Annotated in this window: 47 protein-coding genes (1 of these 47 running past the window's edge); 33 read left to right on the top strand and 14 right to left on the bottom strand. The window is 70.7% G+C overall.

From position 1 onward, the window contains the following. Together LWF15_RS31750 and LWF15_RS31745 are read left to right on the top strand one after the other, a co-directional pair. Window positions 1–792 carry the 3' portion of an acyltransferase family protein gene (locus tag LWF15_RS31750; protein WP_232814671.1) on the top strand. 294 nt of this gene lie to the left of the window's left edge, so the window shows 792 of its 1,086 coding nt (coding positions 295–1,086); its start codon lies beyond the left edge, outside the window; its stop codon occupies window positions 790–792. A 58-nt stretch (window positions 793–850) separates the two neighbouring features. After that, on the top strand, window positions 851–1,426 hold the full coding sequence (locus LWF15_RS31745) for an NADPH-dependent FMN reductase (protein ID WP_232814670.1): 576 nt from the start codon (window positions 851–853) through the stop codon (window positions 1,424–1,426). Here the strand turns inward: LWF15_RS31745 and LWF15_RS31740 are convergent. The 4 genes from LWF15_RS31740 to LWF15_RS31725 are packed head-to-tail and all read right to left on the bottom strand — an operon-like array spanning window position 1,417 to window position 5,428. Beyond that, window positions 1,417–2,064 (bottom strand): response regulator, encoded by a 648-nt coding sequence (locus LWF15_RS31740; protein ID WP_332879951.1) that lies wholly within the window; start codon window positions 2,062–2,064, stop codon window positions 1,417–1,419. The two genes, LWF15_RS31745 and LWF15_RS31740, sit on opposite strands and share 10 nt — an antisense overlap. Continuing rightward, complete coding sequence (locus LWF15_RS31735; protein WP_232814668.1) at window positions 2,052–3,302, bottom strand: sensor histidine kinase; 1,251 nt, start codon at window positions 3,300–3,302, stop codon at window positions 2,052–2,054. Before LWF15_RS31735 ends, LWF15_RS31740 begins: the two co-directional genes overlap by 13 nt. A gap of 15 nt (window positions 3,303–3,317) precedes the next feature. Next, window positions 3,318–4,667 carry an FtsX-like permease family protein gene (locus LWF15_RS31730; RefSeq protein WP_232814680.1) on the bottom strand — a complete coding sequence of 450 codons (1,350 nt, stop codon included), beginning with the start codon at window positions 4,665–4,667 and terminating at the stop codon, window positions 3,318–3,320. Then, on the bottom strand, window positions 4,667–5,428 hold the full coding sequence (locus LWF15_RS31725; protein ID WP_232814667.1) for an ABC transporter ATP-binding protein: 762 nt from the start codon (window positions 5,426–5,428) through the stop codon (window positions 4,667–4,669). Before LWF15_RS31725 ends, LWF15_RS31730 begins: the two co-directional genes overlap by 1 nt. A 178-nt stretch (window positions 5,429–5,606) precedes the next feature. On the opposite strand from LWF15_RS31725, the gene ilvA reads away from it, so the two are divergent. Then, entirely contained in the window at window positions 5,607–6,839 is a 1,233-nt protein-coding gene (gene ilvA / locus LWF15_RS31720; protein ID WP_232814666.1) for a threonine ammonia-lyase, read from the top strand. Here the strand turns inward: ilvA and LWF15_RS31715 are convergent. After that, the gene (locus tag LWF15_RS31715) at window positions 6,836–7,597 is read right to left on the bottom strand and encodes a phosphatase PAP2 family protein (protein ID WP_232814665.1); all 762 of its coding nucleotides are present in this window, start codon (window positions 7,595–7,597) and stop codon (window positions 6,836–6,838) included. The two genes, ilvA and LWF15_RS31715, sit on opposite strands and share 4 nt — an antisense overlap. Window positions 7,598–7,803: 206 nt before the next feature. Here LWF15_RS31715 and LWF15_RS31710 point away from each other — a divergent pair, with 206 nt between their 5' ends. After that, entirely contained in the window at window positions 7,804–9,453 is a 1,650-nt protein-coding gene (locus tag LWF15_RS31710) for a serine/threonine-protein kinase (protein WP_232814664.1), read from the top strand. Window positions 9,454–9,558: 105 nt separating this feature from the next. Next, on the top strand, window positions 9,559–12,225 hold the full coding sequence (locus LWF15_RS31705) for a serine/threonine protein kinase (protein ID WP_232814663.1): 2,667 nt from the start codon (window positions 9,559–9,561) through the stop codon (window positions 12,223–12,225). Between the two features lie 12 nt (window positions 12,226–12,237). On the opposite strand, the gene LWF15_RS31700 is transcribed toward LWF15_RS31705, so the two are convergent. Together LWF15_RS31700 and LWF15_RS31695 are read right to left on the bottom strand one after the other, a co-directional pair. Beyond that, entirely contained in the window at window positions 12,238–13,044 is an 807-nt protein-coding gene (locus LWF15_RS31700) for a hypothetical protein (protein ID WP_232814662.1), read from the bottom strand. A gap of 87 nt (window positions 13,045–13,131) precedes the next feature. Continuing rightward, window positions 13,132–15,108, bottom strand: a complete 1,977-nt coding sequence (locus LWF15_RS31695) for a serine/threonine-protein kinase (protein ID WP_232814661.1) — start codon at window positions 15,106–15,108, stop codon at window positions 13,132–13,134. 17 nt (window positions 15,109–15,125) lie between these two features. Here LWF15_RS31695 and LWF15_RS31690 point away from each other — a divergent pair, with 17 nt between their 5' ends. Further along, the gene (locus tag LWF15_RS31690) at window positions 15,126–15,716 is read left to right on the top strand and encodes an RNA polymerase sigma factor (RefSeq protein WP_232814660.1); all 591 of its coding nucleotides are present in this window, start codon (window positions 15,126–15,128) and stop codon (window positions 15,714–15,716) included. Window positions 15,717–15,722: 6 nt separating this feature from the next. On the opposite strand, the gene LWF15_RS31685 is transcribed toward LWF15_RS31690, so the two are convergent. Next, window positions 15,723–16,082, bottom strand: coding sequence for a hypothetical protein (locus LWF15_RS31685; protein ID WP_232814659.1), 360 nt, complete (start codon window positions 16,080–16,082; stop codon window positions 15,723–15,725). 238 nt (window positions 16,083–16,320) lie between these two features. Here LWF15_RS31685 and trpB point away from each other — a divergent pair, with 238 nt between their 5' ends. The 8 genes from trpB (at window position 16,321) to LWF15_RS31645 (ending at window position 24,337) form a co-directional block, all read left to right on the top strand. Beyond that, window positions 16,321–17,502, top strand: coding sequence for a tryptophan synthase subunit beta (gene trpB, locus LWF15_RS31680; RefSeq protein ID WP_232814658.1), 1,182 nt, complete (start codon window positions 16,321–16,323; stop codon window positions 17,500–17,502). Next, on the top strand, window positions 17,499–18,299 hold the full coding sequence (trpA, locus tag LWF15_RS31675) for a tryptophan synthase subunit alpha (protein ID WP_285626384.1): 801 nt from the start codon (window positions 17,499–17,501) through the stop codon (window positions 18,297–18,299). The genes trpB and trpA overlap by 4 nt, the downstream gene beginning before the upstream one ends. 48 nt (window positions 18,300–18,347) lie before the next feature. After that, a complete protein-coding gene (locus LWF15_RS31670) occupies window positions 18,348–19,574 on the top strand; it encodes a sensor histidine kinase (RefSeq protein WP_232814657.1) in 1,227 nt (408 codons plus the stop codon). Window positions 19,575–19,584: 10 nt separating this feature from the next. Next, entirely contained in the window at window positions 19,585–20,319 is a 735-nt protein-coding gene (locus tag LWF15_RS31665) for a LytR/AlgR family response regulator transcription factor (RefSeq protein WP_232814656.1), read from the top strand. Window positions 20,320–20,339: 20 nt separating this feature from the next. Beyond that, window positions 20,340–20,687 carry a hypothetical protein gene (locus LWF15_RS31660; RefSeq protein WP_232814655.1) on the top strand — a complete coding sequence of 116 codons (348 nt, stop codon included), beginning with the start codon at window positions 20,340–20,342 and terminating at the stop codon, window positions 20,685–20,687. Then, window positions 20,684–22,186 (top strand): sodium/solute symporter, encoded by a 1,503-nt coding sequence (locus LWF15_RS31655; RefSeq protein WP_232814654.1) that lies wholly within the window; start codon window positions 20,684–20,686, stop codon window positions 22,184–22,186. The genes LWF15_RS31660 and LWF15_RS31655 overlap by 4 nt, the downstream gene beginning before the upstream one ends. 184 nt (window positions 22,187–22,370) lie before the next feature. Next, the gene (locus LWF15_RS31650; RefSeq protein WP_232814653.1) at window positions 22,371–22,703 is read left to right on the top strand and encodes a DUF485 domain-containing protein; all 333 of its coding nucleotides are present in this window, start codon (window positions 22,371–22,373) and stop codon (window positions 22,701–22,703) included. After that, complete coding sequence (locus LWF15_RS31645) at window positions 22,700–24,337, top strand: solute symporter family protein (protein WP_232814652.1); 1,638 nt, start codon at window positions 22,700–22,702, stop codon at window positions 24,335–24,337. Before LWF15_RS31650 ends, LWF15_RS31645 begins: the two co-directional genes overlap by 4 nt. Before the next feature lie 3 nt (window positions 24,338–24,340). Here LWF15_RS31645 and LWF15_RS31640 read toward each other — a convergent pair whose 3' ends face one another. Continuing rightward, window positions 24,341–25,084, bottom strand: a complete 744-nt coding sequence (locus LWF15_RS31640) for a GntR family transcriptional regulator (protein WP_232814651.1) — start codon at window positions 25,082–25,084, stop codon at window positions 24,341–24,343. A gap of 877 nt (window positions 25,085–25,961) precedes the next feature. On the opposite strand from LWF15_RS31640, the gene LWF15_RS31635 reads away from it, so the two are divergent. Next, window positions 25,962–26,786 carry an isocitrate lyase/PEP mutase family protein gene (locus LWF15_RS31635; protein WP_232814650.1) on the top strand — a complete coding sequence of 275 codons (825 nt, stop codon included), beginning with the start codon at window positions 25,962–25,964 and terminating at the stop codon, window positions 26,784–26,786. Between the two features lie 641 nt (window positions 26,787–27,427). Next, window positions 27,428–29,032: a DNA-3-methyladenine glycosylase 2 family protein gene (locus tag LWF15_RS31625; protein WP_269811188.1), complete on the top strand. Its 1,605-nt coding sequence runs from the start codon at window positions 27,428–27,430 to the stop codon at window positions 29,030–29,032. A 297-nt stretch (window positions 29,033–29,329) separates the two neighbouring features. Here the strand turns inward: LWF15_RS31625 and LWF15_RS31620 are convergent, their stop codons facing one another. Then, entirely contained in the window at window positions 29,330–31,903 is a 2,574-nt protein-coding gene (locus tag LWF15_RS31620) for a hypothetical protein (protein ID WP_232814649.1), read from the bottom strand. A 42-nt stretch (window positions 31,904–31,945) separates the two neighbouring features. Beyond that, window positions 31,946–32,608: a ribonuclease H family protein gene (locus LWF15_RS31615; protein ID WP_232814648.1), complete on the bottom strand. Its 663-nt coding sequence runs from the start codon at window positions 32,606–32,608 to the stop codon at window positions 31,946–31,948. Window positions 32,609–32,897: 289 nt separating this feature from the next. Between LWF15_RS31615 and LWF15_RS31610 the strand changes: the two genes are divergently transcribed. Both LWF15_RS31610 and LWF15_RS31605 read left to right on the top strand, forming a co-directional pair. Beyond that, window positions 32,898–34,562: a CYTH and CHAD domain-containing protein gene (locus LWF15_RS31610; protein ID WP_232814647.1), complete on the top strand. Its 1,665-nt coding sequence runs from the start codon at window positions 32,898–32,900 to the stop codon at window positions 34,560–34,562. Window positions 34,563–34,723: 161 nt separating this feature from the next. Then, window positions 34,724–36,001, top strand: coding sequence for an aminotransferase class I/II-fold pyridoxal phosphate-dependent enzyme (locus LWF15_RS31605; protein WP_232814646.1), 1,278 nt, complete (start codon window positions 34,724–34,726; stop codon window positions 35,999–36,001). Window positions 36,002–36,082: 81 nt separating this feature from the next. On the opposite strand, the gene LWF15_RS31600 is transcribed toward LWF15_RS31605, so the two are convergent. After that, window positions 36,083–36,922 carry a DUF4230 domain-containing protein gene (locus tag LWF15_RS31600; protein WP_232814645.1) on the bottom strand — a complete coding sequence of 280 codons (840 nt, stop codon included), beginning with the start codon at window positions 36,920–36,922 and terminating at the stop codon, window positions 36,083–36,085. Between the two features lie 193 nt (window positions 36,923–37,115). On the opposite strand from LWF15_RS31600, the gene LWF15_RS31595 reads away from it, so the two are divergent. From LWF15_RS31595 to LWF15_RS31545, 11 genes are all read left to right on the top strand, one after another. Then, window positions 37,116–38,144: a metal ABC transporter solute-binding protein, Zn/Mn family gene (locus tag LWF15_RS31595; protein ID WP_232814644.1), complete on the top strand. Its 1,029-nt coding sequence runs from the start codon at window positions 37,116–37,118 to the stop codon at window positions 38,142–38,144. Then, window positions 38,144–38,962 (top strand): metal ABC transporter ATP-binding protein, encoded by an 819-nt coding sequence (locus LWF15_RS31590; RefSeq protein ID WP_232814643.1) that lies wholly within the window; start codon window positions 38,144–38,146, stop codon window positions 38,960–38,962. The genes LWF15_RS31595 and LWF15_RS31590 overlap by 1 nt, the downstream gene beginning before the upstream one ends. Next, window positions 38,959–39,801 (top strand): metal ABC transporter permease, encoded by an 843-nt coding sequence (locus LWF15_RS31585; protein WP_232814642.1) that lies wholly within the window; start codon window positions 38,959–38,961, stop codon window positions 39,799–39,801. Before LWF15_RS31590 ends, LWF15_RS31585 begins: the two co-directional genes overlap by 4 nt. Window positions 39,802–40,309: 508 nt before the next feature. After that, entirely contained in the window at window positions 40,310–42,454 is a 2,145-nt protein-coding gene (locus tag LWF15_RS31580) for a putative bifunctional diguanylate cyclase/phosphodiesterase (RefSeq protein ID WP_232814641.1), read from the top strand. After that, window positions 42,451–42,990, top strand: a complete 540-nt coding sequence (locus LWF15_RS31575) for a DUF5317 domain-containing protein (protein ID WP_232814640.1) — start codon at window positions 42,451–42,453, stop codon at window positions 42,988–42,990. The genes LWF15_RS31580 and LWF15_RS31575 overlap by 4 nt, the downstream gene beginning before the upstream one ends. 451 nt (window positions 42,991–43,441) lie before the next feature. Next, complete coding sequence (locus tag LWF15_RS31570) at window positions 43,442–44,449, top strand: LacI family DNA-binding transcriptional regulator (RefSeq protein ID WP_232814639.1); 1,008 nt, start codon at window positions 43,442–43,444, stop codon at window positions 44,447–44,449. A 242-nt stretch (window positions 44,450–44,691) separates the two neighbouring features. Then, window positions 44,692–46,338 (top strand): glycoside hydrolase family 13 protein, encoded by a 1,647-nt coding sequence (locus tag LWF15_RS31565; protein WP_269811182.1) that lies wholly within the window; start codon window positions 44,692–44,694, stop codon window positions 46,336–46,338. 40 nt (window positions 46,339–46,378) lie between these two features. Continuing rightward, window positions 46,379–47,746 carry an ABC transporter substrate-binding protein gene (locus LWF15_RS31560; protein WP_232814637.1) on the top strand — a complete coding sequence of 456 codons (1,368 nt, stop codon included), beginning with the start codon at window positions 46,379–46,381 and terminating at the stop codon, window positions 47,744–47,746. A 2-nt stretch (window positions 47,747–47,748) separates the two neighbouring features. Then, window positions 47,749–48,714, top strand: a complete 966-nt coding sequence (locus tag LWF15_RS31555; protein WP_232814636.1) for a carbohydrate ABC transporter permease — start codon at window positions 47,749–47,751, stop codon at window positions 48,712–48,714. Continuing rightward, window positions 48,711–49,634, top strand: a complete 924-nt coding sequence (locus LWF15_RS37960; protein WP_232814635.1) for a carbohydrate ABC transporter permease — start codon at window positions 48,711–48,713, stop codon at window positions 49,632–49,634. The genes LWF15_RS31555 and LWF15_RS37960 overlap by 4 nt, the downstream gene beginning before the upstream one ends. Before the next feature lie 45 nt (window positions 49,635–49,679). Beyond that, complete coding sequence (locus LWF15_RS31545) at window positions 49,680–50,513, top strand: alpha/beta fold hydrolase (RefSeq protein ID WP_232814634.1); 834 nt, start codon at window positions 49,680–49,682, stop codon at window positions 50,511–50,513. Here the strand turns inward: LWF15_RS31545 and LWF15_RS37050 are convergent. Beyond that, window positions 50,465–52,813 carry a putative bifunctional diguanylate cyclase/phosphodiesterase gene (locus LWF15_RS37050; RefSeq protein ID WP_332879949.1) on the bottom strand — a complete coding sequence of 783 codons (2,349 nt, stop codon included), beginning with the start codon at window positions 52,811–52,813 and terminating at the stop codon, window positions 50,465–50,467. The genes LWF15_RS31545 and LWF15_RS37050 overlap by 49 nt on opposite strands. A gap of 248 nt (window positions 52,814–53,061) precedes the next feature. Between LWF15_RS37050 and LWF15_RS31530 the strand changes: the two genes are divergently transcribed. The 3 genes from LWF15_RS31530 (at window position 53,062) to LWF15_RS31520 (ending at window position 55,360) form a co-directional block, all read left to right on the top strand. Next, a complete protein-coding gene (locus LWF15_RS31530; protein WP_232814633.1) occupies window positions 53,062–53,961 on the top strand; it encodes an LmeA family phospholipid-binding protein in 900 nt (299 codons plus the stop codon). A gap of 72 nt (window positions 53,962–54,033) precedes the next feature. Then, window positions 54,034–54,261, top strand: coding sequence for a DUF3072 domain-containing protein (locus LWF15_RS31525; RefSeq protein WP_232814632.1), 228 nt, complete (start codon window positions 54,034–54,036; stop codon window positions 54,259–54,261). Between the two features lie 19 nt (window positions 54,262–54,280). After that, window positions 54,281–55,360, top strand: coding sequence for a carboxylate-amine ligase (locus tag LWF15_RS31520; protein ID WP_232814631.1), 1,080 nt, complete (start codon window positions 54,281–54,283; stop codon window positions 55,358–55,360). Here LWF15_RS31520 and LWF15_RS31515 read toward each other — a convergent pair. Next, window positions 55,357–56,340 carry a TIGR03557 family F420-dependent LLM class oxidoreductase gene (locus LWF15_RS31515; protein WP_232814630.1) on the bottom strand — a complete coding sequence of 328 codons (984 nt, stop codon included), beginning with the start codon at window positions 56,338–56,340 and terminating at the stop codon, window positions 55,357–55,359. The two genes, LWF15_RS31520 and LWF15_RS31515, sit on opposite strands and share 4 nt — an antisense overlap. Before the next feature lie 247 nt (window positions 56,341–56,587). On the opposite strand from LWF15_RS31515, the gene LWF15_RS31510 reads away from it, so the two are divergent. Then, window positions 56,588–57,671 (top strand): methyl-accepting chemotaxis protein (locus tag LWF15_RS31510; RefSeq protein WP_232814629.1); only part of this gene is annotated, 1,084 nt, incomplete at its 3' end.

Raw genomic sequence — 57,671 nt, 5'->3', positions numbered from 1 at the left:
CCGGTGGTGGCCCTCGCCAGTGTTCTCTTCTACGTGGCGAACTGGGCCAACGTCTGGGTGAACGGCGGCACCGGGATCTGGACCCACACGTGGTCGCTGTCGATCGAGGAGCAGTTCTACCTGATCTGGCCGGTCCTGCTGATCGCGGTGCTGGCCCGCCGCCGGAAGGCCCCGGCGGCCGCCCTGGCCGTGCTGGTCGGGGTGGTCGTGGTGGCCCGCTGGATCAGCGCCGGCAACTCCGAGAGCACGCTGTGGCTCTACTACGCGACCACCTCGCACTGCGACGGACTGCTGCTCGGGGCCCTGCTCGCCGTTCTGCTGCAGCGGCGCGAGGGCCTGGCCGGTACCCGAGTCCGGTCCGAGGTCGTGGCCTGGGCCGGGGTGCTCGGTCTGGCCGCGCTGTTCGCCACCTCCCGCATCGAGCCCAGCGTCACCTACCAGTGGCGGCTGCCGCTGGCCGCACTGTTCTCGGCGCTGGTGGTGCACCACCTGGTCACCCAGAAGGACGGCCCGATGGTGAGCCTGCTCTCGGTGCGGCCGCTGGTGGTGATCGGGACGCTCTCCTACGGTTTGTACCTCTACCACTTCCCGGTCTTCATGACCGTGCAGAACCGGGGCTTCTCACACCTGGTGCAGCACCTGCTGGAGCTCTCGCTGACCGTTGCGCTGACCGTCTTCTCCTGGTTCCTGGTGGAGAAGCCGGCCCTGCGGCTGAAGGACCGGCTCCCGGCCCCCACACCCGCCCTGGTGGTTCCTGCGCCGGCCGGGGGAGTCGCCGGGCCGGTCACCTGAGGCCAGGCATACGGTGGGCCGGTACCTCGCACGGCCCCTCCGCAGTAAGGATCCCCCCATGTCCAGACCAGTCGTTCAGATCATCGTCGCCAGCACCCGCCCCGGGCGGGTCGGTCTTCCGGTCGCCCAGTGGATCCAGGCGGTGGCCGAGAAGCACGCCGGTTTCACCGTCGAGCTGGTCGACCTGGCCGAGCTGAACCTGCCGCTGATGGACGAGCCGAACCACCCCCGGCTGCGGCAGTACGTGCATGAGCACACCAAGCGCTGGAGCGCCACGGTGGAGCGGGCCGACGCGTTCGTCTTCGTGATGCCCGAGTACAACGCCGGGTACACCGCCCCGCTGAAGAACGCGCTCGACTACCTGGTGCACGAGTGGGCGAACAAGCCGGCCGGCGTGGTCAGCTACGGCGGGGTCTCGGCCGGCGTGCGCGCCGTGACCACCCTGCGGCCGGTGATGGCCATGCTCAAGCTCTTCCCGACCGGCGGCAACGTGCACATCCCGTTCGTCACCCAGTTCCTCACCGAGGAACGCACGATCAACCCGAACGAGATGATGAGCGCCGGCGCCGAGGCGATGCTGGTCGAGCTCGAGGTCCTGGCCCGCACCCTGAAGCCGCTGCGCGCTCAGTCCTGATGTAGGTAGGCCAGAACCGCCAGCACCCGGCGGTTGTCGTCGGCCGCCTGGGGCAGGTCCAGCTTGGTGAAGATGCTGTTGGTGTGCTTGCCCACGGCCTTCTCGGAGACGAACAGACGCGCTGCGATCGCGGCGTTGGACCGGCCCTGGGCCATCAGGCCCAGCACCTCGCGCTCGCGTTCGGTCAGCCGTTCCATCGGGGCCTCGCGCTGGGCCCGGGTGAGGATGCTGGAGACCACCTGCGGGTCCAGGACCGTGCCCCCGGCGGCCACCTGCTGAACTGCCTCGACGAACGAACGGACGTCGGTGATCCGGTCTTTCAGCAGGTAGCCGATCGAGCCCTGGCCGGAGGCCAGCAGTTCTTTGGCGTAGAGCTGCTCCACGTACTGGCTGAGCACCAGCACCGGGAAAGCGGGCCGTCGGCGCCGGATCTCGACCGCCGCCATCAGACCCTCGTTGGAGAAGCTCGGCGGAAGCCGCACATCCAGGACGGCGATGTCCGCCTCCTTCTCGTCCAGCGCCTGCAGCAGTGACGTGGCATTGTCCACGGCCGCCACCACCTCGAAGTCGTGCGCCTCGAACAACCGGATCAGCCCGTCCCGCAACAGGGCCAGATCCTCGGCGATCACGACGCGCACGGTACCTCCACCACGACCAGGGTCGGCCCCCCAGCGGGGCTGTCGATGCTCAGTGTGCCGTCGAAGGCACGCAGTCGTTGCGCCACCCCAGCCAGCCCGGTGCCGCCGCTCACCGCGGCCCCGCCCTCACCGTCGTCCCCGATTTCTGCTCTCAACTGGCTGCCCGAGAACCCCAGCCGCACCCAGGCGCGTTGCGCCTGAGCATGTTTCACCACATTGGCCAGCGCCTCGGCCACCGCGAAGTAGACCGCGGTCTCGACCGGCGCGGGAATCTTGCGGGGCAGGTCGACCGACGTGGTCACCGGCAGCGAGAGCTGAACGGCCAGCGCCTCGACGGCGCCGCCCAGCCCCCGGTCGGCCAGCACCGGCGGATGGATGCTGCGGACCACGCCGCGCAGGTCCTCCAGGGCCTCGGTGGTCGCCTTCCGGGCCTCGGCCAGCAGCGCGGCGGCTGCCTCCGGGTCGCGCTTGAGCAGTTCCTCGGCCAGCCCGATGTTCATGCCCAGCGAGACGATCCGGGCCTGCGCCCCGTCGTGCAGATCCCGCTCGATGCGCCGGATCTCGGCCGCTGAGTGGTCGATCGACTCGGCCCGGGACTCCGACACCGCCGCCACCCGGCGTTCCAGCTGGGCGGCGAGCGAGTTGCCGTACATGGCCAGGGTGGTGACCGCCCGGACCATCGACAGCAACGGGGTGAGCAGCCACCACAGCACCAGGTCGAGCGAGATCGGCAGCAGCCACCAGAAGGTCTGGAACACCAGCGCCAGCACCAGGTGGGTGATCGCCAGGGCGGGCAGGCAGACCACGGCGGCCGACAGGGCCAGGCCGCCGGTGCTGGCGAAGGCCGTGAAGGCCAGGTCCAGCCAGCGCCGCGGGTCCTGCAGCCAGGTCCAGGGCCGGGCCCAGACCACGGCCAGGCCGGTGCTGCCGCTGCGCTTGTAGCCCGGTACCTCCACCGGCTGCCGCAGGGCCATACCGGCCAGGTAGCGGTGCGCCCGGCCGAGCTGCGCGGCGGCCGGCACGGCCAGGTGGAGCAGCAGGAGCCCGACCAGGACGGTGGTGGTCGGCCAGCCGGTCACGATCAGGACGAAGAGCACGAGGCAGGGGACGGCGAGCAGGACGTGAGCGAGTTCGAGCAGCCAGATCCGGGCCCGGTCGCGCAGACCGGCCTCGTCGAACCGCAGCAGCGGGATCCGCCGCAGTCCTCTTTCGCCCCACATGGTGCCCAAGTCTGTCATCGCCGTCCCCACCCCTCAGGCCGCCAGGGTCAGGGCCGGGCGGCGCAGCATCCGGCCGGTCAGCACCGCGGTGGCCGAGATCGTCACCGTGGCGGCGACCGCCGCGACCCCGAGCAGGTACCAGGGCCCCAGACCGGGCAGCACGCTGTCCAGCTTCACCCAGCTGAACGGGCACATCATGGCCAGCGAGGCGACTGCGCCGAGCACGATGCCGGTGCCGGACAGGAAGGCCGCCTCCAGCAGCATCACCTGCCGGATCTGGGCCCTGGTGGCCCCGGCCAGCTGCTGGCGGCCGAACTCCTGCCGCCGGGCGGCGACGGCCGCGGCCAGGGTGTTGACCACCATGATGGCCGCGAACAGGGCGATCATCCCGACCACCACGTAGTTCAGCAGTTCCACGTCCTCCGCCTCGGGCGTCTTCACCAGGCCCGCGTCGGCCTTGTTCTGGATCGCCACCAGGTAGGCGGTGCCGGCCGCGATCCCGGTGAAGATCGTGATCGGCGCCAGGGTCGCGCCCAGGGCCTGGGCCCGGGCCCGCAGGTCGTGCCGGGCCAGGTGCCCGGCCACCCCGAACGGCTTCAGCGCGAAACCGAAGACGGTCGTGGCCAGCCGCAGCAGCACCGGTGACAGGGTGGCGATGCCGATCGTGGTGAAGACCCCGGCCGGGCCCGCGGTGCTCATCGGGGCCATCGGGTCCGGGTCGTCGGCCATCACCGTGACGGTCAGCACCAGCAGGTGCAGACCGATCACGATCAGTCCCAGGCCGGCCGCGATCTGCCAGCGGCTGGTGCGCCGAGGGCCGGTCGCCGCCTCCCGCTGGGATGCGCGCACCGATGCCCGGGTGGCGCGGCGGGTGGCGATCCGCGCAGCGAAGTAGGCCACCAGGGTGATTCCCAGGCCGGTGACGGTCAGGGCCACCGGCTGCCCGTGGCCGTCCACGCCGGGCGAGAGCATCCCGGTCTCGCGCATCGCGGCCAGCACCAGATCGCCGACCAGCCAGGCCGGTCCGGCCGCCAGCGCCACGGCGGCCAGCGTGACCAGTGTCGACTCGGTGATCACGAGCCGCCGCACCTGTTTCGGGGTGGCCCCGACCGCCCGCAGCAGGGCGGTCTCGGCGGTGCGCTGACCCACCACCAGGGTCAGCGTGGAGGCCAGGGAGAAGAGCACGATCAGGGCGCCCCAGCTGCCTACCACGATGCCCATGGTCGAGAGCCGGTCGGCGTCGGCGGTGGACACGTCGCCCGTGCCGGCGCTGCTCAGAGTGGCGAACGAGCCGATCAGCACGGTGCCGAAGAACACCGACAGGAAGTACGCACCGAACGAGGTGGCCCGCGTGCGCAGCGAGCTCCAGGCGATGAGTCGCATCACGCACCGGTCCCGGAGAGAGCCGGAACCAGCTGGTCCAGGTGGGTCATCTGGGCGGCCACGGCCACGGCCTCGGCGGTCGGGTTGGCCATCTGCCCGGCGATCCGGCCGTCGGCCAGGAACACGACCTGGTCGGCATAGGCCGCGGCCACCGGGTCGTGGGTGACCATCACGATGGTCTGCCCCAGACGATCGGCCGAACCCCGCAGGATCCCCAGCACGTTTCGGGCCGTCCGGCTGTCCAGGGCGCCGGTCGGTTCGTCCGCGAAGAGCACGTCCGGCTTGGTCACCAGTCCGCGGGCGATGGCCACGCGCTGCTGCTGGCCACCGGAGAGCTCGGCCGGCAACGAGTGCACCCGGTCACCGAGACCGACCTGGTCGAGCAGTTCCCGGGCGATGCCGCGGGGCACGCGGCGCCCGGCCAGGCGCAGCGGCAGCTCCACGTTCTGCCCGGCGCTCAGGTAGGAAAGCAGGTTCAGGTTCTGGAAGACGATGCCGATCCGCTCGCGCCGGAACAGCGTGGCCGCCGCCTCGTCGTTCGGCAGGGCGCGACCCCCGATGGTGATCGTGCCGGCGGCCGGTCGCTCCAGACCGGCCACGCAGTTGAGGAACGTGCTCTTGCCGGACCCCGAGGGGCCCATCAGAGCGGTGAAGGTACCCCGCTCCAGCCGCAGGCCCACCTCCCGCAGTGCTTCGACAGCCCCCGGTCCGCTGCCGTACGTCATGCTCAGCCCACTGACGTCCAAAGCCGGTGTTTCCATGGTCTTTCCCCCTCAGATGAATGTGGTGCGGTGTGACTTCGAACTTACGGACGTCGGTGAGCCCCTTCGAGGGGTCTGAGCAGCCAGCGGGGGTAGGGGAAACCTGGCCCGCCGGGGGTAGGGAAAACCCCACCCCCGGGAGCCGGGGGTGTGTGGGCGGGCGTGCGAGGATTCCGTCATGTCCGCTCCCGCCCGCGTCCTGCCCGTCTCCGACGCCGATGTTCTGGCGGCCGCCGAGCTGCTGGAACCGGTGATCCGGCGCACCCCTGTGGTCCGCAGCCGGGCCCTGTCCGACCTACGGGGCGGCGACGTCTACCTGAAGTGCGAGAACCAGCAGCGGGCCGGTTCGTTCAAGATTCGCGGCGCCTACACCCGGATGGCCCGGCTGTCCGAGGCCGAGAAGGCCCGGGGGGTGGTGGCGGCCAGCGCCGGCAACCACGCGCAGGGGGTGGCCCTGGCGGCCCGGCTGCTCGGGGTGCCGGCCCGGGTCTACATGCCGGTCGGGGCGCCGCTGCCCAAGCTCGACGCCACCCGCGGTTACGGCGCCGAGGTGGTGCTCACCGGCAGCACGGTGGACGAGTGCCTGGCCAGCGCCCTGGAGCACGCCGAGACCAGCGGTGCGGTGATGATCCACCCGTTCGACCACGCCGACGTGGTGGCCGGTCAGGGCACGATCGCCCTGGAGTTCCTCGAGCAGCGGCCGGACGTGAAGACGGTGCTGGTCAGCACCGGGGGCGGTGGCCTGCTGGCCGGTGTGGCCACGGTGCTGAAGGCGCGGCGCCCCGACATCCGGGTGATCGGCGTGCAGGCCGAGAGCGCGGCCGCGTACCCTCCCTCGCTGGCCGCGGGCCGGCCCGAGTCGCTGCCCTCGATGAGCACGATGGCCGACGGTATCGCCGTGGGCCGGCCCGGTGACGTGCCCTTCGCGATCGTCGACAGCCTGGTCGACGAGGTGGTCACGGTCGACGAGGAGACCATCTCCCGGGCCCTGCTGCTGATGCTGGAACGCCAGAAGCTGCTGATCGAGCCGGCCGGCGCGGTCGCCGTGGCGGCCCTGCTCAAGGACGGGCTGGAGATCGAGACCCCGGCCCTGGCCGTGCTTTCCGGCGGCAACGTCGACCCGCTGCTGCTGATGCGCCTGATCCGGCACGGCCTGGCCTCGGCCGGGCGCTACCTGCGGCTGCGTGTGCGGGTGCCGGACACGCCCGGCTCGCTCGCCCAGCTGCTGATGCGTCTGGCCACCACCGACGCGAACGTGATGGAGGTGGAGCACGTGCGCACCGGCGCCCGCACCGCGGTGAACGAGGTGGAGGTGGCCCTGTGGGTGGAGACCCGCGGCCCGGCGCACTGCGACCAGGTGGTGGCCGACCTCACCGCTGCGGGCTACCAGCCCCGGCACGAGAGCGACTAGCGGGCAACGCTCTTGGCCGCCACGTCGGCCGCGCGGCGGGTGCTGGTGGCCGGTTCGGTCGCGGGGTTCACGTGGACCGCCAGCGCCCAGGCCGCACCGACCACGGCCCAGCCGGCCAGCACGTCGAGCGTCCAGTGATTGCCGGTGCCGATCACGATCAGCGCGGTGAGCACGGCGTGCGACCAGCCCAGGCTGCGCAGCAGCCGGTTCCGGGTGGTCAGTGAGACGGCCAGGGCCACCCACAGCGCCCAGCCCGCGTGCATCGACGGCATGGCCGCCAGCTCGTTGGTCAGCCGGCCCATCTCGCCCGGCAGTGAGTGCCCCGCCCCCCACCAGCCCAGATCGGCGTTCTCGGCCAGCACGTCGATGTAGCCGGGCACGAACCGCGGCGGGGCCGTGGGCATGGTGATGTAGGCGGCCAGGGCCATCACCGTGGCCAGGACCAGGGCGTTGCGGCCCTGCTGGTAGACCTGCCGGCCGCGGGTGTAGAGCAGGATCAGCACCGCCGCGGTGACCACGTAGTGAGCGGCCGCGTAGTAGTAGCTGAAGGCGACCGCCAGCCATTCGTGGGCAGCGGTGAAGTGGTTGAAGCTCAGCTCGTGGTGCAGCCCGAAGAACCGCTCCACGTCCAGGACCGAGTTCGCCCGGGACAGCGCGGGCTTCAGATCGGTCGAGGCGAGCAGCCGGGAGAGCGAGTACACCCCCCAGAGGGCGCCCAGAAGAACGAGTTCCCGAACGCCGCGCCAGATCTCGGACATGACCGCAACCGCCCCCTCCGCAGGATCCGGGCCGGCGGCCTTCCCCAACCGCTCAGCCCTCGGCCAGCGTAGTCGGCGCGTCGCCGACCGGCATCAGGGCTCACCCTGAGAAGCACCGTACGTGACCCTGACTGACGGTGAGTGACGAAAGCGTCACTGTCGGGCGGATTTCCCTGCCTCACAAGCCGGGCTGGCACTATGTGCCGATGCCTGACGCCAGTCGACTGCGAGCCGGAGACCCGACGGAGGTCGCCGGGTACCGCATCGTGAGCCGGCTCGGCCAGGGTGGTCAGGGGGTTGTCTTTCTCGGCGCCGGGCCGGACGGCAGTCGGGTGGCGGTCAAGCAACTGCGGCTAGAGGATGAGCGGTCCCGGCAGCAGTTCGCCAAGGAGGTCTCGGCGGCCCGCCGGGTGGCGGCGTTCTGTACCGCCCGCGTCATCGACTTCGATCTCGAGGCCGAATCGCCCTACGTGGTGAGCGAGTTCATCGAAGGCCCGTCGCTGCAGCGGCTGGTACGCGACTCCGGGCCGATCACCGGAAGTCGGCTGCAGCGGCTGGCGATCGGCACCGCCACCGCATTGGCCGCCATTCATCAGGCAGGCGTGGTGCACCGCGACTTCAAGCCGGCCAACGTGATGATCTCGCCGGAGGGACCGCGGGTCATCGACTTCGGCATCGCTCGCGACCTGTCCCACGAAACCACGGTGACGAGCCGGATTTTCGGAACGCCGGCCTACATGGCGCCGGAGCAGATCCGGGCCGAGCGGGTGAGTCCGCAGACCGACATGTTCGCCTGGGCCTCGGTGGTCGCGTTCGCCGCCACCGGCCGGGCCCCGTTCGAGGCCGAGCACATGATGGCCGTGGTGCACCGGATCACCACGATGGAGCCGCGCCTCGACGGGGTGCCGGCCGGGCTGGCCGAGGTGCTGCGCCGCTGCCTGGCCAAGGAGCCGGACCAGCGCCCCACCGCGCAGCAGGCCCTGGCCCTGCTGCTGGGCCGGCCCGAGCACGACCAGGCCGATCCGACGGTGGTGCTCGCCGAGGGGAGTCGGCTGGCGCAGAACAGTGGGGGCGCCGGTGGGGAGTCCGCGGCCGAGCAGGCCGAGCAGGCCCTCCGAACGCCGACCACCAGGCGTGTTTCCCCGGCTCCGGTGCGAACCGGCGAGAGCCGGTCCGGCCTGACTGCCTGGTCCTCACCCGAGCACTCGCCCGAGTACGGCACGCCCGAGACCCCGCCCTCCGGTCTGCCCGCTACCCGCACCCGACCCAGCGGCGTCCTGTCCTCGATCGGGGCCGTTCTGGCCGTGCTCGTGATCGGGGGCGGCATGGTCGGCGGGGGCGCCCTGCTGCTGCGCACCCTGCTCGACAACGACGAGCCCCGCACCAACTCCAGTTCGCCCACCGACCCGAACACCGGTACCGATCCCGGAACCGACGAAGCCGACCCCGAGCCGACCGGTGCCGACGAGACCATCGGCGCGACCGACGTCCCTTTGCCGCAGACCAGCACGGACACCCCCGCCGCCCTGCCGGACTGGACCGCCGGCTCCTGGCGCGGCGAGGTCTACCAGCCGCTGGGTGAGGTCTCCCGCTACGAGGTGGTGCTGACCTTGGAGGCCGGTCGGTCCCAGGGACGGATCGACATCCGCTCGCTCGGCTGCGGTGGAGTGCTGAGCTTCGAGTCCGGCACCGACTCGGTGGTGATGGCGACACAGCTGGAGGACGACCTGTGGGACACCTGTGCCGACGACAGCACGGTGCGCCTGACCCGCAGCGGCGACGGCGAGATGCTCTTCTCCTGGCAGGACGCGGCCGAGGAGAGCAATTCCGGGGGCGGAACGCTGCGACTTGAGTGACTCTGCGCAAGTCGTGGTTGCCTGAGAGTCACAAAATCCGGTCTAAGCGGGCACGTTTACCCCGAGTGCTACAGATCGCCGCGCTTCGGATGGCAGACTGAATCAGTGCCTGACGTTGCCCCCCTGCAGTCCGCGGACCCGACGCAGGTGGCCGGCTACCGGCTCACCGGCCGTATCGGCGCCGGTGGGCAGGGAGTGGTCTACCTGGGCGTTTCCCCCGACAACGAGCTGGTCGCGGTCAAGATGCTGCGGGTGGAGGACGAGCGCTCGCGCGAGCAGTTCGCCAAGGAGGTGGCCTCCGCCCGGCGGGTGGCCCCGTTCTGCACCGCCCAGATCCTCGACTTCGACATGCAGTCGCAGCCGCCCTACGTGATCAGTGAGTTCATCGAGGGCCCCTCGCTGCAGCAGTACGTGAGCGAGCACGGCCCGATGTCCGGCACCCGCCTGCAGCGCCTGGCCATCGGCACGGCCACCGCCCTGGCGGCGATCCACCAGGCCGGGGTGGTGCACCGCGACCTGAAGCCGGCCAACGTGATGATGTCGCCGGAGGGCCCCCGGGTCATCGACTTCGGCATCGCCCGCGACCTGTCGAACGACACCACCAAGGTCAGCAAGCTCTTCGGTACGCCCGCCTACATGTCGCCCGAGCAGTTGCGCGGTGAGCGGGTCGGCCCGGCCACCGACCTGTTCGCCTGGGGGTCGGTGATGGCCTTCGCCGCCACCGGCCGCGCCCCGTTCGAGGCCGAGCACATGATGGCGGCGATCACCAAGATCGCCCACGAAGAGCCCGACCTGACCGGTGTGCCGCCCGAACTGCTGGCCGTGCTGCGCCGGTGCTTCAGCAAGGACGCGGCCTACCGGCCCACGGCCCAGCAGGCACTGTCGATGCTGCTCGGGCGGCCCGACCAGACCGACGCCCCCGACCCGACCGTCGTCCTGGCCCAGGCCACCCAGCTGGTGGAGGCGTCCACGACCGGCCCCACCATGGGGTACGCCGAGGGGCGCACGGCGGTTGCCGATGCCGGGGCGATGGGCCATCCGGTTGCGGGCAGGCGTCCTACTGGCACCTCAGGTCCGGTGAGTCCGGGGGTTCCATCTGCAGACGTCCCACCCTGGGGAACGCCCGCCGGTTCCGGCGGGCGGGCCACGGGAACTCCTCAGGGGCATGCGCCTTCGGCATTTCAGCAGGGTGGTCAGTACTCGCCGCCCAGCACTCCGCAGCCGCAGCAGTACCAGCCGCCCGCTCCTTCGCCGCAGCCGCAGTGGGGCGCGCCGGGACGGGGTGCTGGTGGCGCGGGTTCCGGATTCCCGAGCGCTGGGGTGTCAGGCAGCGGAGTTCCGGGCGCTGGGGTGCCGGGCAGTGGGGCGCCGGGTGCTGGGTCGAACGTTCCCGGGTCGCAGCACAGCTTGGGGCAGCACGGTTCTGGGACGCATGGTTCCGGGGCGCAGAACGGCACTGGGTCTCAGTCTGGTTCCGGTGCGCAGATTTTCGGCGGGTCGCCGGATATCCAGCGGCCTGCCCCGCAGAACTGGCAGCCCAGTCCCCGGCCCGGCAGCTATCCGCCGCCGCAACCGCAGCAGCCCCAGCCGCAGCAGTGGGGCCCTCCAGGTCAGCAGCCGGCCTGGAACCCGAAAAACCAGCAGGGGCAGCAAAGTCAGCAGGGACTGCACGGTGCGCCTAATCGGCACAGCGCACCTAGCCAGTACGGCGCGCCCGGGCAGTCCGGCGCACCCGGCGCACCCGGCGCACCCGGGCAGTCTGACGGGCGCGGCCAGTCCGGCACGCGTGGGCAGTCCGGCGCGCCAGGGTTGCCCGGCGTGCATGGCCAGTCCGGCATGCATGGCCAGTCCGGCACGCATGGGCAGTCCGACATGCGCGGCCAGTCCGGCACACACGGCCAGTCCAGCTCGCACGGCCAGCGGGGTCCGCTCGGCGGCCCGCAGCCGCCGATGCCTGGCCCGGCCCAGCGCGCCGGCAACGGTGGCCCGGCTCTGCCTCCTCCCAACGGGAACGGCGGCTGGAACCAGCCTCCTCAAGCCTGGGGCGGGTCGAACGGTGGCCGCCCGGGTGGGGTTCCGGGTCAGCGGCCGGGCACTCCAGCGCCCAACCGCGGCCGTTTTGCCGTGCTCACTGCCGTCGTCGTGCTCACCCTCCTGGTGGGAGTCGGCCTCTACAACCTCGGCAACCAGGGCACCGAAAGCCTGAACGACACCAAGGGTTCGACCTCCAGCGAGTCCGGCGGGTCGAAAGACGCAGCCGATCCGGAGGCGTGCGGCGGCCGGATCAACGTCGGTGCCGACCAGGGTGACGACTCCGCCTGCGACACCGCCGGTTCCGGTGCGGTCGAAGACGCCGAAGACACCGAAGACACCGAGGACGCGGCCGTCGAGGACGGGGACAAGCAGGCAGCGGCGGGAACGCTGCCCTACGAGCTGGCGGGTTCCTGGGAGGGCGAGGTCACGCAGTACAGCGGCACCGTGACCACCTGGACGGTACGGCTGGACCTGAAGGGCGGCAAGAAGAAGCCCGGCACGATGGAGGCCGTCGATCTGGGCTGCCGTTCCAAGGTCTCGGTGACCAGCGTCGCTCTCACCACCGTCATTCTCCGGGCTCCGGTGAAGGAGTCGGACAACAAGAACGGCACCTGCGCGCCGCTCGGCGAGGTCATCCTGCTGCTCGACCCCACCGACCCGGACAAGGCCACCTTCACCTGGCAGGACAAGAACAACGCGGCCAACGTGGGGTACGCCGAGCTCGAGCGGGTGGACTGACCGTCAGGCCGGTCAGCTGACCGGTTCCTCGGCCGTCCCGGAGTCGCCGCAACTGACCCCGTGCGCGATCTTGGCGCTGGCCGAGTCGTTCCCGTGCTCGCCCAGTTCGGCCACCGTGCCGTTGTCGGCCCGGGCGCCCTCTTCGCTCAGGTCGATCCGGGTCCGGGTGATGTTCTCGTAGCCCTCGCGCTCGGCGGCCGTGGCCAGATAGCCGGCCAGGTACAGCTTGTCGTTGGCCATCGGGCAGGCCACCCCGGTGCCGTACGAGCCGAAGCCCAGGTCGAACGTGTACTGCCCACCGGTCTTGTCCTTGGTGGCCACGATCTCGCAGTCGATCACCGCGTAGAGCGCGGCGGTGCGGCCGGTGCTCAGCAGGATGATCGCCGAGCCGTCACCCAGGCGGTTCGCCACGGCGACGGCCGACTGCGGGCTGCCGCTCTGGAACACGGTGGACATCACCCGGCCGCTGGCCGTGCGCACCCCGAGGCGCCGCTTGTTGCCGTTGTCGGCCAGCCAGAGCTCGTCCTTGGCCCCGTCACCGTCGAGATCGCCCACCTGAGCGCCCGCGGCCTTGGCGGGGACCTTCCCACCGCCCTCGGGGCAGCCGCCGTCGGCCGGCATCGGAGAGTCGTCGGTGGCCGATTCGGCCGGCGACGTGGTGCTGCTTTCGCTGTCGTCCGCAGACGCCGAGGGGTCCGCCACCCCGGCCGGCCCGGCCGTGGCGCCGGTCACGTTCTGCGGGGTGCTCTCGGCGCCGCAGGCGGTGAGAGCGAGCAGGAGAGCGGGGGCGAGGGCCGCAGCGACGCGTGCGGTTTTCATGGTGCGTCCTTCCGAAGAACCCGGACTGTGCAACGGGGGTCAGAGCTTGGATGCAGCGACCGGGCGAAAAGTTCGCTGGTAGCCGGGCTACTGCAGTTCCAGACCCTCGATCACCGTCTGGGCGGACCAGGTGTCCGAGCTCTGCCGGATCTGCATGTACACCCACTGGTCGCCGTCGACCGCCTTCAGGTGCACCTCCTGGAGCACCCGCTCGCCGCCGGAGCAGCCGTTCCAGGTGCGGTAGGAGCCTTCCCAGCGCTCGCCCGAGTACGCCACCGGCTCACTGCCCTCGCAGTCCTGGTGCTTGATCGCCTCGACCTTGCCGGGCAGGTCCTTGCTGGTGCTGAGCCCGACGAACACCCCGTTCACGTCCTGCGTCAGGTCCGACCAGAGCTTCACGTCCTCGGCCAGCAGCAGGCCGGAGGGCTCCTGCTTGCCCTTCAGACCGATCGAGGCGGGCGCCCAGCCGGTGTCGACCGACTCGTCCCCGAACCCGGACGGCACGGTCAGGCGGAGCACCCCGTCGGCGCTCTCGGCCGTGATGTCCTTCTCTCCCCGCGTCTGCCAGTACCTGACCGCGCCCACACCGGTCGCCGCGGCCAGCGCCACCACGAGCACCATGGTCGCGATCCAGCGCGCCCGCCCCGGCCCGTTGGACCGGCCGGAGGACGACGACGCCGGCCTGGCGCCCTGACCTGGGTGACCCGGCTGACCTGCTTGGCCATGGTGACTCGGGGCGTAGCCCTGGTTCCCCTGGTTTCCGGGCGCGTAGCCCTGGTGGCCGGAGGCGTGGGCCTGCGGGCCGGACCCGTACCCCTGGCCATACCCCGGGGAGAAGGCCTGTGCGGCGTTCTGCGGGCCGTTGGAGTCGTAGCGGGACCGGGACTGGGCCATGGCCTGGTTCGGCGGCCCCAGCGGCTGGGTGACGTCCTGGCCCGCGGGCCGGGCCGACGGCATCGGCGTGGACCGGTGGGCGGCCGGCGCTGCGGCCCGGGTGGGCCCGGCCTGGGTCGGATCGGCCGTTCCGAAGGCCCCCACCTGCTGAGCGCTCGCCGGCTGACCCCAGTTCGACCCGGAGCGGGCCGGAGCGGGCCGGATCGGATCGGACCAGCCCGCAGCCCCACCACCGTTCGGACCCGAACCGGTCGCCTCCCGCCCCTCGTACGTCCAGCCCGGGGTGGGGCTGTCCGGGGTGTTGTTGCCGGCCGGGGAGCTGGGGGTGGGGGTCGGCGACTCGGCCGGCGGCCGGACCGCGGCCACCGAGAAGTCTTCCGGCAGCTGGGCCGCGAGCTGGTCGAACCGCTCGGCCAGGCTGCCCGCGTCGGGCCAGCGGTTCTCCCGGTCGCGCTCGAGCGCCGACAGCATGGTCTGCAGCACCGGCCGGGGCAGGGCGGCCGGCATCTTCTCGGCCATCACCAGCGGCAGGTAGGGCTTCTGTGCCGTCATCAGGTAGAAGGCGAACGCGCCCAGGCTGTACACGTCGGCCCGGACGTCCACCCCGATCTGGGGCTCCATCTGCTCCGGGGCCATGTAACCGGCCGAGCCCACCGACATCGTCACGCCCGAACCGTGGGCCAGGCTCTTGGCCACCCCCAGGTCGGCCACCAGCAGCCGCTCGCCACCGCCCCGCCGCGACTTGATCAGCACGTTCGAGGGCTTCAGGTCGCGGTGCACCACCCCCGCGTCGTGCAGTTCGGCCACCCCCCGGGCCACCTCGGCGGTGATCCGCAACGCCTCGGCCAGCGGGTACGCCCCGTTCGCCTTGACCCGGTCGGCCAGGGTGCCGGCGTCCGCGTACTCCATCACCAGGTAGGGCCGGCCGTCCTCCAGCTCACCGATGTCGAACACCTGGACGATCCGCTGGGACGCCGCCTGACGCAGCATCCGGGCTTCCCCCAGGAAGCGTTCACGCAGGTCCAGGCGGTCGGCCCAGTTGTCGGCCATGACCTTGACGGCGACTTCGGCATCCAGTGACTCGTCGTGGGCGAGCCACACCACGGCGAAGCCACCGGAGCCGAGACGACGGACAGGCCGGTATCGACCGATCAGCTCGGGCAGAGGCATGGCAGCATCATGCCGCTATGACCGACGTACCCGAAGAGCCCGCCGCCCCTGAGGGCGCCGCTGCGCCCGGTAGTGACCGGATCGATACATTGGCCCGGGCCGCCGCGACCGGTGACGACGCAGCTCTGAACGAGTTGCTGGCCCTGATCCAGCCCGAGGTCCTGCGCCGGGCCGGAAAAATGCTGCCCCATCGGGAAGACGCCGAAGAGGCCGCCCAGGACGCCCTTCTGCAGGTCGCCCGCCGGATCGGCAGCTTCGAGGGCCGCAGTTCGTTCCGCACCTGGCTCTACGTGGTGGTGACGAACGCCTCCCGGCAGACCTACCGGGACCTGAAACGCAGAGCAGGCGAACGGCCACTCACAGTGGAGGAACAGGTCCGCCCTGACCCTCGGCGCACGAGCGTCATCGCAGGGTCACGGATCGACCTGCTGGAGGCGCTGGAGTCCCTGGAGGGCTCGCACCCCCAGCTCGTGCTGCCCTTCGTCTACCGGGACCTGGCCGACCTGGAGTACGAGGAGATCGCCCGGCGCCTGGACCTGCCGCTGGGTACGGTCAAGTCCAGGCTGAACCAGGCGCGGCAGGAAGTGCGCCGCCGGCTGACCCGCTGAGGCCTTCTAGAGGAACACGTCCAGCGTCGCGCCCAGGGGCAGGTCCTGACGGGCCTGCTCCGGCGCGCCGCCGGCCGAACCGGTGTCGGGCTCGGCCGTGCCGGAGCCCCCGGCCCCGCCCGCACCCATCGCGAACGAACTGCCCTTGGCCGCGTGCTTGTCGAACCCGTGCGTCCGGTTCTCGGTGCTGGTGGCGCCCACCGAGTGGGCCTGGTGCACCGAGTCCTTGGCAGCCATCGAGGCTGCGGCCTGCTCGGCCGCCGAGCTCAGCTCCGAGGAGTGCAGCACGCTCGACGGGATCAGCTGGCGCTGCATGTGCACGGCGCCGTAGCTGCTGAACACGTTGTGCTGATTGGCAATCGGCATGACGCTCAAGGGGATCACCGCCGTTCTGGTAGAGGTCGCTCTCGTCGCACCTTTCGGATTCCCCGGCCCCAGGCTTGAGCCGGCACCGGGCGCTTCACCCGGTCGGCCCCGTGAGGCTCTGGAATGCTGTGCTCCAAGCTTGCCTCTCTGCATCCCGGCCTGCCAGCCGCCGTACGGGTTCACCCGTGTAGTTCTATAACTCTTGACTGATTGTTCTAGAACTCCTACGGTGAACTGCATGACCTCCCAGCCCGTCACCATGACCGAACCCGCCGCCGACGGCCGGTTCGGGGCCTTCGGTGGCCGATTCGTGCCCGAGGCCCTGATCCCGGCCTGCCGCACTCTGGATCGCGAATTCCGCCAGGCCTGGGCCGATCCGGCGTTCCGCGGCGAGCTCACCCGCACGCTCGGCCTCTACGCCGGCCGCCCCACCCCGGTCACCCCGGCCACCCGACTGTCGGCCGAGCTGGGGGTGAACCTGCTGCTCAAGCGGGAAGACCTGGCCCACACCGGGTCGCACAAGATCAATAATGTTCTGGGGCAGGGGCTCCTGGCCCGGCGGATGGGCCGCACCACCCTGCTGGCCGAGACCGGGGCGGGCCAGCACGGCGTGGCCACGGCCACCGTGGGTGCTCTGCTCGGGCTGGACGTCACCGTGTTCATGGGCGCGAAGGACGTCGAGCGTCAAGAGCTGAACGTGTTCCGGATGGAACTTCTCGGCGCCGAGGTGGTTCCGGTCACCTCGGGCGGCCAGACCCTCGCCGACGCCACCAGTGAAGCGTTCCGGCACTGGGTCGGGCAGTCCGAGACCGCGCACTACTGCATCGGTTCCACGATGGGGCCGCACCCCTACCCGTGGATGGTGCGCGAGTTCCAGCGGGTGATCGGCGAAGAGGCGCGCGGCCAGTGTGCTGCTCTGCTGCCCTCGGCGGTGCCGGACGTGGTGGTCGCCTGTGTGGGTGGCGGATCGAACGCGGCAGGCACCTTCGCAGGTTTCGTGAACACCTCCGCCCAGCTCGTCGGGGTCGAGGCCGCCGGGGGTGCCGCGATCGGGCAGGGAAGCCCGGGGATCCTCCACGGTTTCGAGTCCTACCTGCTGCAGGACGACGACGGTCAGGTCCTGGAGGCCCACTCCGTCTCGGCCGGGCTGGACTACCCCGGCGTCGGCCCGGAGCATGCGTACCTGGCCGACTCGGGCCGGGCCCGGTACGTGTCCGCGACCGATGACGAGGTGCTTGCCGCTCTGCGGAAACTGGCTCGCACCGAGGGAATTCTGGCTGCGTTGGAGAGTTGCCACGCTCTGGCCTGGGTGCTGCGGGCCGCCGGCACCGCTGAACTCCCCACCGGGTCGAGCGTGCTGCTCACCCTCTCCGGTCGCGGCGACAAGGACGCCGCTCAGGTCAGGGAGCTGCTCAAGTGACCAGAACCGAGGCTGACAAACGTCCATTGTTGGAAACCCGTCTGCGCACCCGCCGAGCCGGGAATCGCAAACTGCTCGTGCCCTACGTCACCGCGGGCGTCGTGGGGGACTGGGTGTCGCTGGTGGCCGAAATGGCCGCGGTGGGAGCCGATGCGATCGAGATCGGGCTGCCGTTCTCCGATCCGATGCTCGAAGGGGTCACCATCCAGGAGGCCTCCCAACGCGCGCTGGATCAGGGGATGACCACCGACCGTGCCCTGGACGCGATCGCCGAGCTCGATCTCGATGTCCCCTTGGTGGTGATGACGTACAGCAATCTCATCCGTCGTCGCGGTCCGGCCGAGTTCTGTCGTCGTCTGGCCGAATCCGGCGTCTCCGGAGTCATTCCCGTGGACACGCCGGTCGACGAGGCTCAGCCCTTGGTCGATGCGGCTCGCTCGGCGGAGATCGAGACCGTCCTGATCGCGGCACCTTCCACCTCGTCGGAACGTATTGCGCAGATTGCCGAACTGGGAAGCGGTTTCGTCTACGCGTCAACGGTGATGGGAACCACCGGGGAACGGGCGGAGCTGGGAGAGCAGGCGGCGGCGCTGGCCCGGCGGGTGCGGGAGAGCACCGACCGGCCGGTGTTGCTCGGGTTCGGCATCTCCGGTCCCCGCACGGCGCTCGAGGCGGCGCGGCACGCCGACGGGGTCGTGATGGGTGCCGCGCTCATGCGGCGGGTGCTCGAAGGGCAAACGATGGACGAGGTCGCCGGGTTGGTCGGTCAGGTCAGGTCGGCGCTCGACGCAGGTTGAGCGGCCGGGCCACTCACGATTGTCGGTGCCGGGGGCTACCTTCGTGCCGTGGCTCAGGACGGGTGGATCCGCGCGGTCGAGATCGTCGCGGTCGTGGTGGTGCTCGTGGTCGGGGTGCTCGCCATCCGGCGGCTGCGGCGCAGTCCCGACCTGGGCACCGCGGCCGAGCGGGCCACCTTCGACACACTGCACACCGCCTCGCTGGCCGCGCCGCCCTTGCGCGACGGCCTCACTCCCGAGGGTGCGCAACGGGCCATCCGGCATTTGAGGACGCTTCTGGGCACCCCGGCGGTTGCGCTCGCCGACAGCTCGCGGTTGCTTGCCTGGGACGGCGAGGGTGCCCACCATCAGCACCAGGCGCTCCGGCATGCGGCCGGAGCGATCGCCAGCGGGCGTACCAGCGTGCTCAGCCCCGCGCAGATCGACGGGGAAGAGGCCTGCGGGGTGCTCGACTGCCCCCTGCGCAGCGCCGTGGTCGCCCCGTTGACCAGCGGTGACACCGTGGTGGGGGCGCTGATCGCCTACGGCGGGCAGGTCAGTGCCGCGCTGGTGCGGGCCACCGGAGAGGTGGCCACCTGGGTCTCCGCCCAGATCGAGCTGGCCGAGCTCGACCGCTCCCGCACCCGCGCCATCGAGGCCGAGGTGCGGGCGCTGCGGGCGCAGATCAGCCCGCACTTCGTGTACAACTCGCTGGCCGCGATCGCCTCGTTCGTGCGCACCGATCCGGAGCGGGCCCGCGAGCTGCTGCTGGAGTTCGCCGACTTCACCCGCTACGCCTTCCGCCGCGGCGGGGAGTTCACCACGCTGGCCGACGAGCTGCGCAACATCGAGCGTTACCTGGTGCTCGAGCAGGCCCGCTTCGGCGACCGGCTGCGGGTGCGGCTGCGGGTGGCCCCGGAGGTCCTGCCGGTGGCGGTGCCCTACCTGTCGGTGCAGCCGCTGGTCGAGAACGCCGTCCGGCACGGGCTCCAGGCCAAGGAGGGCGGCGGCCAGATCACCCTGGGGGCGGCCGATTCCGGGGCTGAGGCGCTGATCTGGGTGGAGGACGACGGGGTGGGGGCCGATCCGGAGCTGATCGAGCGGGTACTGGCCGGGGCGGCCCGGGGCAGCGAGTCCGAGTCGGTCGGCCTGGGCAACGTGGACGCCCGGCTGCGCCAGGTGTTCGGCGACCGGTTCGGGCTGGTGGTGGAGACCGCTCCGGGGGCGGGGACAAAGGTGAGCTTTCGGGTGCCCAAGTACGCTCCCGGAGTTCACGCCGGGCCGCCCGCACCCTAGGCTTCCAGGCATGGCGATGACGCCCCTGCGCGCCCTGGTCGTGGACGACGAGCCCCCGGCCCTGTCCGAGCTGGCCTGGTTGCTCGACTCCGACGAGCGCATCGGCCGGGTCCTGACCGCCGACAGCGGTGCCCAGGCCCTCCGCGTGCTCGAGAACGAGCAGGTCGACGTCGTCTTCTGCGACATCTCGATGCCCGGGCTGGACGGCCTGGACCTGGCCCGGGTGCTGGCCCGCTTCGCCACCCGCCCGCACCTGGTCTTCGTCACCGCCTACGAGCAGCACGCGGTGGAGGCGTTCGACGTGCAGGCGGTCGACTACGTGCTCAAGCCGGTCCGGGCCCAGCGGCTGGCCGAGGCGGTGCGCCGGGCGGTCCAGGCGCACTCCGGCCCGGCCAAGGTCAGCACCGAGGTGGACGAGGACATCGCGGTCGAGCTGGGTGGGGTCACCCGCTTCGTGCGCCGTTCCAACGTGCTCTTCGTCGAGGCCGCGGGCGACTACGCCCGGCTGCACACGGCCACCGGCAGCCACCTGATCCGGGTCCCGCTGAGCACCCTCGAGGAACGCTGGGCCTCGGCCGGTTTCGTCCGGATCCACCGCAGCACCCTGATCAACGTGCGGCACGTGAACGAACTGCTGATGGACGCCGGTCGCTTCCACGTCCGGCTCGGCGGGCACACCCTCACCGTCAGCCGGCGGCACACCCGGCAGGTGAAGGACCTGCTGATCCACCGGGACCTGAGATGACCGGGCCACCGAGGATCCGGGTGACCAGCCCGCGGATGTCGGCCCGGCAGCGTCCGGAGGCGCGCCCGGCCACCCGCGAGATCGACGAGCAGACCGAGGTCGGCGAGGTCTACCTGAACGCCCTGCTGCGCTCCCAGTTGCGTCCCGCGCTGGCGGTACTGGCCGCCGTCCTGCTCGGCCTGGGCAGCCTGCCGCTGCTCTTCCTGCTGCTGCCGGGGGTGGCCGGGCACCGGGTCGGCCCGGTCACGGTGGCCTGGCTGGTCCTCGGGGTGGCGGTGTTCCCGCTGCTGTTCGCGGCGGCCTGGTGGCACGTGCGCGCGGTGGAGCGCGCCGAGCGGGACTTCACCGAGATCATGCACCGTAAGTGAGCACCTGGATCGCGGTGCTGGTGGTCTGTGCCACCACCCTCGGAGTCGGCGCGCTGGGGTTGCGGCTCTCCCGCACCACCAGCGACTTCTACGTGGCCTCGCGGATGGTCAGCCCGCGCTGGAACGCCTCCGCGATCGGGGGCGAGTACATCTCCGGGGCAAGCTTTCTCGGGGTTGCCGGGCTGATCTTCGCCACCGGCAGCGACATGCTCTGGTACTCGATCGGCTACACGGCCGGCTACGTGGTCCTGCTGACCCTGGTGGCCGCGCCGCTGCGGCGCAGCGGCGCCTACACGCTGCCCGACTTCGCCGAGATCCGGCTGCGTTCGGCCGCGGTCCGCCGGGCCACGGCCGTTCTCGTGGTCGGCATCGGCTGGCTCTACCTGCTGCCCCAGTTCCTCGGCGCCGGGCTCGCCCTGCGCACGGCCACCGGGGCCCCCGGGTGGGTCGGCACCGCGATCGCGGTGCTCGTGGTGGTGGCCAACGTGACCGCCGGCGGGATGCGCTCGGTCACCTTCGTCCAGGCCTTCCAGTACTGGCTGAAGCTGACCGCGATAGCCCTCCCGGTCGTCCTTCTGTTGTTCGTCTGGCACTCCGACGGCGCCACCAGCCCGGCCGACGTGGCGGGCGAGGCCTGGGTGTCGCCGTTCGGCGGAGACGGTGACGACCACCCCGTCTACCGTACGTACTCGCTGCTCCTGGCTCTGCTGTTCGGCACCATGGGCCTGCCGCACGTGCTGGTCCGGCTCTACACCAACCCCGACGGCCCGGCCGCCCGCCGCACCGTGCTCACCGTGATCGCCCTGCTGGGCACGTTCTACCTGTTCCCCCCGCTGTACGCCGCGCTCGGCCGGATCTACGCGGGCGACCTGCTCACCTCGGCCAACTCCAACGACGCGATGATGCTCCTGCTGCCCGGCCGGATGCTCGGCGACCCGTGGGGCGACCTGGCCGCGGCCCTGCTCACCGCGGGTGCGTTCGCCGCCTTCCTGTCCACCTCCAGCGGGCTCACCGTCTCGGTCGCCGGGGTGCTCAGCCAGGACCTGCTGCGTGGCCGCTGGCGGGCCAGTGTGAGCGGCTTCCGGGTCGGCGCCGCCCTGGCCGTGCTGGTCCCGGCCACACTCTCCCTGCTCGGCGTGCGCACCGGCCTGGCCGACACCGTCACCCTGGCCTTCGCGGTGGCCGCGTCCACCTTCTGCCCGCTGCTGGTGCTGGGCATCTGGTGGCGGGGGCTCACCCAGGCCGGGGCGCTGGCCGGTCTGGTCACCGGCGGGCTGCTGGCCAGCGCGGCGGTGCTGCTCACCGTCTCCGGGGCGGTGGCGGGCGGCTGGCCGGCCGCCCTGCTCGGTCAGCCGGCGGCCTGGACGGTGCCTACCGCGTTCGCCGTGATGGTGGGGGTGTCGCTGCTGACCAGGACCACGCGCATCGCCGGGGTGAACACGATCATGGTGCGGCTGCACGCGCCGGAGTCGCTGGAGCTGGACCGGGGCGAGAGCTAGGCGCCGTTCGTCCCGATATTTCCGCCGTTCGTCGTGAACCGGATGGCCGCACGTCGACCGGCCCCTGCCACCCGCCGAGGTGACCGCGGTCACCCCTACAGCTTTGCAGTGACCCGCCTCACAGTGGGCGCGTCCGTCCTGCGGGTGTGCGACGGCGCACACCCGGGTCAGCGAAGGAGCTGTGATGTCAGACGCCCCGCCCCCACTCAGCGGTTACGAGGAGGTGCAGGCCAGCGAGGAGTTCCAGGCCCTGCGCACCCGGTTCCGCCGGTTCGTCTTCCCGCTCACCGGCCTCTTCCTGGCCTGGTACTTCCTCTACGTGGCGCTCAGCGCCTACGCGCCCGACTTCATGAGCACGGAGGTGATCGGCCGGGTCAACATCGGCCTGATCATCGGCCTGCTGCAGTTCGTCTCGACCTTCGCGATCACGATGGCGTACGCCCGGTGGGCCGACAAGAACTTCGACCCGACCGCCGACCGGCTGCGCGAGCACATGGAACGGGGTGAGGTGAAGTGATCATCCGCAGCGCAGCCACCGAGACCGATGTCGGCAGCCCGGCCGTCAACATCACCATCTTCCTGATTTTCGTCGCGGTCACCCTCGCGGTGGTGCTGCGGGCCTCCCGGAACAACCGCACCGCGGCCGACTACTACGCCGGCGGGCGGGCTTTCACCGGCCGGCAGAACGGCATCGCGATCGCCGGCGACTACCTGTCGGCGGCGAGCTTCCTGGGTATCGCCGGAGCCATCGCGACGGTCGGCTACGACGGCTTCATGTACTCGATCGGCTTCCTGGTGGCCTGGCTGGTCGCCCTGCTGCTGGTGGCCGAACTCCTGCGCAACACCGGGCGTTTCACCATGGCCGACGTGCTCAGCTTCCGGCTGCAGCAGGGGCCGGTGCGCACCGCGGCGGCGATCTCGACCCTGGTCGTCTCGTTCTTCTACCTGCTCGCCCAGATGGCCGGCGCGGGCGGCCTGGTGAACCTGCTTCTGGGTGTGCAGGGTTCGGGCGTGCAGAACCTGGTCATCGCCGTCGTCGGCATCCTGATGATCGTCTACGTGCTGATCGGCGGCATGAAGGGCACCACCTGGGTGCAGATCATCAAGGCGGTGCTGCTGATCCTGGGCGCCGGCCTGATGACGATCTGGGTGCTGAGCCGGGCCGGGCTGAACTTCTCCGAGCTGCTCGGTGACGCGGCCGCGGCCTCCCCGGCCGGGCAGACCCTGCTGGAGCCCGGCCTGCGCTACGGCCTGACCGACACCACCAAGCTGGACTTCATCTCGCTCGGCCTGGCCCTGGTGCTCGGCACCGCCGGCCTGCCGCACGTGCTGATGCGCTTCTACACCGTGCCCTCGGCCAAGGAGGCCCGGCGCAGCGTGGTCTGGGCGATCTGGCTGATCGGCATCTTCTACCTGTTCACCCTGGTGCTCGGCTTCGGCGCGGCCTGGCTGGTCGGGGCCGAGAAGATCATGGCGGCGCCCGGCAAGGCGAACTCGGCGGCCCCGCTGCTGGCCTTCGAACTGGGTGGGGAGCTGCTGCTCGGGGTGATCGCGGCGGTCGCCTTCGCCACCATCCTGGCGGTGGTGGCCGGTCTGACCATCACCGCGAGCGCCTCGTTCGCCCACGACGTCTACGCGAACGTGATCAAGAAGGGCTCGGTGCGGGCGGACGACGAGGTCCGGGTCGCCCGCATCACCGCGGTGGTGATCGGCCTGGTGGCGATCGTCGGCGGCATCTTCGCCAAGGACCAGAACGTGGCCTTCCTGGTGGCTCTGGCCTTCGCGGTGGCGGCGTCGGCGAACCTGCCGACCATCCTGTACTCGCTGTTCTGGAAGCGGTTCAACACCCGCGGCGCGCTGTGGAGCATGTACGGCGGTCTGCTCTCGGCGATCGTGCTGATCATCTTCTCCCCGGTGGTGTCGGGGAAGGTCGGCCCGGACGGGGCGTCGCTGTCGATGATCACCGACACCGGCATCGACTTCCACTGGTTCCCGCTGGACAACCCGGGCATCGTGTCGATCCCGATCGGCTTCTTCCTGGGCTGGCTGGGCACGATCACCAGCAAGGAGGTCGGCTCGGCGGCCAAGTACGCCGAGATGGAGGTGCGCTCGCTCACCGGGGCCGGGGCCGAGAAGGCCGTGGAGCACTGAGAGTCAGCCGAAACGCCAGGTGTGCGTGACCTCTGAGGTGCGGCGGTCGGTGACGATCCGCAGCCGCTCGTCGAGGATCGTGGCAGTGTCCACCACGTAGGCCCGGCCCGTTCCGTCGAAGGTCGTCCGGCGCATCACCAGCGCCGGGCGGCCTTCGGTGGTTCCGTTCAGACCGGCCAGCCGGGAGCTGAGAGCCTCTGCGGTGAGCGCCTCTTCGGCCCGCTCCGGCCGGGTGCCCCCGGCCGCGGCGATGGCCGAGTACAGCGGGGTCAGCTCGAAGTCGACGTCTTTCAGGGCCTCGGCCCAGGGCTGCGGCACCCAGGAAACCTGATGCAGCAGAGGGATTCCGCGCACCGAGCGCAGCCGCTCCAGCCGCAGCGCGGGATCCTCGGCCTCCAGCCCGAGCTCGGCGGCGACCGGGCGGGGCAGCCGCCGCACCTGCCGGGCCAGCACCTCGGTGCGCAGCGGCACCCCCTGGGCGTTCAGCTCGTCGGCCAGGCTGCGCAGGTTGGCCTGGTCGTGCGCCACCTCGGGCGGGACCACGTAGGTGCCCCGGCCCGGTCGCTGCTCGATCAAACCCTCGTCCTGCAGCACCTGAAGGGCCTGGCGCAGCGTCATCAGCGTGACGCCGTACTGCTCGCTGAGGGTGCGCTGGGGAGGAAGGGCGCCGTCCGCGCCGAAGTCACCGGCGCGGACCCGCTCGGCCAGGTCCGCCGCGATCCGGCGGTACTTCGGTTCGGCGGCCACGCCCCCAGATTAGGCCCAGCCGCCCCGCCCGCCGAGCGCGCACCCGGCTCCCCCCGGGGCAGACCCTGGCGCGGTGACCGACCCCACCACCCGCCGAATCCTGTCCTGCTGGTCAGTCGCCGGTTGCGGGGCGCTCCGCGGGCGACCGCCGACGCACCTGATGGCACTCGCGGAAAACCACTACGCCGCCCGGACCCGGACCCGGCCCTTGCCCGCCCTGCTGGACCCGCCCGGCCCAGACCCGCCCTGGATCCGCCCGGCCCAGACCCGCCCTGCTGGACCCCCTGCTAGCCCCCCTGCTGGACCCGCCCTGCTGGACCCAGACCCGCGCCTACTGCACCCGGCACTTGCCGGGCCCAGACTCGTTCCTACTGGACCCGGTCCTTGCTGGGGCCCAGATTCGCCCCCCTACCGGCCCCGGCCCTCGCCGGGGCCCAGACTTGGCCCTACTAGTCGCGGCTCTCTACTGGACCCGGCTCTCTACTGGACCCGGCTCTCTACTGGACCCGGCTCTCTACTGGACCCGGCTCTCTACTGGACCCGGCTCTCTACTGGACCCGGCTCTCTACTGGACCCGGCCCTCTACTGGACCCGGCCCTCTACTGGACCCGGCCCTCTACTGGACCCGGCCCTCGCTGGGCTCAGACTCGCCTCTACCGGACCCCAGCCATTACCCGGCCCCTACCAGGCTGGCCATTACCGGGCCTTGCCAAGGCCGGCACTGGGCACCCTCGCGCCAGTTCTGCTCACCTGCGCAGGCCCGGGTCGACGACGTGTACACCTGGCACACCTGGTACCTCGTGTACACCTGGCAGGAAAGCGACCACACCCTGCGCCTGGCTGCCAAACTGTCGTACCCGGGTGCGATGCTCGAAACATGACGTCGCAGAACACTGCCCACCAGTTCGCCGAGCTGCACCGTGCCGGTGCCCCGGTCCTGCTCCCCAACGCCTGGGATGCGGCCAGCGCGGTGCTGATCGCCGCCGCCGGCGCCCCGGCCGTGGCCACGTCCAGCGCCGCCGTCGCCTGGGCCCTGGGCAAGCCCGACGGTGAGCACCTGAGCCGGGCCGAGGTCGCCGCCGTGGTGGCCCGCATCGTGGCCGCGGTGTCGGTCCCGGTCAGCGCCGACATCGAGGCGGGCTACGGCGCCGCGCCCGAAGAGGTGGCGTCCACCGTCCAGGCGGTGATCGAGGCCGGTGCGGTCGGCATCAATCTCGAAGACTCCAAGGCCGACGGCACGCTCTACCCTGCCGACGAGCAGGCCGCCCGGGTGGCGGCGGCCCAGGCAGCGGCTGCGGCGGCCGGTCTGGAGAGCTTCGTCATCAACGCCCGCACCGACGTCTACCTGCGCGGCATCGGTGCGGCCGAGGGCCGGCCGGCTGAGGTCCTGCGTCGTGGTCAGGCCTACGCCGAGGCCGGGGCCACCTGCCTGTTCGTGCCCGGCCTGGTCCACCTGCCCACCCTCACCGACCTGGTCCCTCGGGCGGCGCTGCCGATCAGCGTGCTGGCCGACCCGGCCGGGCCCACCGTGGCCGAGCTGGCCGCCACCGGCGTGGTGCGGATCAGCCTGGGCACGGCCCTGGCCGAGGCCGCCTACGGTCTGGCCCAGGCCGCCACCCGCGAACTGCTGGAGAGCGGCACTATGAAGACCCTTGTCGGCTACCCCGGATTCGGCGAGGTCAACAGCAGGTTCCGGGCGTGACCAGGGGTGGGCTCAGGGCCGGCGCCGCGGCTCTGACCAGGTCCGGCACCACAGCTCGCACCACAGGTGGGACCGCGCCCGGGGCTCCGCCGGCGACGCGGGCTGCGTCTGCGGGCTCGGCTGTACCTACGGGTGAGGCTGTGCCTGCAACTGAGGCTGTGACTTCGAGTGGGGTCGCGGCGTCGACGCGGGATGGCTCGGCGGGTGGGGCTGCGCCTGCGATTGAGGCTGTGCCTGCAAGCGGGGATGTGGCGGCGGGCGGGGCTGAGCCTGTGAATCGGGTTGTGCCTGCGACCAAAGCTGTGGCTTCGAGCAGGGCTGTGTCTGCGAGCGGGGTTGCGGCGGCGACGCGGGATATGGCGGCGACGCGGGATATGGCGGCGGCCGGGGCTGGGCGTGCGCGTCAGGTTGTGCCTGCGACCCAAGCTGTGGCTGCTGGCGGAGCTGTGGCTGCGAGCGGGGCTGTGCCTGCAAGCGGGGATGTGGCGGCGGCCGGGGCTGGGCGTGCGCGTGGGGTTGTGCCTGCGACCCAAGCTGTGGCTGCTGGCGGAGCTGTGGCGGCGAAGCGGGCTGGGTCTGTGAGCGGGGCTGGGTCTGCGGGCGAGACCGCGGGGCGGGCCGTGGGCGGTGGGGGCCGGGCGTTGCACGAGGACTCCGAGCGGTGCGTGCGCATCGTTCAGGCCAAGGACGAGCGCTTCGACGGCTTCTTCTGGACCGCAGTGGTCACTACCGGTATCTACTGCCGTCCCAGCTGTCCTGTGGTCCCACCCCGGCCCAAGAACATGCGCTTCTACCCCAGCGCGGCCGCCGCCGCGGGGGCGGGGTTCCGCGCGTGCAAGCGGTGCCGCCCCAACGCTGCCCCCGGTTCGCCCGAGTGGAACGTGCGGGCCGATCTGGTGTCTCGGGCCATGCGTCTCATCGCCGACGGCGTGGTCGACCGGGATGGGGTGCCCGGCCTGGCTGCCCGCCTGGGCTACAGCGTGCGTCAGGTCGAGAGACACCTGATGGCCGAGGTCGGGGCCGGGCCTCTGGCCCTGGCCCGGGTGCAGCGGGCGCAGTCCGCCCGTCTGCTGATCGAGGGCACCGGCCTGCCCTTCACCGAGATCGCCCTGGCGGCCGGGTTCAACAGCATCCGCTCGTTCAACGAGACGGTGCGCGAGGTCTACGCGATGACCCCGGGTGAACTGCGCTCAGCTCCCCGGCCGAAGGCGGGCATCCGCGGCGCCGCCTTCCGGGCGGCCCCGGCTGAGGCTGCGGTCGCGAGCAAGGCGGGCGTGGCAAAGGCCGGGGTTTTTGAGGCTGGGGCAGAGGTGGCCGGGGTGGACGTGACCACTGGCGGGGTGACCGGAGCCGTGGCGGCCGGCACCATCGTCCTTAAACTGCCCTTTCGTCAGCCCCTCTGCCCCGACAACCTGTTCGGCCACCTCGCGGCCACCGCGGTCCCGGGCGTGGAGGAGTGGCGCGACGGCGCCTACCGCTGCGCTTTCCACCTGCCCGGTGGGCACGGGATCGCCGCCCTCAGTCCCCGGCCCGACCACATCGTGTGCCAGCTGTGGCTCACCGACCTGCGCGACCTGACCGCCGCGATCAGTCGGTGCCGGTGGCTGCTCGACCTCGACGCCGACCCGGTGGCGATCGACGAGCAGCTCTCGGAAGACGAGGTGCTGGCCCCCCTGGTGGCCAAGAACCCGGGGCGCCGGGTGCCTCGCGTCACCGAGCCGGAGCAGTTCGCCGTGCGGGCGGTGCTCGGCCAGCAGGTTTCCACCGCGGCTGCCCGCACCCATGCGGCCCGGCTGGTCCAGGCCCACGGCCGGCGCATCGACGATCCGGCGGGCGGCCTCACCCACCTGTTCCCCACCAGTCAGGATCTGGCCACCCTCGACCCGGAGACCCTGGCCCTGCCCCGCACCCGTCGTCAGACCCTGCTCAACCTGATCGAGGCGCTCAACACCGGTGCGCTCGACCTGCGCATCGGCGGCGACTGGGACACCGCCCGCGAGCAGCTCTACGCCCTGCCCGGATTCGGCCCCTGGACGGTTGAATCGATTGCGATGCGGGCCCTGGGCGACCCGGACGCGTTCATTCCCGGAGACCTGGGCATCCGGCAGGCCGCACAAAAGCTCGGTCTGCCGGAGAAACCCGGTCCCCTCACCACCCGGTCCCAGGCCTGGCAGCCCTGGCGGGCCTATGCGGTGCAACACCTTTGGGGGACGAGCGATCATGCGGTCAACCGGATGCCGACCTGAATTCTCGCTCTGAGTGACGACATAATCACGGGAAGCTATTACTGACCGAATATTTCTCCGCCCGTCCAGGAAATCCCGTCGGAATACGGAGGTCGGCACGGGGTCAGGTAAACACCTGATTCGGCATTCTTTTCTTCGTCAATCGCTGCAGCACAGGGAAAACTGTTGTCACGGACCTGATCGCGGGAGCGTGATAGGAGGGACGCCGGTTCTGCCCGTACCGGTGGGGCGCTCTTGCGGTCAGGTCTTGCAAACCTCAGGTCTTGCAGGACTCAGTTCCTGCGGGATGGGGCCGGCTCAGCGGTCGGTCAGCTCCCGGGCGTGCAGAATCACCACCGGGTCCTGCCAGAACGACGAGTGGAAGTGCGTCGGCGCCAGCACTCGGCCGTGTTCCGGTTCCAGCGAGGGCGGGTCCAGGCTGATCACGTCCACCTGGCCGCAGTCCGACGGGCGCAGACCGGGTTCCGGCAGGCCGAACACCCAGCCACCGATGTAGTCGCTGCGCCGCACCACATTGCGCCAGCGCGGCCGGGGCGGTTCCGGGGCGCGTACGTTCTCCGGGGCGGGTTCCACCTGGGAAGGCGGCGGAGGGTCGCTGCGCGCCTGGTCGGGCTCCGGCCCGCTGAGCAACTCGCGCAGGGCGACGGCGGCCTGGTACCCGAAATAGGCCGGGAAGGCCCGTCCGTAGAGCCTTCTCACCGGCGCGGCCAAGGTCAGCAGTGAGACCCGGCCCAGTACGTCCTCCGGAAGTTGGGCGATCACAGCCGCGCAGATCACCGTGCCCTGGCTGTACCCGGTGAGCAGGACGTGCCGGGGCATCACCTCGATCGCGCCGGGCGACTCGCCGGGCACCGGGGTGATGTGCCGTTCGGCCCGGCGGGCGCCGGTGAGCACCCAGATCCGGTCGACCACCTCCGGTACCGCCTGCTCGGCGTAGCAGGGCGGAGCCAGCGGATGGACGGCGCGGGGCCAGAAAGTGCCTACGTCCCAGATGATCCCGATGGTCTTGCGGGCGTTGGGGGAGCGGATCTGCGCGCGCAGCAGCCACACCCCCGAGGCGGCCAGCAGACCGCCGATGAAGACGCCGATCGTGGGCACCACCCCGGCGATACCCAGGAACGCCTGCGACGTACCGGTGATCGCCAGTCCTTCGAAGATCCAGAAGAAGATCGCCCAGAACACCGTGATCCCGGCAATCACCCCGGCCACGTGGTCGGTCAGCGAGGCCAGCGCCCAGTTCCGCGCCACCTTGGCCACCGCCTCACGCGGGGCGTCGCGCTCGTCTGGCGGGTACCAGTCGACGACCCGGTCCGGCCCGCCGTCCAGCTCCGGCCCGGCACCTCCCGCCCCCATGAACCGGTTCGTCAGCCGGCGGTAGCGCACGTACAGCAGCACCCCGATGACGGTGGCCGGGATCAGGTTGAACGCCGCTCCGGCGGAGTAGGCGATCATCGAGTCCGGCACCAGGATCGAGTCTTCCGGGCGGAAGTCGACCTTGTGCAGGATCTGCCCGCGCGGCTCTCCGAACAGCCGGGCCACGGCCAGGTTCAGCGCTGCCGTCAGGACCCCGCCCAGAAGCACGCCGAGCAGAGCGATGAACGGTGCGGCGTAGCCCCGCAAGAACGGTTCCCAGCCGGCCGGGCTCGCCTCGTGCGAGCGCCGCACCAGCACGGCGACCAGTCCCAGCAGCGCCAGGACCAGGCCGAACTGGGTCACGGTGAGCACGTTCAGGGCACCGGGCAGGCCGTACGGGGCCTGCGTGGGGCTCCGCGGCGCGTCGTCGATCACCCAGGGCGAAGCCACCACCCCGGCCAGCAGCACCAGGGCCGAGACCCAGGCCAGAGCCTGGAAAGCGGTGGCGAAGCGGGCCGTGTCGTCGCTGCCGCCGACCGTGTCCCGGTCGGCCACGAACCCGGCCAGCAGGGCCGCCCCGGTCAGGATCACCGCGGAGACGGCCAGCTGGATCTGCTGCCACAGGCCGAAGGTCTGGGTGCAACTGGCCAGGGCCAGCGAGACCGTGGCGAAGGCGACCGCGATGTGGGTGTTGCGCAGCCGTTTGGCGGCCGCCGCACCTCGCCAGAAGCCGCGGTCGCGCAACGTGAGCCGGCCCGGCGGCAACCGGTCGCGGCGCTTCTCACCGTCCACCTGGATCCCCGGCGCGTAGCTCCCGCGCTCCGGGCAGAACGCCTCGTAGTGCCCGGCGGTGGAGGCTCCCGCGTACCAGAGACCGCAGACGATGGCGGCCACCGCCACCGTGGCCACCGACATCCGGGTGGCCGTGGAGGCCTCGGTGTACCAGCTCAGCCACCACCAGGAGATGCCCAGCCGGGCGATGCCGTTCTGCCAGGCGACGGTGGAGTGGAAGAGCGTGACCAGGCTGCCCACGAACTGTGCAGTGGCGGCCAGGGCGAGCAGCCGGATCACCACCCGGGCCAGGGCGTGGGCACTGCACAGCCGACGGCCGCGGCCCTTCGCGTGCCCCGGCGGCAGCATGTAGTACGAGACGTTGTAGAGCATGAACGGCAGGAGGAGCAGCCAGGAGGCCGAGGCCAAGGCCCGTCGCGTCAGTCCGCCCCAGACGTAGGCCTCCAGCGGCCAGGGCACCGAGGCCCGGGCCACCCCGTCCGGGCTCCATCGCCGGTAGAAGGCAGTGGGATCGGTGCCGCCCACCTTGACCACGTTGGGGTGTTCCAGCACCACGGGGCCGGTGCTGCCGGCCACCCCGTGGATCCGCAGCTCCAGGGGCAGGCCCGGTTCGTCTTCCCACTGCTGGTCGACCAGGGCCCCGGCCCGTGCGGCCTGCGCCGGGCTGGTCAGATCGTCGCCGTCGTACCCGTAAGGACTTTGCAGGCCGAGCGAGATCCCTGCCATTGCGCCGGCGCCTCCCCGTTCCTCGTCCGACCGTCCGGCCGGTTACACCTGGGCCTTGCCGGCCTCCACGGCCAACTGGTCGACCAGGTCGTTCATCTCGTCGCCGGAGTGCCCCTTGACCCAGCGGAAGGAGATGTCGCCGCGCTCGCGGAACGCCTCGATCAGCGGTTCCCACAGGTCCCGGTTGGCCACCGGCTTCTTCTGGCTGTTCACCCAGCCCCGGGCCAGCCAGCCGCGCCACCACTCGTCCCGGAAGCAGTTCACGACGTACGTGGAGTCGCTGACCACGACCAGCGGGCCCTCCAGCGCCTCGATCGCCTTCAGCGCGGCGCTGACCTCCATCCGCTGGTTGGTGGTCTTCGCCTCACCCCCGCTGCCCTGACGGCCGTCCTTCGTGGCCCAGGCCCAGCCGCCCGGCCCGGGGTTGCCCGAGCAGGCGCCGTCGGTCCAGACCTCGAGTGCCCCGTCGATCGCGGCCATGTCAGGTTTGCGCACCTTGGTGCCGGACGACTTGGCCACGGTCCGGCCCAGAGGCCGCGCGCCGGCGGCGGCCTCCAGCCCGGGCAGCAGGGCCTCGTTCTCGCTCGCCGCAGTGGCACAGCCGGTGTGCACCCATCGCTGCGCAGCCTTGGAGATCTCTTCCCCGGGCATGATCCGGCCCGAGCACTGGGCGCAGGTCGTGGGGAAACGGGCGGTCATCGGCATCGCGCCAGTCTAGGGACTGCGCAGTGGATCACCGGGAGCACCGGGCCCGGCCGCATGTGCGGTTTCGTCCCCTCCGGACCCGTGATTGGCTCGACGGACGGAAACAGGTTCGGTCTCGAGTTCGTTAACACCGTCTGAACAAGATTCGTCCGGTTCGTGAAGCGCAGTTGTTCACCTTGGTTGTTTATGGTGGCGGCTCGGGGTACCGACCTAGGTGGGTACCAGCTGCCGGACACGCTGCTGAACCTGTGGCGACCAGCGCAGACGATTCCAAGGAAAGGACAGGTCAGTGGCAGCGGGAACGCATCACGAGATCGAGATCAAACTGGACGCCGATCCTGACTTCGCGCTCCCCGACCTGGCCGGTCTGCCCGGTGTGGCCGCCGTGAGCGAGGAGCAGGAGCACCTCCTCGAGGCCACCTACCTGGACAGTGAGGACTTCCGGCTGATCCGCGGCGGCACCACCTTGCGCCGCCGGACCGGGGGTGCCGACGCCGGCTGGCACCTGAAGCTCAAGCAGCCGATCAAGGGCGACGAGGCGGACAGCCGGCTGGAGATCCGCAAGCCGCTGGGCCGCAGCGTCCGCACCGTTCCGGCCGCCCTGCTCGGCCTGGTCCGGGTGCAGCTGCGCGGTGCCCCGGTGGCCCCGGTCGCCCTGATCTCCACCCGCCGGGTCGTGCGCGAGCTGCTGGCCGAGGACGGGACGGTGCTCGCCGAGGTGGCTGACGACCTGGTCAGCGCCCACTCGCTGGGTGAGGAGACCGAGGCCACGGCCTGGCGCGAGATCGAGGTCGAGCTGGTCGAGGGCGACCTGGAACTGCTCGCCGCGGCGCGCGAACTGCTGCTCGGCAGCGGTGCCCGGGCCTCGGACGTGCACTCCAAGATCAGCCGGGCGCTCGGCCGCCGGCTGGGCACCCCCGACCCGGCCGAGCTCGAGGCCGAGGACCTGGACCAGATCGTCCCCTCCGTGGAGGACCTGCTGATCGAGCCGGTTTCCCGCAAGAAGAAGGGGAAGAAGGACAAGCGCGTCAAGGTCGTGCAGCCGGTCCAGACCGTGGTGGTCGCCCCGGTCGCCGCCGGGGACGTGGCCCACGACTACCTCACCGGCCAGTTCGCCCAGCTGACGGCCATGGACCCGCGGGTCCGGCTGAACCAGGAGGACGCGGTGCACCAGATGCGGGTGGCCACCCGCCGCCTGCGCACCGCCCTGGCCACCTTCAAGCCGCTCTTCGCCGAGGACTCGGTCACCGAGCTGCGCGAGGAGCTGAAGTGGCTGGGCTCGGACGTGCTCGGCCCGGTCCGCGACGCCGAGGTGATCCGCGAGAAGCTGCTGGCCGACGTGGCCGCCCTGCCCGCCGAGCTGGTGCTCGGCCCGGTCGCCCGGCGCATCCGGCTGGAGATGAACGCCGAGTACAAGTCCGCCCACAAGGAGGCGATCGCCGAGCTCGACGGTGACCGCTACCTCGCGCTGGTCGACGCGCTGGAGGCGTTCCTGGCCGACCCGCCCTACACCGAGCGGGCCAGCAACCCGGCCTCCGACGAACTGCGCAAGATGGTCCGCAAGGCCGCCCGCCGGGTCCGTGACCACGTCGACGTGCTGGCCGGCGAGACGGTCGGCAGCCCGGAGCACGACTTCCACCTGCACGAGGTCCGGATCAAGGCCAAGCGGGCCCGCTACGCGGCCGAGGCGGCCCGGCCGGCGATCGGCAAGCAGGCCAAGAGCGTGGGCAAGGCGATGGAGGGCATCACCGAGACGCTCGGCAACCATCAGGACGGGGTGGTCCAGCGGCAGTGGCTGCGCGATCTCGCGGTGCGGGCCTTCGGGGCGGGCGAGAACGGATTCACGTTCGGTCTGCTGCACGGCCGGATCGCCGGGGCGGCCGAGCACGACGAGAAGTTGTTCGCCGCCGCCTGGGAAGAGGCCCGCGCTGCTCTCGCGGTCTGGCCGGGCTGACGTAAATCTTGCGAAATCGCCGGTCAGTGGCGGGAAATCGCTGACCGGCGAAAAGCCTGGGGCAGGGGTGCAGGATGGTCGCCGATTGGTCAGGGCACCCGTCCACGCCGGTAAAGTCGCTGTCGGCACATGCCACTCAGCAGCTCCCCGGGAGAGAGACGATGACCACCGACTTGGGCGCGCAGGACCTCACCGCGCTCCTCGACAGCGCTCGGCAGGACTACTCGGAGCTGGCCGGCCGCGGCCTGAAGCTCGATCTCACCCGGGGTAAGCCGTCGCCCGACCAGCTCGACCTCGCCGACGACCTGCTCACGCTGCCCGGCAGCAAGCAGTTCAAGGCCGCCGACGGCACCGACACCCGTAACTACGGTGGCCTCAACGGCCTGCTGGAGCTGCGGGAGATCTTCGCCGGCCTGCTCCAGGTGCCGGTGGCCCAGCTGGTCGCGGCGGGCAACTCCAGCCTCGAGCTGATGCACGACGCCTTCGTCCAGGCGCTGCTCAGCAAGCTGCCGGGAGCCGAGTCCCGCTGGGTCGACGCGGGCCCGATCAAGTTCCTGGCGCCGGTGCCCGGTTACGACCGGCACTTCTCGATCTGCGAGCGGTTCGGCATCGAGATGATCCCGGTGCCGATGGACGAGAACGGTCCCGACATGGACCTGGTCACCCGCCTGGTCGCGGACGACGCCTCGATCAAGGGCATCTGGGCGATCCCGAAGTACAGCAACCCCACCGGCGTCACCTACTCCGACGAGGTCGTCCGGCGGCTGGCCGAGATGCCCACCGCCGCACCGGACTTCCGGATCTTCTGGGACAACGCCTACTCGGTGCACCACCTCACCGACGAGCGGGTCGAGATCGCCGACATCCTCGGCCTGGCCACCGCCGCCGGCCACGCCGACCGGGTGTTCGTCTTCGGGTCCACCTCCAAGATCACCCTGGCCGGGGCCGGCGTGGGCTTCTTCGGCGCCTCCGAGGCCAACGTCAAGTGGTGGCTGGGCAACCTCAGCAAGCGCTCGATCGGCCCGGACAAGGTCAACCAGCTGCGGCACGCCGCCTTCCTGGGCAGCGCCGAGGGCGTGCTGGCGCACATGGACAAGCACCGCGCGGTGATCGGCCCCAAGTTCGAGGCCACCCTGCGCATCCTCGGTGAGCAGCTGGGCGGCACCGGGCTGGCCACCTGGACCGAGCCCAAGGGCGGCTACTTCGTCACCCTCGAGGTGCCGGAGGGCTGCGCGTCGGCGGTGGTGGCCCGCGCCGCCGAGATCGGTGTGGTGCTGACCCCGGCCGGTGCCACTCACCCGCTGGGCCAGGACCCGAAGGACTCGGTGATCCGGATCGCCCCGACCTTCCCGGGTCTGGCCGACCTCGAGGCGGCCGTGCAGGCGCTGGCCACCTGCGTGAAGCTGGTCGGTTACGAGCAGCGGCTCAAGCAGCAGTAGAACCCCGCACAAACCAAATGGGGGACGTTCGTGCGCGACTCGCGCACGAACGTCCCCCATTCGGTTGTGGTCGCGGTTCGCTCAGCCCACGAAGTTCACCGTGACCTGGGTGAACCCGAGCGGCTGGAGCAGCCCCTCGAGCGTGGCCCGGGTGTTCTTCTCGGCCCGGTCGCGCAGGTCGTCGGTCTCGGCGGCGGCCTCGGCCAGGCGCTGCGAGGCCAGCGAGTACAGCTGCCGCGTCTCGTCGGAGTTGTCGCTGAAGGCGTCCTGCACCCGGTCGAACAGACCCCGGTCCTGGCTGTACACGTAGCTGCGGTCGTAGTCGATGGTGGGCGCGCTCAGCGTGGGGGCGGGCAGGTCGATGGTGGCGTGGGTGCGGTCCCCGTTCACCTTCACCGCCCCCTCGCCCAGGTTGCTGAGGTTGACGCCGATGTCCACCGAGCCGGCCGCGATGAACAGCGTGCGCTGCCCGGCCAGGAACGAGGGCACCGGCTTGACGTCCTTCTCCACGTCGACCACCAGCTCGTAGTAGCCGCTGGCGGCCTCGAACTGGCCCAGGTCCTGGATCGACTTCAGCACCGCCGGACCGGACCGGTCGACCGAGGTGGTGCCGAACATGCCCTTGAAGGGGTTCAGTCGGTCGAGCGCACCGGTGGTGAGGTTGAGCGCCAGCGCCCCGGAGACCAGCAGCACCGCGATCACCAGGGCGAGGGTGAGCAGGCGGGAGCGTGGCCGGCGGGCCTCGCGGTTGACCACGGTGCTGCCGCCGGCGTTCCCGGAGCCGCCCTCACCAGGCTCCTCCTTGCCCCGGCGGCTCAGGACACCGCGCCGCACGCTGTCGCGGGCCCGCTCCAGGCCGTTGTTCGAGCTGGTCGAGAGCGGCTGGGTCTGCTTCTCGGACGTGGTCTCGGTCTTCCCCATGACGCCCTCCCGGCTGGACTGTCCGTTATGCCTTGAATGATCGAGTTCCCGGACCTTGATGATCGTCTCACCTCAGACGCGGCTGCGCCCGTTCGGGTTGCAGACGACCTCCGTGGTAGCGTGAAAACGCTTATGAGGATCATTCTCAAGTAACTACTTCGGGTTCGGGTACTTCGGAAGGGCGGGCGTCGTGATGGCGTGGAACGTTGGGCGGGGCCGGAAGGGGCGTGCGTTCGTCCTGGGCACGGCATCGGTGGCGGTGCTCGGGCTGGCGGCCTGCGGCAGCTCCGAAGAGGGGGCGGGCGAGTCCGGCGCCGCGGTGTCGGGCGTGCTCAACGTGGTGGCCGTGACCAACGTCTACGGCGACATCGCCGCCCAGGTCGGTGGCGACGCGGTCGAGGTCACCTCGATCATCGACAGCGCCAGCCAGGACCCGCACTCGTTCGAGGCCGACACCCGTACCCAGCTGGCGGTGTCCAAGGCCGACCTGGTGATCCAGAACGGCGGGCACTACGACGAGTTCATGGATCAGCTGCTGCAGACCTCGGGCGAGTCGGCCACGGTGATCAACGCCGTCGAGGTCTCCGGCCTCGAGGAGCACGCCGAGGACGAGGAGCACGCCGAGGAGGAGTCCGCGGCGGCGGAGTCCCACGCCGAAGAGGAAGAGCACGCCGAGGAGGAGCACGCCCACGAGCACGGCGAGTTCAACGAGCACGTCTGGTACGACCTGGAGAGCATGCAGAAGGTCGCCGACCAGATCGCGGCCGACCTGGGCCGGGCCCGGCCGGAGAAGGCGGCCGAGTTCACCGCCAACGCCAAGGCCTTCAGCACCGAGCTCGACGGGGTGATCGAGCTGCAGGAGGCCGCGGCCGCCGAGCACCAGGGTGAGGGCGCGGCGATCACCGAGCCGGTGCCGCTCTACCTGCTCGACCACATGGGCCTGGTCAACAAGACCCCCGAGGGCTTCAGCGAGGCCATCGAAGAGGGCAGCGACCTGTCCGTCGCGGTGCTCGACCAGACGCTCAAGATCTTCTCCAGCGGCGACGTCAAGGTGCTCGTCTACAACGAGCAGACCACCAGCCCGGAGACCGAGAAGGTGCTCGCCCAGGCCGAGAAGGACGGGGTGCCCACGGTCGCGGTCACCGAGACGCTCCCGGAGGGGCAGAACTACGTGGGCTGGATGAAGGCCAACGTGGAGGCGGTAACCTCGGCGCTCGGATGATGAGCGAAAACGACGCTGAACTGGTGCGCCTGAGCGGTGCCGCACTGGGGTTCGAGGCCGGTGAGCCGCTCTGGAAAGACCTGGACCTGACCGTCCGTCCGGGTGAGTTCGTGGCTGTGCTCGGCGCCAACGGCTCGGGCAAGACCACGCTGCTGCGCTGCCTGCTCGGCCTGCAGCCGCTGTCGGCGGGCACGATCAGCGTGCTCGGCCGCTCGCCCCAGGCGGCCCGCCGGGACGTGGGATACGTCCCGCAGCAGCGGCGCTTCGACCCGCTCACCCCGGTGCGGGCCCGTGACCTGGTGGGCTTCGGCCTGGACGGGCACGAGTGGGGTCCGCCGATCTTCAACCGGCGGCAGCGTCGCGAGCGCATCGACGCGGCCCTGGCCGAGGTCGGGGCCACCCGGTTCGCCGACGCCCCGGCCTCCCGGCTCTCCGGCGGCCAGCAGCAGCTGCTGCGCATCGCCCAGGCCCTGGTCTGCGACCCGCGGCTGCTGCTGTGCGACGAACCGCTGCTCTCGCTCGACCTGAACCACCAGCGCGAGGTGTCCGCGGTGGTCGACCGGCGCCGCCGCGACCACGGCACCGGCGTGGTCTTCGTGACCCACGAGATCAACCCGGTCCTGCCCTACGTCGACCGGGTGCTCTACCTGGCCGGCCAACGCTTCACCATCGGGCCGGTCGACGAGGTGATGACGTCGGAGACGCTGACCCGGCTGTACTCGTCCCCGGTCGACGTCCTGCGGGTGCGTGACCAGCTGGTCGTGGTCGGCATCCCCGACCGGCCGGTCCACGACCCGGAACCGGCGGCGCAGCCGTGAGCTGGGACAAGATCTTCAACTTCACCGACTACAGCGAGCTGCTGCCGCTGGTGCACAACTCCCTGCTGGCCGGCCTGATCCTGGGCATCGTCGGCGGCCTGATCAGCACCTTCGTGGTGATGCGGGACCTGCCCTTCGCCGTGCACGGGATCAGCGAGCTCTCGTTCGCCGGCGCCTCCGGCTTCCTCCTGCTCGGCCTGAACGTGGTGGCCGGGTCGCTGGTCGGCTCGGTGCTGGCCGCCCTGCTGATCGGCCTGCTGGGCGTGCGGGCCCGTGACCGCAACTCCTGGATCGGCGTGCTGATGCCGTTCGGCCTCGGCCTCGGCGTGCTGTTCCTGGCCCTCTACGAGGGCCGCGCCGCCAACAAGTTCGGCCTGCTCACCGGGCAGATCGTGGCCATCGACACGCCCGCCCTGTCCTGGCTGGCGGTGATCTCGGTGGTGGTCGCGCTGGTGATGCTGGTGATCTGGCGCCCGCTCTCGTTCGCCAGCACCGACCCGGAGGTGGCGCAGGCCCGGGGCATCCCGCTGGGGGCGCTCTCTCTGCTGTTCATGCTCCTGCTGGGCCTGGTCGTGGCGATGGCCGTGCAGGTGGTCGGGGCTCTGCTGGTGCTGAGCATCGTGGTCACCCCGGGGGCCGCGGCCGTCCGCCTGGCCTCCACCACGGTCGGCGCGACCGTGCTGAGCATCCTGTTCGCCACCGTCTCGATGATCGGCGGCATCCTGCTCGCCCTCGGCAGCAGTGTGCCGATCAGCCCCTACGTCACCACCATCTCGTTCGCCATCTACCTGGTGTGCCGGTTGATCGCGCTCGGGCAGGGACGCAGCCGCGCGATCTGATCCGGGCATACCCGGCGAAGCGGTGTGACCCAGGTCGCATCACCGAGGTGGTGTCTGCGTCGCGGGATGTCCGATAGGAAGGTGTGACGGATCTTTCGTCGCTCTTCCGGCTTTACGGCGGATCTGCGCAGATTCCTGTCCATAACGGACGAATATGGCGATAATGGGCGGGTCGAAGTGGACTGCCGTGTGGGCAGTTGCTGGAACAGCCGTCGGGACCGGTCCGCCGACTCCCGTGCCTTCGACCCGCGGGCCAGCGCGGACGGGCTTTCGTCTGGTCGGGTACGAGGAGGGTCCGATGAACGAGTTCAAGGCAACGGCCTACGTCAAGGCCGCCGGAGTCGTGGCTTCTGTCGTCACTCTCGCCACGCTGGTGGGTGCGTCCTACAAGTGGTGACGGCCCGCACGGCGGTTCTCCGCCAGGCGCCCGCCTGATCCATCCGTCGATCGGTCTCGGCCGGTCCGAGAGCCGGCCCGGAACCGGGTGGGCCCGGCGAGGAAGGGTGGCATGGCCGGCAGCGGATCCGTGGTCGCGCTTCGGCGTCGGGTCCCTTCGGCCACGCCGCTCGGCCTGTTCGTCGCCGGTGTCACCCTGCTCGCGTTCCCGCTGCTGAGCTGGTCGCTGGGGGCCCTGTTCGTCGAGCCGACGGCGTTCGGGGTCGACCGGGCGGTCGTCCTCCTGCTCCTGGCCGGCATCGTCGTCGGCGAGTTCGTGCAGGTGGAGGTCGCTCTGCGGGAGGGCGGCTCGTGCGCCCTGACGCTGTCGACCACGTTCGCGGTGGCCGCGATCTTCGTCGCGCCGCTCGGTCTGGTGATCCTGGCCCAGATCATCCCGCTGGTGGTCGACGACCTGAAGCGCGGCAAGCACTGGCTCAAACCGGTGTTCAACCTGGCGCAGTACGTGTTGTCCGCGGCGGCCGCCCGCTGGGTCTTCTGCCTGATCGACGGTCAGGCCTTCCTGACCCCCAGAGACTTCCGCGGTGCCGATGTGGCGGCCGCGATGGCGGCTGCGGTGATCTATCTGCTGATCAACATGGGCCTGGTGATCACGGTGATCACCCTGGCCGGCCGGCAGTGGGTGCTCGGCCGGTTCTGGGTCGACCTGCGCCAGCAGCTCACCACGGCGGGCTCGACAGTGGCGATGGCCCCGATCTTCCTGGCCGTGGCCGACTTCTCGCTCTGGCTGCTGCCGCTGCTGCTGGTGCCGATCGGCGCGGTGCAGGTGGTCTCCCGGCTGGCCCTGGAGCACCGCGACAGCGCTCGCCACGACCCCCTCACCGGTTTGCCCAACCGCTCGTACTTCCTGCTCCAGCTCGACCAGACGCTGGCCGGCCGGCAGTCGGGTGAGAACGCGGTCGGGGTCATGTTCATCGACCTGGACCACTTCAAGGAGATCAACGACACCCTGGGCCACGAGGCCGGCGACGCCCTGATCCGCGACATCGGCAACCGGCTGCGCTCGGCGGTTCCCGGCGAGGTCACCGTCGCCCGGCTCGGCGGTGACGAGTTCGCCGTGCTCACCGAGCTCCCGGCCGCCGATGCGCCGCCGCTGGTCCAGGCCCGGGCCCTGGCCGACCGGCTCACCGCCACCCTGGACGAGCCGGTCAGCGTGGCCGGCGTCCGCCTGGAGGTGCGGGCCAGCATCGGCATCGCGCTGGCTCCCCAGCACGCCCACGGCAGCGCCGACCTGCTGGCCAAGGCCGACATCGCGATGTACCTGGCCAAGGGCGACGGTGGCGGGGTCGCGGTCTACGACCCGAGCAAGGACCAGAACACCACAGAGCGACTGCTCATGCTGACCCAGCTGCACGACGCCCTGGCCGCCGGCCAGCTCACCGTCTACTACCAGCCCAAGTGCGACACCCACACCGGGCAGGTGGTGGGGGCGGAGGCCCTGGTGCGCTGGCACCACCCCGAACGGGGCCTGCTCGGCGCCGAGGAGTTCATCCCGGTGGCCGAGACCACCGAGCTGATCACCCAGCTCACCCTGGTGGTGCTGGACGAGGCGATCCGGCAGGTGCGGGCCTGGCTCGACCAGGGCCGCTGGCTCGGCGTGGCGGTGAACCTCTCGGTCCGGCACCTGTCCGACGTGCGCCTGCCCGAACAGGTCGAGGCCCTGCTCACCCGCCACCGGGTGCCCCCGGCGCTGCTCACCCTCGAGGTCACCGAGAACACGGTGATGACCGACCCGCACCGCGCGGTCGCGGTGCTGGCCATGCTCCGGGCCGGCGGGATCAGGATCGCCATCGACGACTACGGCACCGGCTACTCCTCGCTCGCCTACCTCAAGCGCCTGTCGGTCGACGAACTGAAGATCGACCGCAGCTTCATCATCGGGATGACCAGCGACGAGAACAACCAGATCATCGTGCGCTCGACCGTCGAGCTGGGCCACAACCTGGGGCTGCGGGTGGTCGCCGAGGGGGTGGAGGACAGCGAGACCTGGCGCCGTCTGCAGCTTCTGGGCTGCGACGTGATCCAGGGCTTCACCGTCCAGCCGCCGCTTCCGGCAGCCGGTTTCGACGAATGGCTGCGCCGCTGGGACCCGGAGGGCTGTGCGAACGCGCTGAGCGAACTGCGGCGGCCGCACGCCGTGCAGACAGGGCGGTCCCCGGTGGCGCTCAGGGCTCGTCAGGTGGAGAAACCAGCATGATCGTGGCAGTCCTGGCCCTGCTCGCAGTGCTTGCGGTCCCGCTCACCGGAGGCAGTTTCCAGCGACTGGGGCAAGTGCCGATCCGGGCCTGGTGGCTGCTCCCGCTGGCCTTGATCCTGCAGGTTCTGGTGATCACCGTGCTCACCGACCTGCCCGAGGGGCTGGCTGCGGGGATTCACCTGGCCACCTACGGCCTGGCCGGCCTCTTCCTCTGGCTGAACCGGGCCATCCGCGGCGTGCCCCTGCTGGCTGCCGGGGCGGTGCTGAACGGCGTCACCATCGCGGTCAACGGGGGCACACTGCCGGCCTCGGAGTGGGCGGTGAGAACGGCCGGCCTGGAGGGGAAAGAAGGCTTCACCAACTCCGGGGTGCTGGAGAATCCCCGCCTGCTCTGGCTGGGAGACGTGTTCGCGATTCCGGAGGGCCTGCCGCTGGCCAACGTGTTCAGTATCGGCGACGTGCTGATCGTGGCCGGTGTGGCGGTTCTCGTGGTGGTCAACAGCCGAGAGCGGAAACCGGTCGAAACCCATTTCTGAATACGGTTTCTCAGGCGACTTGCAACCACTGGCTCAGCGAGATGCGGCCCGCCCCCACTTCTCAACGCTCACCTCGCCCGACACCTAACCCGGGCGCCTAACCCCGGGCAGCTAACCCTCTCCCGGCCTCAACCCCCTAGGCACCTAACCCCCGCATCTCGTTCCACATCCCACCTCCTGACTCACCCTGTCCTCCCTCGCCCGCCGCACCCGCCTCTGATCTCCCAATCCATTCGACCCCAGCCCTTCACCTCCACCCGCCTCTTAGGTCACTCTCACCCGCCGACCACCCACCCCACGCCCGCCACTCAACTCACCCCCACTCGGCGACCACCTCGCCCTCGCCCGCCGACCAGTCCACCCCCTCTTTTTTCGACCCCCAACCAGCCTTCTCACCCTTCCTCTTGCGCAACAGATGCAAACCGCTTGCGCAACGGCGTAGTCTTCTTCCATGACGCGACGACTAGCTGAGGTGGCCAAGAAGGTCGGCGTCAGCGAGGCCACCGTCAGTCGCGTGCTCAACGGCCGGCCCGGCGTCAGTGAGGCCACCCGGCGCTCCGTGCTCGCCGCCCTCGACGTGCTCGGCTACGAGCGGCCGACCCAGCTCAGGGGAGACCGGGCCCGTCTGGTCGGGCTCATCCTGCCCGAGCTGCAGAACCCGATTTTCCCGGCCTTCGCCGAGGTCCTGGCCGGGGGTATCGTGCATCGCGGGCTCACGCCGGTGTTGTGCACCAGCTCGGCCGGGGGCATGAGTGAGCCCGCTTATGTCGAGATGCTGCTGGAGAAGCAGGTTTCCGGCGTGGTCTTCTTCGGCGGGGCGTCCAGCGAGGCCGACGCCACCCACGACCACTTCGTCCAGCTCGAGAATCGCGGCATTCCCGTGGTTCTGCTCAACGCGGCAGTGAAAGAGCTCAGATTCCCCACGGTCTCGACCGACGATTCGGCCGCCGTCGAGCTCGCCTTCGCGCACCTGAGATCGCTTGGGCACGAACGTATTGGGCTGGTCCTCGGCCCGCCCGACCATGTGCCGTCCCGCCGCAAGAGCGAGGCGTTCGGCAAGTTGGTGGCGGGGGCCGGCCTGCAGTGCGCCGACCTGGTCGAGCACACCATGTTCACCGTCGAGGGCGGCCAGCTGGCGGCTTCCCTGCTCATCGAACGCAAGGCCACAGCGGCTATTTTCGCCAGCGACATCCTGGCCCTGGGGGGCGTCAAGGCGGTCCGTCGGGCCGGCCTGAGCGTGCCCGGAGATTTCTCGGTCGTGGGCTTCGACGACTCGTTCCTGATGAACTGCACCGACCCGCCGCTGAGCACCGTGCGGCAGCCGATCGAGGCGATGGGCCGGGCTGCACTGACCCTGCTGCTGAACCAGATCGACGGCGGCATGACGATGGATCGCGAGCTGCTCTTCGAGCCCGAGCTCGTGGTGCGTTCCTCCACCGGGGCTGTCCCGCGTAGCTGACGCGTAGCCGCAGCAACCTTCTACCCGGGGTCATGCCCGCGGGTCGCTCACGCATGTCGGCCGGACAACGTTGACGAGGTTCTGCGACGGCTTGTTGATTGATTGCGCAAAACCATCCGACTCTTGCAAAAGCGGATGCGCAATCTTACGGTGATCACACTCAAGGCTTCGCTGCGTGGCGAAGCCCGAAGCATTCCGGTCACAGCGTCGTCGCCCGGTGCCCCGACGTCTGTTTCCACCTGATGCGCCCCGGCGCAGGAGGTAGGCGAAACGTGACGAACCCGCCCTGGTGGCGCAACGCCGTGATCTACCAGGTCTACGTGCGCAGCTTCGCCGACTCCGACGGCGACGGGGTGGGCGATCTGGAGGGGGTTCGGGCCCGGCTGGGCTACCTGGCCGACCTCGGCGCAGACGCGATCTGGTTCACGCCCTGGTATCCGTCGCCGATGGCCGACGGCGGCTACGACGTAGCCGACTACCGGTCCATAGAGCCCGCTTTCGGCACTCTGGAACAGGCCGAACGTCTGATCGTCGAGGCCTCCGGGCTAGGGCTTCGAACAATTGTCGACGTCGTACCCAACCACGTCTCCAGCGCTCACCCTTGGTTCGTGGAGGCTTTGGCAGCCGGGCCCGGATCGCCTGCCCGTCAGAAGTTCTGGTTCCACTCGGGCAAGGGTCCTGACGGTGGCCAGATGCCGACCCGCTGGGTGTCCAGTTTCTCCGGCGACACGTGGACCCGAACGGTGAACCCGGACGGCCGCCCGGGGGAGTGGTACCTGCACCTGTTCACCCCTCAGCAGCCCGATCTGAACTGGTCGAACCCGCAGGTCAGGGCGGAACACGAGGAGATCCTGAGGTTCTGGTTCGACCGCGGGGTGGCCGGGGTGCGGATCGACTCGGCGGCGATGCCGGTGAAGGATCCGGCGCTGCCCGAGGTGCCGGCCCGGCCGGAACCGGGAGCGCACCCGTTCATCGACCGGGACGAACTGCACGACATCTACCGGGCGTGGCGGGCAGTGGCCGATTCCTACCCGGACGAGCGCATCCTGGTAGGAGAACTGTGGCTTGAAGACGTGGAGCGCTTCGCCCGCTACCTGCGCCCCGACGAGATGCACACCGCCTTCAACTTCGACTTCATGGCCCGGCCCTGGGAGGCCAAGGAGCTCAGGGCCTCGATCGAGGCGACGCTGGCTGCGCACGCCCCCACCGGTGCCCCCGCCACCTGGGTTCTTTCCAACCACGACGTGACCCGGCCGGTCACCCGCTACGGGCGCGCGGATTCGTCGTTCTCGTTCGCCGCCAAGCGTTTCGGCGTTCCGTCCGACCTTGATCGGGGCACCCGAAGGGCGCGGGCAGCGGCGCTGCTGGTGGCTGCTCTGCCGGGCTCTCTCTACATCTACCAGGGCGACGAACTGGGACTGCCGGAGGTCGAGGACATTCCGGCTGAGCGGCGGCAGGATCCGATGCACTACCGCAGCGGCGGACGGGATCCGGGTCGCGACGGGTGCCGGGTGCCGCTGCCCTGGTCCGCCTCGAACCCGACTGCCGGTTTCAGCCCAGACGCAGCGATCGCTGAACCGTGGCTGCCGCAGCCGGCCGACTGGGCGGCACGCAGCGTGGAACAGCAGGAGAACGAGCCCGATTCGATGTTGGCTCTCTACCGCGCCGCTTTGCGGACCAGAAGAACAGAACTGCTTACGGACGACTTCAGCTGGCTTACGTCGTCCGCAGACGTCCTTGCTTTCCGCCGTCCGGCGAACTTCGTCTGCATGGTCAATCTGGGCACCGAACCGGTGCCCCTGCCCGAACCGGCCGAGCTCCTTCTGGCCAGTGGCCCACTGGCCGAAGGGTTCCTGCCTCCGGACACCGCCGCCTGGCTGCGGCACTGAATCACACCGGTCCCTAACGCAAAACCTAGGAGCGACAATGATGTCCATCCGCTCAACCGCCGCCCTGGCCTTCGCCGGTATCGCCGGCCTCGGCCTGTTGTCCGCGTGCGGCAGCGATTCGGAAGGTGAAGAGGGCGCCGGTGGGAAGGTCTCGATCACGGTGGCCAGCGACGCCGGCCTGACCCCCGAAGCGATCCGCTCGTTCGACCAGCAGATCGCCTCGTTCGAGAAGAAGTACCCGAACGTCGACGTGAAGCGCGAGGAATACACCTGGACCGGGCCGACTTTCGCCACCAAGCTGGCCGGCGGCACGCTCCCCGACGTGTTCACCATCCCGTTCACCGACGGCCGTACCCTGATCGCCCGCCGGCAGGTCGCCGACATCAGCGAACAAGTGGCCGAGCTGCCCTACGCCACCAAGTTCAATCCGAACGTGGTGAGCGCCGGGCAGAGCGAGGACGGGAAGACCCAGATGCTGCCGACCGCCGCCTATGGGCAGGCCCTGCACTACAACCGGGCACTGTTCGAGGAAGCCGGGCTCGATCCCGACCAGCCGCCCACGTCCTGGGCCGAGATTCGTTCCGCTGCCAAACAGATCGCCGACCGGACCGGTCAGGCCGGGTACGCGGTGATGACCAAGGGCAACACCGGGGGCTGGATCCTCTCCACCGAGGCCTACGCGATGGGTGGCCGGATGAGCCAGGCCGACGGCGACAAGCAGCAGGCCACGGTGGACAACCCCGGCGCGGTACAGGCCCTGGAGCTGATCCGGGCGATGCGCTGGGAGGACAACTCGATGGGCTCGAACTTCGGCTACGACTGGAACGCGATCAACCAGGCCTTCGCGGCGGGCAAGATCGGCATGTACATCACCGGCGGCGCCACCTACGACAACCTGGTCGCGCAGAACGCGATCAAGCCGGCCGACTACGGCCTGACCGTGCTGCCGCTGGAAGGCACCGACGCCGGGGTGCTGGGCGGCGGCACGCTGGCCGCGGTGAGTGTGAAGGCCGACGAGGCGCAGAAGAAGGCCGCCGTCCAGTGGATCGACTTCTTCTACATGCAGAAGCTGATCACCGAGGAGGGCGCCCAGCGCGACGCCGAGAACCGCCAGGCCGAGAAGCAGCCGGTGGGCACTCCCCAGTTGCCGGTCTTCGACCAGGCCACCGAGCAGGAACGTCAGGGCTGGATCGCCGACTACGTGGACGTGCCGCTCGAGCAGATGAAGCACTACACCGACGCGGCGTTCAGCCAGCCCCTGGTCCCCGAGCCGCCGGTGGCCACCCAGGATCTCTACGCGGCCCTCGACCCGGTGGTGCAGAAGATCCTCACCGACCAGGACGCGAACGCCGGCGAACTGCTGAACCAGGCCGACGCCAAGGTCCAGACCATCCTCGACCGGAGCTGAGGATGAGCGTGATCGAACGCCCGGCAGCGGGTGCCCCCGACGTCCACCGGCGTGATCCGGCCGGTGGGCGCGGGGGCGCGCTGCGGCGGTGGGTGCGGGGCAACGGCCTGGCCGCGGTGATCTTCCTGCTGCCCATGCTGATCGCGTTCGGAGTGTTCTCCTGGTACCCGATCGCCCGGGCGCTGCTGATGAGCCTGCAGCAGACCAACCTGGTCGACCCGGCCGAGTTCGTCGGGCTCGACAACTACGCCTACGTGCTGCAGGACCCGCAACTGTGGACGGCGGTGAAGAACACCGGCTACTTCGCCGCCCTGGCCCTGGTGTTCGGCTATCCGGTGCCCCTGGTGCTGGCCGTGCTGATGAGCGAGGTCCGGCGCTGGCGAGGGGTCTACACCGCCCTGGCCTACCTGCCGGTGGTGGTGCCCCCGGTGGTCGCCGTCCTGCTCTGGAAGTTCTTCTACGACGGCGGCCCCGACGGGGTGTTCAACACGCTGCTCGGCTGGGTCGGGCTGGGCCCCTACGCCTGGCTGAACTCTTCGTCCCTGGCCATGCCCTCGCTGGTGCTGGAGGCCACCTGGGCCGCGGCCGGCGGCACGGTGATCATCTATCTGGCCGCCCTCACCGCGGTGCCTCCGGAGCTCTACGACGCGGCCGAGGTCGACGGGGCCTCGCTCTGGCAGAAGGTCTGGCACGTCACCCTTCCCCAGCTGCGCGGGATTCTCCTGATCACGCTGATCCTGCAGCTGATCGGCACCGCACAGGTCTTCCTCGAGCCGTACCTGTTCACCGGGGGCGGCCCGGCCGACGCCACCCTGACCGTCCTCCTGCTGATCTACAACTACGCGTTCGGCAGCAGCCTGAGCGGTGACTTCGGGGCCGCCACGGCCGCCAGCGTGATGCTCGCCGGTGTCCTGGCCCTGCTGTCTGCCCTGTACTTCCGTCTCACCCGCTCCTGGAGCCAGTCGTGAGCGCAACCCGGCCCCGATCGTCCATTGTTGTTTCGCCCGACCAACCCGATCGCGGCATCGTCTCGAGTCACGAGCGCCGGCAGAGCAGTGTCAGAAGGACGATCAGGGTCACCGAGGTGGGTCTGCTCGGCTTTCTGCTGGTGGTCGGTCTGGGACCACTGCTGTGGCTGGCCAAGGCTGCGATCACTCCCACCCGTGACACCCTGCGTCAGCCGATGGCGTTGTGGCCGAACGGTTTCGACTTCGCCAACCTGTCCACCGCCTGGAACCAGGAGAATCTCGACCACTACTTCCTGAACACGGTGTTCGTGGCCGGTGGCTCGTGGGCCGGTCAGATGCTGGTCGCCACCACCGCCGGCTATGCCCTCTCGGTGCTCCGGCCGCGCTACGGGAAGCTGCTCACCGCACTGGTTCTGGGCACGATGCTGGTGCCCTCCGTGGTGTTGCTGGTGCCGCTCTACCTGACCGTGCTCGACGTCCCCGGCCTGGACGTCTCGCTGATCAACTCGTTCTGGGCGGTCTGGCTGCCGGCCGCCGCCAGTCCGTTCAACGTCATCCTGGTCAAGCGGTTCTTCGACAACCTGCCGCGCGAGGTGTTCGAGGCGGCGATGGTCGACGGGGCCGGCCCGTTCCGGCTGTTCTGGTCGATCGTCCTGCCGATGTCCCGGCCGATCCTCGGGGTGGTCTCGGTCTTCGCCGTCGTCGCGGCCTGGAAGGACTTCCTGTGGCCCCTCCTGGTGCTGCCCGATCCGGCGAAACAGCCGCTCTCGGTGCGGTTGCCCGTCCTGGCCGATCTGATCCAGCTCGACGTGCTTCTGGCCGCCTTGTTCCTCTCCACCCTGATTCCGGTGGTTCTGTTCCTCGTGTTCCAGCGATTCTTCCTGCGCGGCGCCGGGTTGAGTGGCGCCGTGAAAGGGTGACCCTAAGCTCACGGGCAGTCATCTTCCGTCATCACTGGAGGTCCCGTGCCCAAGGTCATCGTCAGCAGCCCGGTCGAGGACGTCGAACTGCACTACACCGACCAGGGATCCGGACCGGTGGTGGTGCTGATCCACGGCTGGCCGCTGTCCGGCCGGTCGTGGGAGAACCAGGTGCCCGCCCTGATCGCCGCCGGGCACCGGGTGATCACCTACGACCGGCGCGGGTTCGGCGACTCCTCACAACCCTGGAACAGCTACAACTACGACACCTTCGCGGCCGACCTGGACACCCTGCTCACCCAGCTCGACCTGAACCAGGTGACCCTGGTGGGGTTCTCGATGGGCGGGGGCGAGGTGGCCCGCTACATCGGTACGTACGGCACCGAGCGGGTGGCCCGGGCGGTCTTCGCCGGTGCGGTGCCGCCGTACCTGTACAAGGCCCCCGACAACCCCGAGGGCGGCCTGGACGACGAGACGATCAAGGCGTTCCAGGACGGGGTCGCTCTCGACCGCCCGGCGTTCCTGAAGAACTTCATCGACAACTTCTTCGCCGCCGGCGACCGGCACGACCTGGTCAGTGAGCCGCTGAAGGAGTACTGCCGGCAGATCGCCGCCTTCGCCTCGCCGAAGGGCACGCTGGAGTGCATCGCCGCGTTCGGGACCACCGACTTCCGGCCCGACGTCGCCAAGATCGACATCCCCACGCTGGTCATCCACGGCGACAGCGACGCGATCGTGCCGTTCGAGGTCAGCGGCAAGCGGGTGGCCGAGACCGTGCCCGGGGCCGAGGTTCACGTGATCAAGGGCGGTCCGCACGGGATGAACGTCACTCACGCGACCGAGTTCAACGAGGCGCTGCTGGCCTTCCTGGCCAAGTAGCTGTCGGCCGGCCGTGACTCGTAGCGGTCCAGCCAGGTGACGAAGGCGTCGGCGGGTAGCGGGGGTGCCCACAGGTACCCCTGCGCCTCGTCGCAGCCCAGGTCGCCGAGCACGGCCAGAGTGGCCTCGTCCTCCACCCCCTCGACCAGCAGCCGCAGGTCCAGCCGGTGGGCGATCTGGGCCGTGCCCGCCACGATCGCGGCGGTGCGCTCGTCGGCCAGGATGCGCCGGGTGAACGCCTGGTCGATCTTCAGTTCGGCCGCCGGGATGTCGTTCAGGTAGCTCAGCGACGAGTACCCGGTGCCGTAGTCGTCGATGCTGATCCCGAAACCCCGCATCGCCATGGCCCGGATCGTGTTGCCGGCCCGGCGCGGGTCCACCATGAAACCGGTCTCGGTGATCTCCATGACGAACCAGGACGGGTCGATGTCCCGGGCCAGGACGTCGTCGAGGATCTCCAGCAGCCGGGGGTCGGCCAGGAATCCGGCCGACAGGTTCACCGAGACCCGCAACTGCAGGCCCGCCTCCCGCCAGCGTTGCCACTGGGTGACCGACTCGTGCAGCACCCGTTCGGTGAGGACGTCCATCAGCCCCTGGTTCTCGACCAGGTCCACGAACCGGGCCGGGCCGAGCAGGCCGTGCCGCGGGTGCTGCCACCGCACCAGTGCCTCGGCGCCGACCACCCGGTGGTCGCCGATCCGCACCTGGGGCTGGAAGAAGACCTGGAACTGCTCCTGCACCGCGGTCGGTTGCGAGCAGACCCACTCCAGGTCCTCGGCCAGTTCCTGCTCCTCCTGGGCGGCGGCGTCCAGGGCCGAGTCGTACAGGCCGGTCCCGCTGCCGGAGGCCTTGGCCCGGTACATCGCCACGTCGGCCCGGCGCAGCAGTTCGACCCCGGGCATCTCCGGCTGGTCGTTGTGCGCCACCCCGACGCTGGCGTGCACCCGCACCGGACGCCCGTCCAGGTTGCGGTAGGTGGCCCCGGCCTCGGCCAGCCGTCGGGCGGTGGCCTCGGCGTCGCCCGCGGCCGGGCCGGTCAGCAGGACGGCGAACTCGTCCCCGCCCAGCCGGGCCAGGAGCCCACCCTCCGGGATGTGCTGCTGGAAGCTGGTGGTGACGTCCTGGAGCAGCCGGTCGCCGACGGCGTGGCCGTAGCGGTCGTTGATCAGCTTGAACCGGTCAAGGTCGATCAGCAGCAGGGCGGCCGGTTGCCGGCGGTCCAGGGCCTGGTCGATGGCCAGGACCATGGCGCGCCGGTTGGCCGCACCGGTGAGCTCGTCGGTGAGGGCCTCCTGCCGGGCCCGGGCCAGCACCGCCAGTTCGTGGACCACGGTGATGAACCGGTAGCAGGCACCCAGCAGCGCGGCCGTGGCCAGGCCGGTGACCAGGGGGTCGCCGGGGCCCCAGAGGGCCTGCTGGACCAGCACGAAGATGCCGGCCACGAGTACGGTCAGCGCCCCGGCGGTGCTCGACTCGGTGATCGCGGGGCGGATCTCGACGGCCGTGGCCCGGCGTTGCGAGGCCAGGCCGATCAGGGCGGCCGCCACCAGGATCAGCCCCTGGGAGGCGATCGCGCCGTGGGCGTGCCGTCCCTCGCCGAAGACCAGCGGGGCCAGTGCCACCGGCATCGGGAAGGACATCGCCCCGGCCACCAGCCAGGCCCGGGGGTCCCGGGCCAGGCCGCTGATGTTGGCGATCGCCAGGGCCGAGCCGACCAGGACGAAACCGGCCCCGATCAGGGCGTAGCCGGCCTCGGTGCGCCAGAAGGCGAGGGCCGCACCGTCGACGAGCGGGGGCCGGTGCCCGATGTTGGCGATGGCCACGATCAGCATCCAGGCGCCGACGCCGTTGAGCAGGTCGCTGGGGTCGGCCAGGGCGGTGCGCGCGAGTTTCCAGCGCACCAGGCCGAGGTAGAAGAACGGGGCGGCGGCGCAGCAGCCCACGGTGAAGACGATCCAGCCGAGGTCGACCCCGGCCGGGTACGAGCCGTGCGCGAGCATGGCCGCGGACTGCCCGGCCAGCACCGCGAAGGTCTGGATCAGCGAACCCAGCAGCAGGTACCGCCAGGCCTCGGCCTCGGGCCCCTCGCCCGGCCGCCGGCGCAGCAGGAGCACCGTGACCACCGCCAGGTAGCCCGCGAGGCCACAGTTCAGGGCCTCGGCGAGGGCGAACGGGGCGTCGGCGGTGACCGCGACGGTGCTCAGCGCGCCCAGCAGGGTGACGGTGGACAGAAGGAGCCCGGCGACCGAGGCCCAGCGGATCGGATGTCCTGCCCCCATGGCGTACCGGGGCTGCGTCACGGCTCTCCATCGGTCACGGGTACAGGCGGTTGACGGTTCCGCTTCCCGCTCACCCGTCCGGACCGGCGTTCCGTCCTGGCCAGTGTGCAAGGGCCTGAAGACATTTGTGGCGGGGTTGGCCGGGAATCACCAGATGGGAGGATGTGCAGTCGGTGGGCGGTCCTCACTTGAACGGCCGCCCCCTGCGGGTGAGCCGATGGTGTTCCATGGGGGCGACGCAGTTCAGGGGTGGGACGGAGCGGAGCGACGTGCAGCACTCGGACGATGCCCAGGCCGCAACGATCTCGGAACCCGATACGGAACCCGGCGAGGAACTGGGTCAGGGCCGACCGCCCCGCCGGCGCAACCGCCGTCGTCTGGTCCTGATCTCGGCGCTGACCTGCGTGGTGCTCCTGGTGGCGCTGGCCGTGGTCGCCAACCTGGTGCTCACGCAGTACGTGAAGGACGGCGTGGTGCAGGCCCTGCGGTGCGCCACCGGCGACGACACGATCACCCCGAAGGTCTCGCTGGGCGAGCGGCCGATGCTGGTCGAGCTGGCCGCGCGCGAGGTCGAGCAGGTCACCATCAGTGGCCTGGCTCCCGACTCGATGCAGCCCGCCGAGGAAGACGCAGCGGTCGAGGCCTCCCCGGTGGCCGGCGGCGAGCTGAGCATCACCCTGCACGGCCTCGGGCTGGGCGACCCGCCGACCCTGAAGTCGGCCGAGGCCGCGGTGAGCCTGCCCTGGGACAGCCTGGCCGGAGCCCTGGCCGCGCCCGCCGAGGGCTCGGCGGACGACCTGGCCGGTGCCACCCTCGGTGAGCAGGACGGCCTCCTGGCGGTGACCCTGCCGGAAGACGTCGCCGGTCAGCCGTTGCAGGTCCTGGTCAGCCTCGAACCCGACGGCAAACAGATGACGGTGACCCCGCAGTCGATCGTCATCGGTGGTCGCACCATCGGCGTGGGCCTGATCTCGCTCTTCGCCGGCGACCTGCTCAACGACGAGAACGGGGAGAGTCAGCTGAAACCGCGCTCGGTCGACCTGGACCTGCCCGAGGGCGCCACCCTGGAGAAGGTCCGGGTGCAGTCCCAGGGGCTGGCCCTGGACCTGGCCATCGACCCGTCGATGGTCCAGGAGAACGGCGCCGCCGGACGCGACTGCCTGGCCTGATCACCGCCTGATCCCCTGCTCAGGGACGTCTCGGCAGGCGTCGAACGGTTGTTCGACCTAGGGTCTGCGGGCATGAGCCAGAACACACCTGAGACCACCGACGAGAGCGTGGCGGCCAGCACCAGCAAGCCGCCGCAGGAGTGGGTCACCGGCGACGAGCCGCCCACCGGAGCTCAGCTCAGCTACCTGGAGACGCTGGCCCGCGAGGTCGGCGAGGAAATGCCCGCCGACCTGACCAAGGCCCGGGCCTCCGAACTGATCGACGAGTACCGGGCGCGCTCCCCGCGCGTCGAGAGCTGATCGTCGCCAGACTGGCGGCATGAGCCGCAGCCGCACGGTCGGGGTGGAGGAGGAGTTCCTCCTGGTCGACGAGGAGGGGGTGCCGAGCCCGGCCGGGCCCCGGGTGGCCACCGGGGCCGACGAGGGCATCGAGCACGAGCTCCAGCAGGAGCAGGCCGAGACCGGTTCCCGGCCCCGCACCGAGCTCGGCGACCTGGCCCGGGACCTGGACCAGCGCCGACGGAACCTGGCCCGGCGGGCGGCCCGCTCCGGGGTGTCGGTGGCGGGCCTGGGCCTCAGCCCGGTGGCGATCGAGCCCACGCTCTTCCCGGAAGAGCGCTACCGGCACATGGCCGCCAGCTTCGGTCCGACCGCCACCGAGGTGCTCACCTGTGGTGTGCACGTCCACGTCGGCATCGAATCCGAGGCCGAGGGCATCGTCGCGATCAACGGGGTCCAGCCCTGGCTGTCGGTGGTGCTGGCGCTCAGCGCGAACTCCCCGTTCCACCAGGGCGCCGACACCGGCTACGCCAGCTACCGCCGGCAGATCCAGGAACGCTGGCCCAGCGCCGGCCCGACCGCGCCCTTCCGCAATCCGGCCGACTACCACGCGATGGTCGAGACCCTGATCAGCTCGGGGGTCATCATCGACACCGGGATGGTCTACTACGACGCCCGCCTCTCGGCCCGCTACCCCACGGTCGAGATCCGGGTGGCCGACGTGGGCGCCGAACCGGACAGCGCGCTGGTGGTCGCCGCCCTGTGCCGGGCCCTGGTCGACTCGGCCGCGGCCAGCGGTCCCTGGCCGGTGGTGGCCCGGCCCGAACTGCTGCGCGGCGCGGCCTGGCTGGCCTCCCGGCACGGGCTGACCGGCGAACTGCTGGACCCGGTCTCCGGCCAGGCGTTCCCGGCCGCCACCCGGGTGCAGCAGTTGGTCGACCAGGTCCGGCACTCACTGATCCGGCACGGCGACCTGGACCTGGTCGAGAGCAAACTGCACGATCTGCTGGAGCACGGCACCGGAGCCGAGCGTCAGCGGGCGGCCTTCGCCCGCCGGGGCGCCGTCACCGACGTGGTGCTCGACGCGGTGGAGCGCGGCCGCGCCGTCAGCGCGAGCTAGTTCTTACCCAAAGTCTCCCGGATACCGGGCAACAGCTCCTTCTGCGCAGCCTCCACGAACGTCCTTTGCTGGTCGCCCCCGATCTGCACCAGGGCGACGTCGGTGTAACCGGCGTCCTTGAAGGGTTTCAGCGCCTCGATGATCGCCTCGACGTCGGTGCCGCAGGGAATCTGCCCGGCGACGTCCTCCGGGCGGACGAACTGGCTGGCGGCGTCGAACCCGGCGGTCGAGGGCAGTTCGGCGTTCACCTTCCAGCCCCCGGCGAACCAGCGGAACTGCTCGTGCGCCCGGGCCACGGCCGCCTCGCGGTCGGTGTCCCAGGAGACCGGGAGCTGCCCGACCTTGCGCGCCGGGGTGCTGGAGGCGCTCGCCGCGTCCCAGCCCCGGCCCAGTTCCGGATCCGGCTCGGTCGAGATCATCACCTCGGCCTTGGGGGCGAAGGCCTGTACCGACTGGGCCCCGCTGACCGCCACCCCGATCGGCACCCGGGTCTCCGGCAGGTCCCACAGTCTCGCCGAGTCGACGTGGAAGTGCTTGCCGCTGTAGGAGACATAGCCACCGTCGAAGAGTGCGCCGATGATGTCGACGGCTTCGGTGAGCATCTCGTGCCGCACGTTCACCGGCGGCCAGCCACGACCCACGACGTGCTCGTTGAGGTTCTCGCCGGAGCCCAGGCCCAGCGTGAACCGGCCCTGACTGAGCAGCCCCACGGTCGCGGCCTGCTGGGCCACCACGGCCGGGTGGTAGCGCACGGTCGGGCAGGTCACGTACGTCATCAGCTCGATGCTGGAGGTGACCTGACTGACCGCACCGAGCGTGGCCCAGGCGTTCGGGCTGTGGCCCTGGGCGTCGAGCCAGGGGAAGAAGTGGTCGCTCATCACGGCGAGGGTGAACCCGGCCTCCTCGGCAGCGGCCGCGTCGCGGACCAGGCTGCGCGGGTCGGTCTGTTCGCACATCAGGGTGTATCCGACGTTAACCATGCCTGCGACCTTGGCACCCGGCCCTCGGGGCCGCACCCGCAGACGCTTCCGCCGAAGTCCGAAGCGCCGCTGAACCAAGATCTTTCGCACGGAGAGAACCGATTGAGGACGATTGGCACGGGCATCGGGGCCGGCGCCCCTTCGGCGGCCGGTTCAGCAATCCTCGGCGGCTGCCGATGGACTGGCGGGCCCTCCGACGGGGTGGGCTGCGTCATGTCCCCAGAAAGGGGACCGGAAGGCGGCTGTGGTGCGCGGATTCAGATTCACGATCGGCCGGAGACTCGCCCTGCTGGGGGCCATCGGGCTGGCGGTGGCAGTGCTCAGCAACGTGGCGGCGCTGAGCCTCGCCGCCCAGGGCCGCGAACTGCAGGCCGAGGAACGCAGCCACCTGCAGGCCGCTCAGCTGATCCGCCGGCTGGACACCCGGGCCAGCGAGCTGAAGGTCGACGGCTACAAGGCCCTGCTCTCGCCCACCCCCGCCGATCTGAAGCAGGACCTGGCCGACGACACGCAGACCGTGACCGACCTGTTCACCGAGCTGGACGCCCTGCCCCTGCACGAGGACGACAAGCAGATGGTCGACGGCATGCGCGCCGCCTTCGACGAGTACGTGCAGGGCATCTCGGCGGTGATCGACGCCTCGGTGGCCGACCAGACCGCCGCGCGGCTGGACTACGAGGCCATCCAGACCGCGAACGACGCCACCGACGAGGCGGTGGGCAACGCCGCCGACGTGCTCGACGCCGCCGTCGTCGACCTGGAGAAGGAGGCCGACGACACCGCCGCGATGATGACCATGGTGATCACCGTGCTCCTGGTGGCCGGGGCGGTGCTGGTGCTGATCTCCACCCTGCTGCTCTCCCGGGCCATCACCCGCCGGGTCAACCGGGTGGTGCTGGTGACCAAGGGGGTTGCTGCGGGCGACCTCTCGCAGACCATCGACGACCAGGGCAACGACGAGATCGCCGACATCGCAGCAGCGCTGGACGGTGCCACCGGCCGGATCCGCACGGTCTTCGGTTCCATCGGGCGCACCTCCGAGCAGCTGCGCCTGGCCGCCGGCGGGCTGACCGAGGTGGCCGCCGAGGTAGGCCGCTCGGCGAGCCGCACGGCCGAGCAGGCCGAGGTGGTGTCGCGGACCGCGGACGAGGTGTCCACGAACGTGCAGTCGGTGGCCGCCGGCGGCGAGGAGATGACGGTCTCGATCGGGGAGATCGCCCGGAACGCCCAGGAGGCGGCGCGGGTGGCCACCGGCGCGGTGTCGGCCGTGCACACCACCACCGGCACGATGAACAAGCTGGGGGAGTCGTCGCGGGAGATCGGCGACGTGG

Source organism: Kineosporia rhizophila (assembly GCF_021277265.1).
Lineage (GTDB): Bacteria > Actinomycetota > Actinomycetes > Actinomycetales > Kineosporiaceae > Kineosporia > Kineosporia rhizophila.
This window is presented reverse-complemented; position numbering and strand designations above follow the sequence as displayed.

What these genes read in the sequence shown, in the direction of transcription:
- LWF15_RS31560 (WP_232814637.1), top strand. Translation starts at nt 46,379, where the DNA reads ATGTCCATCCGCTCAACCGCCGCCCTGGCCTTCGCCGGTATCGCCGGC.
- LWF15_RS31620 (WP_232814649.1), bottom strand. Translation starts at nt 31,903, where the DNA reads ATGGCAGGGATCTCGCTCGGCCTGCAAAGTCCTTACGGGTACGACGGC.
- LWF15_RS31525 (WP_232814632.1), top strand. Translation starts at nt 54,034, where the DNA reads ATGAGCCAGAACACACCTGAGACCACCGACGAGAGCGTGGCGGCCAGC.
- LWF15_RS31690 (WP_232814660.1), top strand. Translation starts at nt 15,126, where the DNA reads ATGACCGACGTACCCGAAGAGCCCGCCGCCCCTGAGGGCGCCGCTGCG.
- LWF15_RS31515 (WP_232814630.1), bottom strand. Translation starts at nt 56,340, where the DNA reads ATGGTTAACGTCGGATACACCCTGATGTGCGAACAGACCGACCCGCGC.
- LWF15_RS31590 (WP_232814643.1), top strand. Translation starts at nt 38,144, where the DNA reads ATGAGCGAAAACGACGCTGAACTGGTGCGCCTGAGCGGTGCCGCACTG.
- LWF15_RS31520 (WP_232814631.1), top strand. Translation starts at nt 54,281, where the DNA reads ATGAGCCGCAGCCGCACGGTCGGGGTGGAGGAGGAGTTCCTCCTGGTC.
- LWF15_RS31615 (WP_232814648.1), bottom strand. Translation starts at nt 32,608, where the DNA reads ATGCCGATGACCGCCCGTTTCCCCACGACCTGCGCCCAGTGCTCGGGC.
- LWF15_RS31580 (WP_232814641.1), top strand. Translation starts at nt 40,310, where the DNA reads ATGGCCGGCAGCGGATCCGTGGTCGCGCTTCGGCGTCGGGTCCCTTCG.
- LWF15_RS31555 (WP_232814636.1), top strand. Translation starts at nt 47,749, where the DNA reads ATGAGCGTGATCGAACGCCCGGCAGCGGGTGCCCCCGACGTCCACCGG.
- LWF15_RS31695 (WP_232814661.1), bottom strand. Translation starts at nt 15,108, where the DNA reads ATGCCTCTGCCCGAGCTGATCGGTCGATACCGGCCTGTCCGTCGTCTC.
- LWF15_RS31685 (WP_232814659.1), bottom strand. Translation starts at nt 16,082, where the DNA reads ATGCCGATTGCCAATCAGCACAACGTGTTCAGCAGCTACGGCGCCGTG.
- LWF15_RS31745 (WP_232814670.1), top strand. Translation starts at nt 851, where the DNA reads ATGTCCAGACCAGTCGTTCAGATCATCGTCGCCAGCACCCGCCCCGGG.
- LWF15_RS31635 (WP_232814650.1), top strand. Translation starts at nt 25,962, where the DNA reads ATGACGTCGCAGAACACTGCCCACCAGTTCGCCGAGCTGCACCGTGCC.
- ilvA (WP_232814666.1), top strand. Translation starts at nt 5,607, where the DNA reads ATGTCCGCTCCCGCCCGCGTCCTGCCCGTCTCCGACGCCGATGTTCTG.
- LWF15_RS31725 (WP_232814667.1), bottom strand. Translation starts at nt 5,428, where the DNA reads ATGGAAACACCGGCTTTGGACGTCAGTGGGCTGAGCATGACGTACGGC.
- LWF15_RS31735 (WP_232814668.1), bottom strand. Translation starts at nt 3,302, where the DNA reads ATGACAGACTTGGGCACCATGTGGGGCGAAAGAGGACTGCGGCGGATC.
- LWF15_RS31605 (WP_232814646.1), top strand. Translation starts at nt 34,724, where the DNA reads ATGACCACCGACTTGGGCGCGCAGGACCTCACCGCGCTCCTCGACAGC.
- LWF15_RS31650 (WP_232814653.1), top strand. Translation starts at nt 22,371, where the DNA reads ATGTCAGACGCCCCGCCCCCACTCAGCGGTTACGAGGAGGTGCAGGCC.
- LWF15_RS31600 (WP_232814645.1), bottom strand. Translation starts at nt 36,922, where the DNA reads ATGGGGAAGACCGAGACCACGTCCGAGAAGCAGACCCAGCCGCTCTCG.
- trpB (WP_232814658.1), top strand. Translation starts at nt 16,321, where the DNA reads ATGACCTCCCAGCCCGTCACCATGACCGAACCCGCCGCCGACGGCCGG.
- LWF15_RS31575 (WP_232814640.1), top strand. Translation starts at nt 42,451, where the DNA reads ATGATCGTGGCAGTCCTGGCCCTGCTCGCAGTGCTTGCGGTCCCGCTC.
- LWF15_RS31570 (WP_232814639.1), top strand. Translation starts at nt 43,442, where the DNA reads ATGACGCGACGACTAGCTGAGGTGGCCAAGAAGGTCGGCGTCAGCGAG.
- LWF15_RS31700 (WP_232814662.1), bottom strand. Translation starts at nt 13,044, where the DNA reads ATGAAAACCGCACGCGTCGCTGCGGCCCTCGCCCCCGCTCTCCTGCTC.
- LWF15_RS31715 (WP_232814665.1), bottom strand. Translation starts at nt 7,597, where the DNA reads ATGTCCGAGATCTGGCGCGGCGTTCGGGAACTCGTTCTTCTGGGCGCC.
- LWF15_RS31565 (WP_269811182.1), top strand. Translation starts at nt 44,692, where the DNA reads ATGCGCCCCGGCGCAGGAGGTAGGCGAAACGTGACGAACCCGCCCTGG.
- LWF15_RS31595 (WP_232814644.1), top strand. Translation starts at nt 37,116, where the DNA reads ATGGCGTGGAACGTTGGGCGGGGCCGGAAGGGGCGTGCGTTCGTCCTG.
- LWF15_RS31730 (WP_232814680.1), bottom strand. Translation starts at nt 4,667, where the DNA reads ATGCGACTCATCGCCTGGAGCTCGCTGCGCACGCGGGCCACCTCGTTC.
- LWF15_RS31665 (WP_232814656.1), top strand. Translation starts at nt 19,585, where the DNA reads ATGGCGATGACGCCCCTGCGCGCCCTGGTCGTGGACGACGAGCCCCCG.
- LWF15_RS31710 (WP_232814664.1), top strand. Translation starts at nt 7,804, where the DNA reads ATGCCTGACGCCAGTCGACTGCGAGCCGGAGACCCGACGGAGGTCGCC.